The sequence below is a fragment of the Neobacillus camarae genome, assembly GCF_054950115.1.
The window spans coordinates 636,562-694,232 of record NZ_JBUCKX010000002.1; the positions used below are offsets into that span (position 1 = coordinate 636,562).

53 protein-coding genes and 2 riboswitches (2 of these 55 only partly in view) are annotated in these 57,671 nt (G+C 42.4%); of the genes, 34 read left to right on the top strand and 19 right to left on the bottom strand.

All coding sequences use genetic code 11. From position 1 onward, the window contains the following. A protein-coding gene (locus tag ACY8D0_RS10770) for a short-chain fatty acid transporter (protein WP_462410504.1) crosses the window boundary here: on the top strand, positions 1-229 show its 3' end. Its footprint begins 1,094 nt before the window's first position; only the last 229 of its 1,323 coding nucleotides appear in the window; its start codon lies off the left edge, out of view; the stop codon is at positions 227-229. 169 nt (positions 230-398) lie between these two features. Here ACY8D0_RS10770 and ACY8D0_RS10775 read toward each other — a convergent pair whose 3' ends face one another. After that, positions 399-1,220, bottom strand: coding sequence for a MerR family transcriptional regulator (locus tag ACY8D0_RS10775; protein ID WP_462410505.1), 822 nt, complete (start codon positions 1,218-1,220; stop codon positions 399-401). Between the two features lie 111 nt (positions 1,221-1,331). On the opposite strand from ACY8D0_RS10775, the gene ACY8D0_RS10780 reads away from it, so the two are divergent. The 10 genes from ACY8D0_RS10780 to ACY8D0_RS10825 all read left to right on the top strand — a co-directional run bounded on the left by ACY8D0_RS10780 (position 1,332) and on the right by ACY8D0_RS10825 (position 12,632). Continuing rightward, a complete protein-coding gene (locus ACY8D0_RS10780) occupies positions 1,332-2,525 on the top strand; it encodes an MFS transporter (RefSeq protein ID WP_462410506.1) in 1,194 nt (397 codons plus the stop codon). Positions 2,526-3,057: 532 nt separating this feature from the next. Continuing rightward, positions 3,058-3,540, top strand: coding sequence for a DUF2975 domain-containing protein (locus ACY8D0_RS10785; RefSeq protein WP_462410507.1), 483 nt, complete (start codon positions 3,058-3,060; stop codon positions 3,538-3,540). Positions 3,541-3,551: 11 nt separating this feature from the next. Then, a complete protein-coding gene (locus ACY8D0_RS10790) occupies positions 3,552-3,761 on the top strand; it encodes a helix-turn-helix domain-containing protein (protein WP_462410508.1) in 210 nt (69 codons plus the stop codon). A gap of 48 nt (positions 3,762-3,809) precedes the next feature. After that, positions 3,810-5,054: a DUF4153 domain-containing protein gene (locus ACY8D0_RS10795; protein WP_462410509.1), complete on the top strand. Its 1,245-nt coding sequence runs from the start codon at positions 3,810-3,812 to the stop codon at positions 5,052-5,054. A gap of 409 nt (positions 5,055-5,463) precedes the next feature. Beyond that, positions 5,464-5,925 carry a MarR family winged helix-turn-helix transcriptional regulator gene (locus ACY8D0_RS10800; RefSeq protein WP_462410510.1) on the top strand — a complete coding sequence of 154 codons (462 nt, stop codon included), beginning with the start codon at positions 5,464-5,466 and terminating at the stop codon, positions 5,923-5,925. A gap of 3 nt (positions 5,926-5,928) precedes the next feature. Next, positions 5,929-9,051, top strand: coding sequence for an MMPL family transporter (locus ACY8D0_RS10805; protein WP_462410511.1), 3,123 nt, complete (start codon positions 5,929-5,931; stop codon positions 9,049-9,051). A gap of 319 nt (positions 9,052-9,370) precedes the next feature. Next, a complete protein-coding gene (locus tag ACY8D0_RS10810) occupies positions 9,371-9,553 on the top strand; it encodes a MarR family transcriptional regulator (protein WP_462410512.1) in 183 nt (60 codons plus the stop codon). Between the two features lie 575 nt (positions 9,554-10,128). Continuing rightward, positions 10,129-10,986 (top strand): Cof-type HAD-IIB family hydrolase, encoded by an 858-nt coding sequence (locus ACY8D0_RS10815; protein WP_462410513.1) that lies wholly within the window; start codon positions 10,129-10,131, stop codon positions 10,984-10,986. Positions 10,987-11,427: 441 nt separating this feature from the next. Beyond that, positions 11,428-11,976, top strand: a complete 549-nt coding sequence (locus tag ACY8D0_RS10820) for a helix-turn-helix domain-containing protein (protein ID WP_462410514.1) — start codon at positions 11,428-11,430, stop codon at positions 11,974-11,976. A 134-nt stretch (positions 11,977-12,110) separates the two neighbouring features. Next, a complete protein-coding gene (locus ACY8D0_RS10825) occupies positions 12,111-12,632 on the top strand; it encodes a YczE/YyaS/YitT family protein (protein WP_462410515.1) in 522 nt (173 codons plus the stop codon). A 216-nt stretch (positions 12,633-12,848) separates the two neighbouring features. Here ACY8D0_RS10825 and ACY8D0_RS10830 read toward each other — a convergent pair whose 3' ends face one another. Continuing rightward, on the bottom strand, positions 12,849-13,466 hold the full coding sequence (locus tag ACY8D0_RS10830) for a DUF47 domain-containing protein (RefSeq protein ID WP_462410516.1): 618 nt from the start codon (positions 13,464-13,466) through the stop codon (positions 12,849-12,851). A gap of 246 nt (positions 13,467-13,712) precedes the next feature. Then, a complete protein-coding gene (locus ACY8D0_RS10835) occupies positions 13,713-13,955 on the bottom strand; it encodes a spore germination protein (RefSeq protein WP_462410517.1) in 243 nt (80 codons plus the stop codon). A gap of 519 nt (positions 13,956-14,474) precedes the next feature. Here ACY8D0_RS10835 and ACY8D0_RS10840 point away from each other — a divergent pair. Then, positions 14,475-15,872 (top strand): glycoside hydrolase family 1 protein, encoded by a 1,398-nt coding sequence (locus ACY8D0_RS10840; RefSeq protein WP_462410518.1) that lies wholly within the window; start codon positions 14,475-14,477, stop codon positions 15,870-15,872. Between the two features lie 208 nt (positions 15,873-16,080). On the opposite strand, the gene ACY8D0_RS10845 is transcribed toward ACY8D0_RS10840, so the two are convergent. The 3 genes from ACY8D0_RS10845 to ACY8D0_RS10855 all read right to left on the bottom strand — a co-directional run bounded on the left by ACY8D0_RS10845 (position 16,081) and on the right by ACY8D0_RS10855 (position 18,258). Continuing rightward, positions 16,081-16,569 (bottom strand): hypothetical protein, encoded by a 489-nt coding sequence (locus ACY8D0_RS10845; RefSeq protein ID WP_462410519.1) that lies wholly within the window; start codon positions 16,567-16,569, stop codon positions 16,081-16,083. Positions 16,570-16,682: 113 nt separating this feature from the next. Then, entirely contained in the window at positions 16,683-17,201 is a 519-nt protein-coding gene (locus tag ACY8D0_RS10850; RefSeq protein ID WP_462411343.1) for a CBO0543 family protein, read from the bottom strand. Between the two features lie 184 nt (positions 17,202-17,385). Then, on the bottom strand, positions 17,386-18,258 hold the full coding sequence (locus ACY8D0_RS10855) for a YitT family protein (protein ID WP_462410520.1): 873 nt from the start codon (positions 18,256-18,258) through the stop codon (positions 17,386-17,388). 253 nt (positions 18,259-18,511) lie between these two features. On the opposite strand from ACY8D0_RS10855, the gene ACY8D0_RS10860 reads away from it, so the two are divergent. The 6 genes from ACY8D0_RS10860 to ACY8D0_RS10885 all read left to right on the top strand — a co-directional run bounded on the left by ACY8D0_RS10860 (position 18,512) and on the right by ACY8D0_RS10885 (position 25,189). Continuing rightward, positions 18,512-19,057 carry a GNAT family N-acetyltransferase gene (locus ACY8D0_RS10860; protein ID WP_462410521.1) on the top strand — a complete coding sequence of 182 codons (546 nt, stop codon included), beginning with the start codon at positions 18,512-18,514 and terminating at the stop codon, positions 19,055-19,057. A 29-nt stretch (positions 19,058-19,086) separates the two neighbouring features. After that, complete coding sequence (locus ACY8D0_RS10865; protein ID WP_462410522.1) at positions 19,087-19,782, top strand: aspartate/glutamate racemase family protein; 696 nt, start codon at positions 19,087-19,089, stop codon at positions 19,780-19,782. A gap of 366 nt (positions 19,783-20,148) precedes the next feature. Further along, positions 20,149-21,606, top strand: coding sequence for an aldehyde dehydrogenase family protein (locus ACY8D0_RS10870; protein WP_462410523.1), 1,458 nt, complete (start codon positions 20,149-20,151; stop codon positions 21,604-21,606). 221 nt (positions 21,607-21,827) lie between these two features. Continuing rightward, entirely contained in the window at positions 21,828-22,739 is a 912-nt protein-coding gene (locus ACY8D0_RS10875; protein WP_462410524.1) for an LptM family lipoprotein, read from the top strand. Positions 22,740-22,873: 134 nt separating this feature from the next. Beyond that, positions 22,874-23,689, top strand: a complete 816-nt coding sequence (locus ACY8D0_RS10880; RefSeq protein ID WP_462410525.1) for an AAC(3) family N-acetyltransferase — start codon at positions 22,874-22,876, stop codon at positions 23,687-23,689. Positions 23,690-23,860: 171 nt separating this feature from the next. Beyond that, a complete protein-coding gene (locus ACY8D0_RS10885; protein ID WP_462410066.1) occupies positions 23,861-25,189 on the top strand; it encodes an IS3 family transposase in 1,329 nt (442 codons plus the stop codon). A 135-nt stretch (positions 25,190-25,324) separates the two neighbouring features. Here the strand turns inward: ACY8D0_RS10885 and ACY8D0_RS10890 are convergent, their stop codons facing one another. Continuing rightward, positions 25,325-26,203, bottom strand: a complete 879-nt coding sequence (locus ACY8D0_RS10890) for a LysR family transcriptional regulator (RefSeq protein WP_462410526.1) — start codon at positions 26,201-26,203, stop codon at positions 25,325-25,327. A gap of 160 nt (positions 26,204-26,363) precedes the next feature. Here ACY8D0_RS10890 and ACY8D0_RS10895 point away from each other — a divergent pair, with 160 nt between their 5' ends. Further along, positions 26,364-27,227 (top strand): DMT family transporter, encoded by an 864-nt coding sequence (locus ACY8D0_RS10895; RefSeq protein ID WP_462411344.1) that lies wholly within the window; start codon positions 26,364-26,366, stop codon positions 27,225-27,227. 222 nt (positions 27,228-27,449) lie between these two features. Here the strand turns inward: ACY8D0_RS10895 and ACY8D0_RS10900 are convergent, their stop codons facing one another. Next, positions 27,450-27,818 carry a VOC family protein gene (locus tag ACY8D0_RS10900; protein ID WP_462410527.1) on the bottom strand — a complete coding sequence of 123 codons (369 nt, stop codon included), beginning with the start codon at positions 27,816-27,818 and terminating at the stop codon, positions 27,450-27,452. 497 nt (positions 27,819-28,315) lie between these two features. Here ACY8D0_RS10900 and ACY8D0_RS10905 point away from each other — a divergent pair, with 497 nt between their 5' ends. From ACY8D0_RS10905 to ACY8D0_RS10930, 6 genes are all read left to right on the top strand, one after another. Continuing rightward, on the top strand, positions 28,316-29,599 hold the full coding sequence (locus ACY8D0_RS10905) for a glycoside hydrolase family 27 protein (protein WP_462410528.1): 1,284 nt from the start codon (positions 28,316-28,318) through the stop codon (positions 29,597-29,599). A gap of 62 nt (positions 29,600-29,661) precedes the next feature. Next, positions 29,662-31,173, top strand: coding sequence for an arabinosylfuranosidase ArfA (arfA, locus tag ACY8D0_RS10910; RefSeq protein WP_462410529.1), 1,512 nt, complete (start codon positions 29,662-29,664; stop codon positions 31,171-31,173). A gap of 320 nt (positions 31,174-31,493) precedes the next feature. Then, positions 31,494-31,597, top strand: a riboswitch (SAM riboswitch). Between the two features lie 108 nt (positions 31,598-31,705). After that, complete coding sequence (locus ACY8D0_RS10915; RefSeq protein ID WP_462410530.1) at positions 31,706-32,755, top strand: LLM class flavin-dependent oxidoreductase; 1,050 nt, start codon at positions 31,706-31,708, stop codon at positions 32,753-32,755. A 15-nt stretch (positions 32,756-32,770) separates the two neighbouring features. After that, positions 32,771-33,727, top strand: coding sequence for an ATP-grasp domain-containing protein (locus ACY8D0_RS10920; protein ID WP_462410531.1), 957 nt, complete (start codon positions 32,771-32,773; stop codon positions 33,725-33,727). Positions 33,728-33,917: 190 nt separating this feature from the next. Further along, a riboswitch (purine riboswitch) is annotated at positions 33,918-34,018 on the top strand. A 109-nt stretch (positions 34,019-34,127) separates the two neighbouring features. Continuing rightward, complete coding sequence (locus tag ACY8D0_RS10925; RefSeq protein ID WP_462410532.1) at positions 34,128-35,201, top strand: NCS2 family permease; 1,074 nt, start codon at positions 34,128-34,130, stop codon at positions 35,199-35,201. Between the two features lie 12 nt (positions 35,202-35,213). Beyond that, complete coding sequence (locus tag ACY8D0_RS10930) at positions 35,214-35,747, top strand: phosphoribosyltransferase family protein (RefSeq protein WP_462410533.1); 534 nt, start codon at positions 35,214-35,216, stop codon at positions 35,745-35,747. Between the two features lie 89 nt (positions 35,748-35,836). Here the strand turns inward: ACY8D0_RS10930 and ACY8D0_RS10935 are convergent, their stop codons facing one another. Genes ACY8D0_RS10935 through ACY8D0_RS10945 form a run of 3 tightly spaced genes read right to left on the bottom strand, consistent with a single transcriptional unit; the run spans position 35,837 to position 38,733 of the window. Further along, the gene (locus ACY8D0_RS10935; protein ID WP_462410534.1) at positions 35,837-36,193 is read right to left on the bottom strand and encodes a cupin domain-containing protein; all 357 of its coding nucleotides are present in this window, start codon (positions 36,191-36,193) and stop codon (positions 35,837-35,839) included. Between the two features lie 22 nt (positions 36,194-36,215). Further along, positions 36,216-37,775, bottom strand: a complete 1,560-nt coding sequence (gene lsrK / locus ACY8D0_RS10940; RefSeq protein ID WP_462410535.1) for an autoinducer-2 kinase — start codon at positions 37,773-37,775, stop codon at positions 36,216-36,218. Between the two features lie 37 nt (positions 37,776-37,812). Continuing rightward, positions 37,813-38,733: a sugar-binding transcriptional regulator gene (locus ACY8D0_RS10945; RefSeq protein WP_462410536.1), complete on the bottom strand. Its 921-nt coding sequence runs from the start codon at positions 38,731-38,733 to the stop codon at positions 37,813-37,815. Positions 38,734-39,019: 286 nt separating this feature from the next. Here ACY8D0_RS10945 and ACY8D0_RS10950 point away from each other — a divergent pair, with 286 nt between their 5' ends. The 5 genes from ACY8D0_RS10950 to lsrF are packed head-to-tail and all read left to right on the top strand — an operon-like array spanning position 39,020 to position 44,530. Then, the gene (locus ACY8D0_RS10950) at positions 39,020-40,528 is read left to right on the top strand and encodes a sugar ABC transporter ATP-binding protein (RefSeq protein WP_462410537.1); all 1,509 of its coding nucleotides are present in this window, start codon (positions 39,020-39,022) and stop codon (positions 40,526-40,528) included. Next, a complete protein-coding gene (locus ACY8D0_RS10955; RefSeq protein ID WP_462410538.1) occupies positions 40,521-41,522 on the top strand; it encodes an ABC transporter permease in 1,002 nt (333 codons plus the stop codon). The genes ACY8D0_RS10950 and ACY8D0_RS10955 overlap by 8 nt, the downstream gene beginning before the upstream one ends. A gap of 1 nt (position 41,523) precedes the next feature. Beyond that, positions 41,524-42,522 carry an ABC transporter permease gene (locus tag ACY8D0_RS10960; RefSeq protein WP_462410539.1) on the top strand — a complete coding sequence of 333 codons (999 nt, stop codon included), beginning with the start codon at positions 41,524-41,526 and terminating at the stop codon, positions 42,520-42,522. Between the two features lie 6 nt (positions 42,523-42,528). Further along, a complete protein-coding gene (gene lsrB / locus ACY8D0_RS10965; protein ID WP_462410540.1) occupies positions 42,529-43,605 on the top strand; it encodes an autoinducer 2 ABC transporter substrate-binding protein LsrB in 1,077 nt (358 codons plus the stop codon). A 46-nt stretch (positions 43,606-43,651) separates the two neighbouring features. Further along, entirely contained in the window at positions 43,652-44,530 is an 879-nt protein-coding gene (gene lsrF / locus ACY8D0_RS10970; RefSeq protein WP_462410541.1) for a 3-hydroxy-5-phosphonooxypentane-2,4-dione thiolase, read from the top strand. A 287-nt stretch (positions 44,531-44,817) separates the two neighbouring features. Here the strand turns inward: lsrF and ACY8D0_RS10975 are convergent, their stop codons facing one another. From ACY8D0_RS10975 to ACY8D0_RS11010, 8 genes are all read right to left on the bottom strand, one after another. Then, positions 44,818-46,044, bottom strand: a complete 1,227-nt coding sequence (locus tag ACY8D0_RS10975; RefSeq protein ID WP_462410542.1) for a multidrug effflux MFS transporter — start codon at positions 46,042-46,044, stop codon at positions 44,818-44,820. 7 nt (positions 46,045-46,051) lie between these two features. Further along, complete coding sequence (locus ACY8D0_RS10980) at positions 46,052-47,044, bottom strand: zinc-binding alcohol dehydrogenase family protein (protein WP_462410543.1); 993 nt, start codon at positions 47,042-47,044, stop codon at positions 46,052-46,054. Positions 47,045-47,063: 19 nt separating this feature from the next. Beyond that, positions 47,064-48,590 (bottom strand): osmoprotectant update ABC transporter permease/substrate-binding subunit OpuFB, encoded by a 1,527-nt coding sequence (opuFB, locus tag ACY8D0_RS10985; protein ID WP_462410544.1) that lies wholly within the window; start codon positions 48,588-48,590, stop codon positions 47,064-47,066. Next, the gene (gene opuFA, locus ACY8D0_RS10990) at positions 48,583-49,533 is read right to left on the bottom strand and encodes an osmoprotectant update ABC transporter ATP-binding subunit OpuFA (RefSeq protein WP_462410545.1); all 951 of its coding nucleotides are present in this window, start codon (positions 49,531-49,533) and stop codon (positions 48,583-48,585) included. Before opuFA ends, opuFB begins: the two co-directional genes overlap by 8 nt. Before the next feature lie 90 nt (positions 49,534-49,623). After that, positions 49,624-50,133, bottom strand: coding sequence for a MarR family winged helix-turn-helix transcriptional regulator (locus ACY8D0_RS10995; RefSeq protein WP_462410546.1), 510 nt, complete (start codon positions 50,131-50,133; stop codon positions 49,624-49,626). Positions 50,134-50,276: 143 nt separating this feature from the next. Next, positions 50,277-50,711 (bottom strand): GNAT family N-acetyltransferase, encoded by a 435-nt coding sequence (locus tag ACY8D0_RS11000; RefSeq protein ID WP_462410547.1) that lies wholly within the window; start codon positions 50,709-50,711, stop codon positions 50,277-50,279. Between the two features lie 119 nt (positions 50,712-50,830). Beyond that, the gene (locus tag ACY8D0_RS11005) at positions 50,831-51,271 is read right to left on the bottom strand and encodes an SRPBCC family protein (protein WP_462410548.1); all 441 of its coding nucleotides are present in this window, start codon (positions 51,269-51,271) and stop codon (positions 50,831-50,833) included. A 26-nt stretch (positions 51,272-51,297) separates the two neighbouring features. Then, positions 51,298-52,845, bottom strand: coding sequence for a histidine kinase N-terminal 7TM domain-containing diguanylate cyclase (locus tag ACY8D0_RS11010; protein ID WP_462410549.1), 1,548 nt, complete (start codon positions 52,843-52,845; stop codon positions 51,298-51,300). Positions 52,846-53,103: 258 nt separating this feature from the next. On the opposite strand from ACY8D0_RS11010, the gene ACY8D0_RS11015 reads away from it, so the two are divergent. From ACY8D0_RS11015 to ACY8D0_RS11030, 4 genes are all read left to right on the top strand, one after another. Then, positions 53,104-54,309 (top strand): acetate kinase, encoded by a 1,206-nt coding sequence (locus ACY8D0_RS11015; protein ID WP_462410550.1) that lies wholly within the window; start codon positions 53,104-53,106, stop codon positions 54,307-54,309. A 254-nt stretch (positions 54,310-54,563) separates the two neighbouring features. Next, on the top strand, positions 54,564-55,781 hold the full coding sequence (locus ACY8D0_RS11020; RefSeq protein ID WP_462410551.1) for a sensor histidine kinase: 1,218 nt from the start codon (positions 54,564-54,566) through the stop codon (positions 55,779-55,781). 17 nt (positions 55,782-55,798) lie between these two features. Next, positions 55,799-56,881, top strand: a complete 1,083-nt coding sequence (locus ACY8D0_RS11025) for a helix-turn-helix domain-containing protein (protein ID WP_462410552.1) — start codon at positions 55,799-55,801, stop codon at positions 56,879-56,881. A 672-nt stretch (positions 56,882-57,553) separates the two neighbouring features. Continuing rightward, positions 57,554-57,671, top strand: the start of a protein-coding gene (locus ACY8D0_RS11030; RefSeq protein WP_462411345.1) for a BMC domain-containing protein. The gene runs 164 nt beyond the window's last position; the window shows 118 of its 282 coding nt (coding positions 1-118); the start codon lies at positions 57,554-57,556; its stop codon lies off the right edge, out of view.

Here is a 57,671-nt window from a genome sequence, read left to right on the forward strand (position 1 = left end):
GCAGGGTCCGCTTCAAGTTCCGGCAGGAATCCATCTCGGGGTTGACCCGGCTATAACCGCCATGGCAGTCGGCTGGGGGGATGCCTGGACTAACTTAATCCAGCCTTTCTGGGCTTTACCAATCCTAAGTGTTGTTGGCCTTCATATTCGTCATATCATGGGATATTGTTTTCTATTAAGTATTTGGGTCGGAATTATTACCACCGTTCTAATGTTATTTGTTTATTGATACAGTGCGTGGGTGGGGGAGTACGGGGCTAAGGAGACTCCCCCGACGCTGCAATCGATATCGAGCAGCCGCACGTAACTCAAATCCACCTGACACATCCTCAAGCAACCTAGGAATTTGTTGCGTAGCTGACATCCGATAAACCAGTTGAAGCGGAAGTACCGTCCCCTTACCTCACTTGTATCATAATTTTGGTCACATAATCTTCCTTGCGATTTTTGACAAGCGTATCATACACATATTCTTCAAACACATAATCTCCTAAAGATACATGTAACCGTTCCATCTCTGCAAACAGCCGCTTATACGTTTTATGTATCGTTTTTTCATCCCCAATATGGTAGCCAATTAGAAAACTTCCCTTCACCGATTTAAAATACGGATGACCTGCCTTCGGTTCGGGCTGCTCTATATATAAATAGCTATAATTCGTGAATTCTCCTTTTAACACTTGCTCTCGTTTGGTTATACCGCCGATTGGATAGCCTGTATCAAGATGTAATTCATATAACTCATCAATAAAATCGGAAACGACTTTGACAAAATCATCACCAGCTGTATTCTCGATATTCCTGCTTAAATAAAGAGTCACCTCTGGTAATTCCTCGAGCGTGATGTCCTGGAAGTCAAGCTGTGATGCTTGTTTCATTAACTCGATGGTAGTTTCCATCATTTTTTCCTTCGCTTCCATTTCCTGACGCTTCTTTGTAATTTCCTCTTTTTTTCGATACATTAAACTCAAAAAACTTTCAGGCGATTTATTTTGCATGTATTGTTGGATGTCTCCTAAAGACATGCCAATCTCCTTCAATAACCCAATCACCATGAATACCTCTAATTGTTGAATAGAATAATATCGGTATCCCTTTTCATCCTTCACGATGGGGGACAACAGACCAATTTGATCATAATAAAAAAGAGTCTGTTTGTTTACCTTACATAGTTTTGCAAATTCACCTGTCGATAAAAACTTCCCCATCTTTTTACTCATTTTCTAACACCATCCTTGACTATATAGTAACTATATACACTAGGATAAAAATTGTAAATGAAAAGCCAATACAGAGTTCAGTCATTTGCTTTGTAAAGGAGAAACTAGAAGATGAAAACGGAAAAAGTCACCTTAGGGTTATTATTAACGAACTTATTCATTGCGTTTTTGGGAATTGGTCTCATCATTCCGGTTATGCCTAGGCTTATGGCAGAGTTAGGCATAACCGGAACAACCGTCGGTTATTTGACAGCCGCGTTTGCCACTTCGCAATTGATTGTTTCCCCTTTTGCGGGGAAAGCCGCCGATCGAGCTGGCCGGAAAATCATGATTGTCATGGGTTTATTAATTTTCGGGATCTCGGAATTTTTGTTTGGAATCAGCAGTGAAATTGAATGGTTAATGGTTTCGCGGGTTTTAGGCGGTATTAGCGCGGCTTTCATTATGCCGGCAGTTACGGCTTTTATTATTGATATCACGAGTTTGGATACCCGCCCTAAAGCACTCGGGTATATGTCAGCCGCCATCAGCACCGGATTTATTATCGGCCCTGGTATCGGCGGCTTTCTAGCGGAATTTGGGACGCGAATCCCCTTTCTGTTTTGTGGTGCACTTGGCACCATTGCTGCCATCCTGACGCTGATCCTAATAGCTGAGCCAGAACGCGCGGCAGCTACTACGAATCCACACGCTACTGGTGGTAAAACGGGCTTGAAACGGATGTTGGCGCCTCAATATTTCTTTGCGTTTATTTTAATTTTTATTGCCTCTTTTGGATTGGCTGCTTTTGAATCGTTCTTTAGTTTGTTTGTGGACCACAAATTTCAATTTAAGCCATTCGAAATCGCTGTTGTCGTCACGGGTGGGGCATTGGTTGGCGCAGTGGCACAAGTCGGTTTATTTAATCGGCTCACCCAAATGTGGGGCGAAATTAGACTGATCCGATATTGCTTGGTTTTATCAGCTGTTCTCGTCTTTTTCATGACCATGGTGCATTCTTATTGGTTTATTTTCCTTGTGACCATTACTGTTTTTGTAGGATTTGATTTATTCCGGCCTGCTGTTACATCCTATCTTTCCGGTATCGCCGGCAAGGAACAAGGCTTCGTGGGTGGAATGAATTCGATGTTTACCAGTTTAGCGAACATTAGTGGACCCATATTAGGGGGAATTTTATTTGATATGGATATTAACTACCCCTTCTATTTTGCAGCTGTTGTCGTAGCGCTAGGGGTCGCTTTAACTAAGTTTTGGAAGGAACCTGAAGATGACTCCATTCATAAAGTCAACGCGGTACCGGATTAAGCACACCTGACTAAATAGCTTATTGCCTATTATGAACGAACCGAACGCTGTGAAAAACCATCGGTACGGTCGCAAAGCCTTTATAGGGTACCAAATAATAGAATTTGTCCTTTATCTGTTTGAAACGGTTCTGTGCGAAATAATGAAATCCAAAATATCTAACAGCTAAGGCACAACCAGCCATTATCCGCTAGTTGTGCCTTTTTGCGCGCAAAACCTCCGATTGTACGCTATTGCGACTGGAACGGGCGATATCCCTGAAATTGTTTTATGTTGAAATAGGGAGAGCGGGTTTGGATTCTTCACGATTGATTAAGCGTCAAAGAACATAATTGCTAAAGTGGCGGTTAATTTGTTATTAAAGTAAAGGACAGTTGGCTATGGAGCATTTCTGTGAATGAGGAATGCTTTTTATTTTTACATAGATAAAAATTAAACAATAAAAATATCTTTAAATTTAATAAATGTTTATTGTAAAACGATAAATATTGTATTAAAATCAAAATCATAATAAATAGGTGAGGTGCTTTTTATGGAAAAGGTAACAACCTTGTTTTTAAAAATAGCTGTTATCCTTTTAGGAGTCCCAGTTCTTGCTCTGTGCATCTTTGCGGTACCTGAGATGGCAAATCTTGCAGCAAAATTGCTTCCAGAGTTTGATTTGATAAAATATCTTGTTTACATCGTTTTTGATGCATCGGCGATCCCTTTTTACTTTGCTTTGTATCAGGCTTTCAAACTCTTGCGCTATATTGACAAAAATAATGCTTTCTCCGATTTATCCATAATGGCTCTAAAGAAAATCAAATACAGTGCCATCACCATTAGTATTTTGCATGTACTATGTTGGCCGCTCTTCTATATCTTTGCGGAAGTAGACGACGCACCAGGAGTTATCTTTATCGGATTGATTGTTCCTTTTGCCTCTATGGTTATCGCCGTTTTTTCGGCAGTTCTCCAAAAACTTTTACAAGAAGCAATTGATATCAAATCAGAAAATGATTTAACGGTTTGAGGTGAATAACAATGTCGATCATAATCAATATTGATGTGATGTTAGCAAAAAGAAAAATGAGCGTTACAGAACTTTCGGAGAAGGTTGGAATCACCATGGCGAACCTTTCTATTTTGAAAAATGGAAAGGCAAAAGCGATTCGATTATCCACTCTAGCGGCAATTTGTAAGGCTTTAGAATGTCAGCCAGGAGATATTTTAGAATACAAAAGTGAAAGTTAAACATTGTGGAGAAAACTGAAAGTCACAATTATTGTAGGAGGTATAACTATGGACATATACAGTTTGATCATTGAAAATATGGCTAACCCTCATGAGCTGGAGAGGATATATAGAAAAGACCCGAGAGCTTTTAAGAAATCCTTCTTACAAGTCTGGGAACAAAATCCCGATTCTCAAGTTCTTGGAGTTTGGTATGAAAGATTGCATTTCAAGGAGAGGACAAATAAAGAAAAGTCTTCCTTGCTTCAAAAAAGCTTCTTATTCATGGGCATTTTAGCTCTTCTGGCCGGGATCAGCACCAGGATCATTTTCCATTTTGTCGAACTGGAAGCCATTGCTCCCATTAACCTGGTTTTTGGAGTCATTCCCTTTATTGCTGCCTATTTTGTTTACAATAATACTCCGAAAAAAAGTGTTATTTATTCCCTTGTAGCGTTGTTCCTCATTCCCGGGGTTTATCTTAATATGCTGCCATTAAGTGATAAAGACAGTATGATCCTTTCCTATTTGCACCTTCCCATATTCTTATGGGTATTGGCAGGGCTTGCCTATACAGGGAATGAGTATTCAAAAGGCAGTGCAAGATTATCCTATATTAAGTTTAATTTGGAATATGGTATTCTTTACGCCAGCATGGCAGTGAGCGGAATGGTGCTAGCAGCATTAACCATGAAGTTATTTAGCTTTGTTGGCTTGGATATAGAAGACTTCTATTTTAGTAATGTCGTTTTATTTGGTGCAGCCGCTCTCGCTATTGTGGCGGCCTTCCTAGTATCAATGAATCTTAAACTGGCTAAGAATATTACACCCTATCTAGCTAAAATTTTTAGTCCACTTGTTTTGGTCACATTGTTGGTCTATCTTATAACGGTTATATGGGTCGGGAAAAATCCATTCTTGGACCGCAATTTCCTGATCGCCTTCAATGGAATACTCCTTGGTGTATTGGCCGTTACTATATTTTCTATTACTGAAAGCGACTCAGACGAGAAAAAGAACATATCAGATTATGTGAACTTTGCCTTAATTGTTCTTGCGCTTATCATTGACAGTGTGGCTTTGTCGGCCATCGTGTTCCGACTTTCTTCTTATGGGATTACCCCTAATAGACTTGCTGTTTTAGGAGTAAACATACTTATCTGGGCAAATCTAATTTGGATTATGCTCTCCTATCTGCGTTTTCTCCAAAACAAATCTGGAATTTCCACTATCCAAGATGCCGTTACGAAATATTTGCCGGTCTACGGACTTTGGGCCGCTTTCGTTACCTTTGCTTTTCCAATCATGCTTTAGTCATGGGGCCGGTTCAAAACCACAGAATAACACTAACCGTCACGCAGAGAGGCAGTCTACGTGACCCAAATCTGCAATTTTCAGAGTATATGGTCACGTAGAGGCAGTCTACGTGACCCAAATCCGTATTTTTCAGAGTATATGGTCACGTAGAGGCAGTCTACGTGACCCAAAACCGCATTTTTCAGAGTATACGGTCTCGTAGAGAGGCTTGGACCCGTAACAAGATTTTAAGTGACTACGACCGGTTCTGCTGGCTTATTTGGGGACGGGGCGATTTTTGTAGCGATGAATGCCAGGAGAACCGACTCCCTGGTTCTTCCTTGTTCTTGACAAACAACTGTCCTCTGTAATATCTTAAACAGGTAAAATAGTTCAATAGGTTAACTGTTATCGAGGTGAACAAGTTTTGGATAGTGCGCAGATTAAAGAGATTGTGGATAAGTATCTTCATCTTACTTTCTCCATTGAGAAAAATGGCGGGCAGCTGATTAAGTGTCAGATGGGAGATGATTTGACCAACGATCAGCATTACATACTACGGTATATTGATCAGAAGGAAGGATGTACTTCTTCCGAGCTTGCCGAAGTGTTTTCTGTCAATAAGAGTGCGATTACGGCGATTATTGACCGGCTGGAAAAGAAGGGATTCATTCGGCGAACGCGCGATGAACAGGATCGGCGCGTCGTGTACCTTACCTTAACCGATGTGGGAAGGGATTTATTTCGTGAGACAGAGCTGCGGATCTATCAGCTCGTGAGTTCCTTTATCGAGCAATTCGATCGGGACGAAATTGAGAGATTTATTCAAACTTATGAAAAGCTGAATCGAATCATTTTGGCAACCAAAGATGAGATGTTGGGGGAGTAAACGGTGAGAGCAATTTTAAAAGGGAAATGGGTTGTGCTGGCCGCCTGGATTGCGGTAGCGGTTGGGTTATTCCTCGTTGCGCCGAACATGGGCGACCTGGTGAAGGAAAAAGGGGAAATTGCCGTTCCTGAAGGCTATTCCTCAAACTTGGCCAGAAAAATAATGGATGAGGTCCAAGCGAAAAAGAACGTTGGCGATATCGCAACGGTGGCGCTTGTTTTTCATAGCGATAAAACACTGACGAGTGCAGAAATCGCAGAAGCGGAGAAGGCTGTCCGTGAGCTGGAAGATAATAAGAAAGAGCTGGGCATCACGGAGATTCTCACTCACTTTAACGAGAAAAGTCTTAAGGATCAACTCGTATCCAAAGATGGAAAAACCATCATGGTTTCGATTAAACATACGTGGAATAAGAACATCACGGATAAAGAGCTTCGGGAACAGCTTTATAAAACCGTCGATGATGTCAAAGTCGACCACTATTATACAGGCAGCTGGCTGATCAATGAAGCCTTGATGACCAGCTCGCAGGAAGGCTTGAAAAAAACAGAAGGAATTACGGTCGTCTTTATTTTAGCGGTATTGCTGCTTGTTTTCCGCTCGGTAGTCGCACCGTTTATTCCGTTAATCACGGTTGGATTCAGTTATTTGACCTCCCAATCGATTGTCGCCTTCCTAGTGGATAAAGTAGACTTTCCGATTTCCAGTTACACGCAGATTTTCCTGGTCGCGGTGTTATTCGGAATCGGAACGGATTATTGTATTTTGCTGTTAAGCCGATTTAAAGAAGAAGTGGGACAGCAGGAGTCGATTGCCGATGCGATTGTTGCCACCTATAAAAATGCCGGTCGTACGGTATTCTTTAGCGGATTGGCCGTCATGATCGGCTTTGCGGCCATTGGATTTTCCCAATTCCAATTGTATCAATCCGCTGCCGCTGTTGCGGTTGGTGTCGCGATTCTTTTGATTGCTTTATTTACGATTGTGCCATTTTTCATGGCGGTGCTTGGGCTAAAAATCTATTGGCCATCGAAAAAGGCGGCAGAGCATGGGGAAAACAAACTGTGGGGGGCAGCAGGCAAATTCTCGCTTGCCAGACCACTGCTGGCATTACTGATTGTGGCAGTAGTTTGTGTTCCATTCCTTGTGACACATAAGGGAACCCTTTCGTTTAACTCCCTGGAAGAGGTAAGCGACGATATCCCGGCGATTAAAGGCTTTAATGCCATTGCCGATAGCTTCAGCCCTGGTGAGGCGATGTCCACCCAGGTGGTCATTAAGAACGATGAAAAAATGGATTCACTAGAATACTTGAATGTGGTTGAAAACATTTCAGCGAACTTGGAAAAAGTTAATTTAGTCGACAAAGTCCGTTCAGCCACTAGGCCGGTAGGTGAGCCGATTGAGGATTTGTATGTGTCCAAACAAGCCAAAACCTTGAGTGAAGGCCTCGGTGAAGGGAAGGACGGCATCGACCAAATCAGCGATGGCTTGCATCAGGCCGAGAATCAACTGGTTCAATCGTCTCCGCAGTTAAAAACGGCGACCGATGGGATTGGTTCATTGGTCACGGGGACAAAGGATCTTCAATCAGGCTTGGTTGAAATTCAAACCAACTTAGCGAAAATTGAGAGTGGAATTCGGCAAGGTTCTGCGGGCTCCACCCAGATAAAATCAGGATTGGCGGAGGCGAAGTCCAAAGCGGAAGAGCTGTTAACCTACCACCAAACACTTTTAAAAGGGTACCAAGAAGCAGGTACCAATTTAACCAAACTAAACAGTGGGTACCAGCAAGTGGGGCAAGGAATTGCCGGGATTTCTTCCAGTCTCTCGCAAATCACGAGTAGTGATTTTTCCACCATTGAAAATGAATACCAAGGCATCAACAATTCTCCGGAATATGGGAAAATCAAAGGGACAGTCCAAGCTGCTCAGGGGCCGTTAGCCCAGCTTTCCGGTACTCTTACAGAGTTGAATAAGGGACTGGCGCCGCTTACGGCGGGAATCAATACCGCCAACGAAAATTACGCAAAAATCGTCGAGGGCCAAGCCGCATTTGGGCCAGGGCTTCAGCAAGTCATCGATGGCATTTCTGCGCAACAGGCTGGACTGGACCAGCTGGCAAACGGTCAAGGCCAGATTGTTGATAAGTTCCCGGATGTGACTGGCGGTGTTTCGAAAATTAATCAAGGGCAGCAGCAATTACTGGACGGCTTCGGCGGTCTTGACGACCAAATGACTCAATTAACAGACGGTCTTGGCCAAAGTGTGGACGGTCTCAACCAAATTTCTGATGGCCTGGCGTCTGCCCAAGATTATATCGATGGATTGTCCGTGACTTCGGCGTTTTATTTGCCGGAGGAGATGCTGAAGAGCAAGGACTTTGAACAAGTGCTTGATACCTATTTCTCACCGGACCGAAAAGTCATGACGATGGATGTGGTCTTCAAGAAAAGTCCGTACTCCAATGAAGCAATTAACCAGGTTGATGCGATTAAGTCTGGGGTGAAGCAGGCGATCAAAGGGACGAAACTGGAAAATGCCGTGGTTGCTGTAGGCGGGATTACCAGCACCAATAAAGACCTGCAATCGGTGTCCAATCAGGACTATACCCGGACGGTTGTTTACATGCTGATCGGAATCGCGATTATCTTGATTTTCCTATTCCGTTCCATCATAATGCCGGCGTACTTGATTGGTTCGCTGATTATTACGTACTATACAGCGATGTCGATTAACGAAGTGATATTTATGAAATTCTTTGGATATACGGGCATCAGCTGGGCCGTTCCATTCTTTGCTTTTGTTATTCTCATGGCCCTTGGCGTAGATTATAGTATTTTCTTGATGGACCGGTTTAACGAGTATAAGGATTTGTCGGTAAGCGAAGCGATGCACATGGCTATGAAAAAAATGGGTACCGTCATTATCTCGGCCGCCATTATCTTAGGCGGAACTTTTGCCGCGATGATGCCTTCGGGAATGTTATCCCTAGTGCAAATCGCTTCTATCATTCTAACAGGACTGCTTCTATACGCTTTTGTCATCCTGCCGTTATTTGTTCCAGTCATGGTCAAAAACTTTGGCAACGCCAACTGGTGGCCATTCAAACGACCGAGCAACTAAAGGTATGGAGAGCCGCGTGGGCGGTTCTTGTGAATAAAATTTTTAATAGGAAACTAGTTAACGAGGATCATCTTTGGATGACCCTCGTTTGTTTTTTCATTTAGATCGTAGGGGGAGAACATGGGTACCTTTCTAGTGCTTCACTTTTTGTAGACAGCATTGGCTACAAGTTATGTAGAAAAAAGAATCCCGCTCATCCTTATATGACGGGATTCCTTTTTTGATAAGGATATGAACATAGAAATAACCATCATGCACCAGCATGTATTAGATATCCTTTTGAAGTGAAGGAGTCAGCTGCTTAAAAACCTTAAACGTTTTGTTATGTTTATGGGATATGGGCGATGGTATGACGCAAAAAGAAATACAAGAGCATTTGAATATTAGAAAAGATTCATTATCCGTTATTTTAAATGATTTGGCCGCTAGTGGCTGGGTTATTCGACTATCTGATGAGTGTTTATCACTGAAGCGGGAAGGAACCAGAAGAATTTATGTATGAGTATTTTGGATGAGATTGAGAAAGAGCTGCAAGATAAATTTAATATCAAAGTGATCGCTGAAGAGCGGAATGATTTGTTACATGATTAAGAGGTAACCTTTTTAACCAAACGATGACTAACTGACAAATTTTATAACGATTTCCTTGTGGAAACTCTTAATTGACAGGCATTTCGGGAAATTAAATCAAACGTTTGCTTAACTGACAATTTTTTTAGCTGCTTACTCCGAAAAAACCAATTATTTCAGGCTTTACGTGATGTTTAATTAAACGTTTAATAGCTCCTCCTTTGTCACTTTTAGAAGAATAATGCCTGTAATCATGAACCAAGATCCTAATGTGCGGATAGAAACATTTCTGTTCCCCCGCCAAATTGTTATAATGAAAATATGGAACTAGATTAGGATTGTTACTGTTCAATCAGGCAAAACCTAAATTATTTGACCGGGAGATTATTGTAACCCTTCTTCAAAATAATTTAGGTTTTTTCTTTTTTTTAAACACTAGGGGTAATGGTAGGTAAAAACTATCCATTACCGAAAAATATCTTTTATAAGAATGGCAAGGAGGAAAAGATGAGATTAATAGCGATTGATATGGACGGAACGACATTGAATTCCCAAAGTAAGATCAGTCAGCGCACGGTCGATGTCATTAAGAAGGCTCAGGAGCAGGGGCATATCGTTGCGGTCATGTCTGGCAGGCATATCACAGGCATTACTTCATTGCTGTATGAATATGGCATCGAATGCCCTATCGGTACTTCCAACGGAAACGCCACATTTGTGGAAGGAAAAATGATCGATTTGGTCTCTTTGGACAGCAGGCAAAATGAAAAAATACTCTACAAGCTGGACGAGGAATTTCTCCCTTATAAGCTATCGACCATCCAGGGGGTTTTTGCACCTAAGGACTGGGAAACAAGATTCCAGCAGATGATTTCTTCGGAATTTGCGCCGGAAGAATTCGTGAAAAACGACCATTATAAAAAATTCTGCAAATCACCAAATGAATTGGGGCAGAATCTGTTCCAAAGCACGGATGAGATACTGGGCAATCCGGACATGAAAGTGCAAAATTGTTATGTTTTGAGTTTTATAGCCGAACAAACCACGCGATTGAAAGACTACTTATCTTCCATCGATGGGGTCGAAGTGACGAGTTCTTTGCCCATCGGCATGGACATCCTGCATAGTGAGGGAAACAAAGGGCATGGATTGGAAGTACTGGCCGAACACTTCCATATTCCGTTGGAAGATACGATCGCGATTGGCGATGAACAAAACGATATTCCGATGTTTAAAAAGGCAGGTTTAGCCATTGCAATGGGCAATGCCCACGATCAGGTGAAGGAACTGTGCGATGCTGTCACATTGACTAACGACGAAGACGGTGTTGCTTATGCAATCGAAAAGTATGTCTTGAATGTGTGATTATCTATCAATTTATATGGCTGCAACCGCCGCATTCATATGAAAAAATAAGGAGCAGGGCCGGCAGGTCAGGTTCAACTTCCGAGTTTATAGTGAGCGAAAGGAGTGGTTACTAACTGCTCCTTTTTCTTATTCCACTAACTTACAGGTTCGTGGACAAAGCGTGAAATGAGACATTCAAGGAGAATGTAGTTTACTAATTACTTAACATCTAATTATTTAGCTATGTTTTAGAGGATTGCTGAAGATATATTAACTTATAAGTAAGCTATTATGGCTTCCCTCAATTTGCCTTTTATGAACAATGTGCACTTTATAAATCTACTGTACATTATGGTCATAATCCATATGAAAGAGAGCGTTATGGCAAGGAATACTTGACAAATAAATGAAATCTCCACTATAGTGGACATAATTTCCTATAGTATTGCGGAGGTGCGTATGATTTCAGCAAGTGAAACTATTAGTAGAAATATAAAAAGAATTCGGCAAGAAAGAAATCTTACATTAGATCATCTAGCTATACTAACTGGTGTCAGCAAGAGTATGTTGAGTGAAATCGAACGGTGCACCAAAAGTCCGACAATATCTGTCCTGGAAAAGATATGTGAGGGGATTAATGTTCCACTCTCTCAACTTACGCATACGGAAACGCCTCAAGTATCTATTGCTACAAATGATACGGTTAAACATTATTCTGCATGGGATGGATTTGAATTATTTGTTTTATTTGAATTTGACCCAAATAAAAAATTTGAAATATTCCGCCATGTAATTGCTCCCTATTCTGAACGTGCGTCCGAGCGCCATGAATCAGGTATCAGGGAATATATTATCTGTACGAAGGGCGTTTTCAGTGTACAAGTGGAAGACAAAATGTTTCATTTGCAAGAAGGTGAAGCAATACAGTTTCTTGCCAATTGCAAACATAAATATTTGAACTTAACAAATCAAGATGTCCATATTGTTATGCTTCTTTATCATGAATAGAAAGGGGGAATTCTACTATAGATAACTATGTGAAAAGAACAATTAGGTTGATATTTGGACTTTTTTTATATGCACTCGGCTCTTTTTTAAGTATACAGGCTAACATAGGCTTAGCCCCTTGGGAAGCATTCAGTATGGGGGGAGCTTATCTGACCCATCTATCGTATGGTAATATCGTTGTCGTTTCTGGCTTTGTTATCATTGCCATTGATTTTGCGTTAAAAGAAAAAATTGGATTTGGCACATTTCTTAATGCGATCCTCATAGGAAAGTTTGTGGATTTGATTCAATTTGCCCATATTGTTCCCTTGATGTCGAACTTTTGGCTTGGATTGCTAATGCTCCTGTTAGGACAAGTTGTAATCTGCGTTGGCAGCTATTTTTATATGGGGGCATCGCTCGGTTGCGGACCCCGTGATGCACTCATGGTTGCACTTGGAAAGCGTATGCCCAAAGTGCCCATAGGAGTAATACGGGGTTTAATTGAATGTACCGTTCTTATTATTGGCTGGCTGTTAGGTGCAAAGGTTGGCATAGGTACAGTAATATCTGTATTTGGCATTGGACTTATATTGCAATTCACTTTTAAGTTATTACGCTTTGATGTAAAGAATATTAAGCATGAGAGTGTAGCTGATACGGTAAAAGCAATGTAATCGAAGCAAAAAGGTTTTCACTTAAACTATCAGGCGCGTTGATCCAAAAAGGATTAACCGCCTTTTTTGTTGAGGTTATTATTCTAAAGGAAAGCTGAAACAGACATGGCAATGGCATATGCCGTATCATGGAAGCCATTAAGAATTTCGAAAGCTAAGGCAAGTAAGAGGATGATTAACATGAAAACCTCCGCACTTGAATTCCTTCCGAATAAATTAGACGTTCTTCATAATAATGGTTTCTAATGTATTAGCCACCGTTTGGCAGTAATCCGCAATATCTTCAAGCTCTTCGTATATCTCTTTGTATTGAATGAGTCGAATGGGGTCTTTTTCGACCTCAAATAAGTGTTTAATCGATTTACGTAAAAGTCCATCACATTTTGACTCAATATCTTTAATTTTAATCGCATGCTCCCTAATCGGAAGTAATTTTTTGGATGAAAGTAACTCAATGGACGTTACTATTTCATTTGAGCAGCTGCGGATGGCTTCGACAAATTGAAGCATATATTCGTCAGCTTGTGTTATGGAATACATTTCAAAAAGAGAGGCGGTATTCTCTATGCCGTCCAGAACATCGTCCATACTCATGGCCAAGGATAAAATATCTTCCCTTTCAATTTGGGTAATAAAAGCATTATTTAATTCTTGAATGATGTCATGGACAAATGTATCCCCTTTTGATTCAAATTCCTTCATCTTTTCAGCAAAAATCTTCAGGTCGCTGACATTGTTAAGTTTGTAATCAGCAAAAAAATAGGCACTCTCTTTTATATTGATAGACATGTTTGTTAAATAAGTGGAGAACTTGTCCTTCTTTTTTGCCACCATTTTAATACCTCCAAATTAATGTAAATGAGTAGGAATTCTTCCTTAAATGTTCCCTAGAATCTTTGGTTCCATTCACTTCAGAATAGATTTAGAAAATTTTTTGAGAAACAAACAGGATAAGATAGAAGTGTAATATGGTGTTAAAAAGGAGAGCGAAATTGGTAAAACTAATGGAATAAGAAAAGCACACTCCAAGATGGAAGTATGCATCATTAATAGGGGGGAATTTCTTGACTCTCTCTATAATTAAGTTTGGTCCGAAGTTGGGGAAGAGGGGTTTTCGATTTGACCTTGGTCACTAATGTCAGGATCAACAAACTTGTTAAAAGAACAAGACTTTGCGGGCGAAAAATCACCCAACACAAAATTTCCCCCTACCAATTTACTGTTAGCTGTATGGCTGTTTTGAAGAGAAGGTCCTAAAGAAATATTGGAGTTATTATTGAATGAATTGATTTTAAAGTTAAAAATATTTATTTGAAAAGGCATTTTTTTCAGTCCCTTATGTCGGAATTGCTAAAGGCGTTCTACGGATTCGTGATATTCCATATTATTGGACTTAGGCTCATTGGTAGAAAACACTTTTGATATTCAAACTAAATATGCTGATAACAGTCTGCTGTATAAATTTGCCGAGTTACATCCATAGTCTATGTGAATTTATGTTTATTGGACTAGTTATGTACCTATTATTTGAATAGAAATGCTTTAACAGGTAGGAATTAGGCTATTTAAGTTCATTCTGCTGTTTGAAAAAAGTCATTGAACCAGTGGCTGTTTACCCTAATGTACGGAAAAGTATTTCTGTTTATCCAGAAAAATTGTTATAATGAAAATATGGAACTAGATTAGGATTGTTACTGTTCAAGCAGGCAAAACCTAAATTATTTAGACTAGGGGATTCTTGTCTCCTTTTTTCTAAATAGTTTAGGTTTTTTCTTTTTTAACAATTGTTTTGGAGGCAGCCTTGTCTTTAGACATCATAGTAGTGAATAGGAGGAAAACAAGATGAAACATGAGAAATTAAAGTCCTTTCCAGAAAACTTCCTTTGGGGAGCGTCTACATCTGCCTATCAGTTTGAAGGTGGGACAGAGCAGGGCGGAAAAGGAAAATCAGTCATCGATATAAAAAAAATCCCTGAGGGAACCACCGATTACAAGGTGGCAAGCGACCATTACAACCATTACAAGGAAGATGTGGCGCTGCTTGCGGAAATGGGATTCAAGACATACCGCTTCTCCATCGCATGGTCCAGGATCTTCCCGAATGGCACGGGTGAGGTGAATCAAAAGGGCCTCGAATTCTACGACAATCTGATTAATGAATTGTTAAAATACAAGATTGAGCCGCTTGTGACCATGTACCACTTTGACCTGCCGCTTGCGCTGCATGAAAAGGGAGGCTGGTCCAACAGGGAAACCATCACAGCTTTCGAATCCTATGCCAAAACCCTTTTTGAACACTATGGTGACCGTGTGAAATACTGGCTGACGATTAATGAGCAGAACATGATGATTCTGCATGGTTCTGCCATTATTGGAAATAACGCTGGAAAACAGGAGCTGTACCAGCAAAACCACCACATGCTTCTGGCACAGGCAAAAGCGATGGTTTTATGCCACCAAATGCTTCCAGAGGCAAAAATCGGGCCGGCACCAAACATTTCCTACATTTATCCGGCAAGTTCTAGACCAGGAGACGTGCTGGCAGCCAACAACTTCAATGCCATCCGGAACTGGCTGTATCTCGATATGGCCGTGTTTGGCCGGTATAACCATGTTGCATGGAGCTATATGGAGGAAAAAGGCTATACGCCAGTCATTGAAGAAGGAGATATGGAGATTCTACGGAATGCCAAGCCTGATTTCATCGCCTTCAATTACTATACATCGAAGACCGTGGCAGAGAGCACGGGTGACGGATTGGATTCCAATAGTACAGGGGACCAGGAAATGGCTATTGGTGAGGCAGGCGTATACAAAGGTCATACGAACGAGTTCTTGCCAAAAACGGACTTTGGCTGGGAAGTTGATCCGGTCGGTTTCCGGACAACCCTTCGTGAAATTTTCAGCCGGTATAACCTTCCGTTGATTGTGACAGAAAACGGGCTTGGTGCCTTCGATAAACTGGAAGAAGACGAAAAGGTACACGACCCGTATCGAATCGATTACCTGAGAAGGCATATTGAACAGATCCAACTTGCCCTAACAGATGGTGTGGATGTGTTCGGCTACTGCCCTTGGTCGGCCATTGACTTGGTCAGCACACATCAAGGCTCGAAAAAGCGATATGGATTTGTCTATGTCGACCGGGAAGAATTTGACTTGAAAGATCTGAAGCGTATTCCAAAAGACAGTTTTTATTGGTATAAACAGGTCATTGAAACGAATGGGGAGACCCTATAAAGGTTGTGCTTAGGCACACCTAAAAGAGAAGTGTTATCAGCACTTCTCTTTTTTAGTATATATTAAGTTTCCGCCTTTAACTGTCGGAAAAGCCCGTGTTATTGTCGGATAAACCTCTCCAACTGTCGGATAAGCTCCTGCTACTGTCGGATAAACTTCTCTAACTGTCGGATAGCCCCTAACATCCCCTGCAGCCGGGCTTATATCATTAACGTTTGTAAAATAGCTTCTTATATATTAAGTTCTTCCTATATGCAGGTTCCGATATATATTGGAAACCATAAAGAATCAAAGCCCTTATGAAATTAACTCCTAAGTATTTCACCTTGGATAAATTTTCTAATGAAAATATATTAAATTCTTTTACCGGTTTGATTCCCCCTAAGATAAATATCATATGAAGAATAGTATTAGTCATGATGTATAGCGGGAACTTTCCATAAGTTAATTTCAACATCCATAAGCTGGTCATGAAATAAGGGCCAAAGTTCATGAAATTCATGCTGTTTAAAGGTCCAATCCCTTTATGAAATTTCCACCAATTTTTCTTTTCTCCGTAAAAATCCAAGGCTTTCGTGAAGGTACACATAAAGATGGCAGTGGGAAGAAACCTTCTGAATGCTTTACTACCAAGCAGGGGTAACGAAAACCAAGGCAGAATCAGCAAAGCAAGTAGAATCAATTTTTGATTTTTCATCGTAACCACCCAAAGAAATTTTGTCTTTTCGATTTCAGCTTATTCTTTAACCAAATTTCCTTCTTTATTCAACCCCATAGCTTAGTTGATAGGTGTGAAACTATGGTTTTAATTTAATGTTCGGGTAATGGTACATGAAAATAGAGGACAAAAAAAGCTATATAGATAAAAGAAAGCAACCAAGCCGGAATCGGCTTGAAGTAGTGAAACAGCAGCATGGTTACCATGAGGAAATTAAAAGCGACGGACCACAAGAAATTCCAACCATGATCATACGTTATATTTCCGGCAAAATACATGGCTCCTTCTATACAACAAAGAATAAGACCCCATAAAGTTATGTGCAAGAATTGCTTTAATCGGGTCTTTGGAAAATGGGACAAATACAATATGGTCACGCATGGAAAAATCACAAAGGCAGCTACTAAAACGGAAAATGTCCGGTTTAATAAAAAATGCTCATTTTCCATTCTCCAAAGGAAATAATGCCCGTCTGTAAAGAAGATATATAGAAACTGATTGGCTATCATATATAAAATGGTTGGATAGTACTTCTTCCAGTTTTTCCAATCCCCCCATTTCCAGCAGCATAATAAAAGGATTAGGCCCAATGCAGTACGCAGAGTAAACACCCATTTCAAAGTTTGTTTGCATTATTATCTGCAGGCAAGTTGAAAATTAGTATAGTCGCGTCTTTGTCCTCAAAGAAAAAAGCCATAGCACCATTGAAAACTTCAATTGGTCTTCTCGCTAGGGCTGAATGATACCATGTGAACGGTCTCGCGCAATTGAGTGTAATGGTTCACAAGGAATTTTCTAATGAATATTATTCTTTCTGAAATTACCGCCCTTAACTTCTGCTACGTCATAGACGGTAACAAAGGATTTGGGGTCAATTTCACTGATGATTTCCTTCAGCTTGGTTTCTTCTAAACGGTTAATCACACAGGTGATTTCTTTAAACCTTTCGTGAGTAAAACCACCGTAGGCTTCTTTATAAGTCGCGCTTCGGCCTAAACGGTCACGTATGGTCTCTACCATTAGTCCAGGTTCCGACGTGATAATCATAAAGGTTTTCGAGCCGCTTAAACCTTCTTCCACAATGTGAATCACTTTAGAGGCAATAAAGTAGGCAATGGCCGAAAGAATGGAGCCTTGTAAACCGAATACGGTAGAAACGACAATAAAAACAAAGACGTTTAAGAAAAGAATGAAGTCACTTGTCCCGAACGGTAATTTCCGGGCTAGCAGCACGGCGAGCATATCAATCCCATCTAATGCGCCGCCGTTACGCAAGGCTAAGCCCATGCCAAAACCAATAATAATTCCGCCAACAACGGTCACGAGCAGCGTGTCCCCTTCGACAATCGCTGGTGTGTGATGCATAAGGCTTGTCCCCACCGCTAGTGAGGCAATTCCGATGACGGAATTAATCGCAAACCTTTTCCCGATTTGTTTATATCCTAACCAGATAAATGGGATATTGATGACGGCAATTAGCACGCCTAATGGGAGTCCAAATAGTTCTGAACCGACAATGCTAAGGCCTGTCACCCCACCATCTGATACGTTATTGGGGATTAAAACGGTTTCCAGTCCGTATGCGGCGATGAATCCGCCGATCATCACTAATAATCCTCGAAAAATCATGATTAGCTTATTGGGCTGATTTTTTTTGTTTGTACCCATCCAATTCCTCCCTTAGGTGTGTTCGTTATTATAAGTGTACCATAAAATTTACTTCATCATGGTGCCTGCAAGAGCGGCCAAGAAATGCAGTTTTTAAAAAATTTTAATACTTTTAAAATAGTCCGCATGCCATATAGTAAAATGTAATTACCTAAATATTCCTTAGTAAGTGACCGCAGCAAGTTACATAAAGCTGCCAATAGGATATGTTTTTCTCAACTATTTTAACTTCATACGAATAGGAGTGGCTTGCATGTTGATTGGCCAACAAGAGTTCAATATAAAAGGATTAACTTACATAATCCGGTCTGCTGGGAAAAGTGACGCGGAAAGTTTGTCCGAATTAAGATTGCAGATTGATGGAGAGACCGAAAATATGGACAGGGAAAAGGGGGAGGCGTTTATCGGCCAAGCGGAGTTTGAAAAAATGATCGAAAATGACACGAACCATTCCAGACACCTATGCTTGGTAGCCGAAGTGGATGGCAGGTTAGTGGGCTATTCGAGATGCGAAGGTTCGGATTTGAAGCGCTTCTCCCATAAGGTGGAATTCGGATTGGGGGTATTGAAAGATTACTGGAGCTATGGCATTGGAAGAAATCTCATGCAACAAAGCATTGCCTGGGCCGACGCCAACAGCATTAAAAAGATTGTATTAATGGTTTTGGAAACGAATCTAAAGGCGATTGAACTGTATAAAACACTTGGTTTTGAAATGGAAGGCCTAATGAAACATGATCGGATCCTATCGGACGGAAATTACTACAGTACTTATGTGATGGGGAGAATTATAGAATAAATGAAGAATTGACAAGGAGGAATAAGGGATTGAAAACCATAGGATTGCTTGGCGGCATGAGTTGGGAGTCTTCGGCAGAGTATTACCGATTGATTAATGAAAAAGTAAAGAACCGATTGGGCGGATTGCATTCAGCGAAGTGTATTTTATATAGCGTTGATTTTGACGAAATTGAAAGGTACCAAGCAGATGGAGATTGGGAACGTGCGGGCATGGTTCTTGGAGACGCCGCGTCGTCATTGGAAAAGGCGGGAGCGGAATTTATTGTGATTTGCACAAACACAATGCACAAGGTTGTGAAGGAGATCGAAGCCAAAATAAATATTCCTCTTCTACATATTGCGGATGCGACGGTCCATCAAATACAGAAACAAGGATTGAAGAAAGTTGGCTTGTTAGGAACCAAATATACGCTGATAGATAACTTTTATAAATCAAGAGTCGAAGCAAATGACGACATAACGGTATTGATTCCGGATCAAGAGGAAATCGAACTTCTCAATGATATTATTTTTAAAGAATTATGTTTAGGGACAATCAAACAAACGTCTAAAGAATATTATCAAAAGGTGATTCAGAATTTAGTTAATCAGGGAGCGGAAGGAATCATATTAGGTTGTACCGAGATTGGCTTGCTAGTGAAACCAGAGGATTCTGAAGTTCCATTATTTGATACTGCTGTGATTCATGCTATGGAAGCAGTTAATAAGGCATTAGAAAATTAAGGGTAAGTGGTTTTTCCATTGAAAAAGGCCGGTTTCTGCTGAAACTGGTCTTTCCGTTTTTCGCACCTTAAACCAGTATTTAAAGGGAGGAGTAACTACTGGTGGCAAAAATGAGTTTACTCTCGGATAGTGCTGCAATACTCTCGGTTCATCCTCTTTTACTCTCGGATAGGCCCTTGATACTCTCACAACCCATTGATTAAAGACCCCTGAACCACTAAAAACTCTACTCTCCAATAATTGCAAGACCTATTTAAAGCTAAAATGTTGCAAATTTGTGAACAGAGGTCCATCATAAATGATTGGAATTATTATTTTAGTATAGTTATAAATTCTATTAAACTTTCATTATAGGAGGAACCCACTATGACTCAATATCTTTCATTAACCAAGAGTTATATTAACGGCGAATGGGTCGAAGGCGAAACCGGCCGTGTCTACAACGATTTAAATCCATTCGACGATACTGTAATAGCCGGTATTAAAATTGCTTCCAAAGCACAACTTGAATCTGCCTTCGAAGCTGCCAACAAAGCACAAAAAGAATGGGCGAAAAATCCTGAACTTCGTAGATCTGTCATTGAAAAAGTCATTGCTTATTTTAAAGAACACCAACAAGAAATTGTCGATGTATTGGTGGCTGAATCCGGCAGCAGTGTGTTAAAAAGCAGTGTAGAAGTTGCCTTTTCCATTGCCGACTTAGAAGAGTCCTTAAAAATGATCAATCAAGTGAACAAAGTTACTACTGTTGATTCTGTCATCCCTGGTAAAGTAAACAAGGTTTACCGGTTGCCGCTCGGTGTCATTTCATCTATTTCCCCGTTCAACTTCCCGCTCTATCTATCGATGAGAACCATTGCCCCAGCATTGGCATTAGGAAATGCCGTTGTCCATAAAGCAGACATTCAAACAGGTATTTCCGGCGGCTCCGTGATTGCCAAAGCATTTGAAGAAGCTGGCATTCCAGCAGGTGTGTTCAACTCCATCCTTACTGATATCCCTGAAATCGGCGATACCATGATTACGAACCTACATTCCAAACTGATCAGCTTTACAGGTTCAACCGGAGTTGGCAAGCATATTGGCGGAGTGGCCGGTGGATTGTTGAAACGTACCGCATTGGAACTTGGCGGCAACAACCCATTTGTTGTGTTGAAAGATGCTGACATCGATCAAGCGGTAAACGCAGCTATCATGGGGAAATACTTGCACCAAGGTCAAATCTGCATGAGCATTAACCGGATTATCGTTCATGAGGATCTGTATGATGAATTTGCCCGCAAGTTTGTGGAACGTGCCAAACAAGTTCCTTATGGCAATCCAAAAGATCCTTCCACTGTCATTGGACCGCTGATCAACCATGTGCAAATGGACAAAGCCTTAAGCTATATTGAAAAAGCAAAAGAGGCGGGCCATGAATTGTTGTTAGAAGGTAAACGCGAAGGCAATGTTTTGACACCATTTATCTTTGGCGATGTCAAAAACGATAGCGATTTAGCCCAAACTGAATTATTCTCTCCAGTGGTGTCACTCATCAAAGCTTCCTCTGATGAAGAAGCGATTGAACTGGCGAATGATACAGTCTATGGCTTAAGTTCTGCTGTGTTCACCAGCGATTTAGAACGCGGCGAAGAAGTGGCTGTTCAAATTGAAGCCGGTATGACACATGTGAATGACCAAACGGTTAACTGCTTGTCCAATACGCCATTTGGCGGTATGAAAGGCAGCGGGATCGGCCGCTTTGGCAACCCATGGATTGTGGATGAAATGACACAAGCAAAATGGGTTTCTGTCCAAGAAAATGATATGAAGTATCCGTTCTAATCGGTGCGACGCCCTTTAAATCGGCAGCTAAAAATGAATATAAATCCGTCCTAATAAGGTCCCAGAGAATGGCTATCAAACAATTTGATAGCCATTTTTTTTACCCCCTGTTCTTAGAGGAAGGTCTGTAACTAGGTAAATAGGTGGAGGAAAAATAAAATTTATCTTTAATGGAGCTGCCATGTTTTGGTAGAATGGGTAAGGTGAAAGGGGTTTTAAAATTGAAAACTTTTATCTCTACCATTTTATCCGGCGTTTTATTGTTCACGTTGTCAGCGTGTGGAACTTCGTCTGAGGGGAAAGCCACACAAAATCAATCGCAACCTGAGACATCCAGTAAAGCGGAGAATAGTTCAACATCCAATCATACATCCGAGAATCCAACACAATCTAAACCAACCATTCAAAACACGCAGGCTTCAAGCGCATACACAAGTGGTTCAAACGAGAATAATCAAAGTGAAGAATTTTTTTATGGCCAGTGGCAAATTAAGAAAGTCATAGCATTTGGTCCCGCGGGAACTTATAGCACAGACGATGTCAATGCGTTAACAGGGAAGCCATTATCGTTTTCAAAGGAAAGTGCCACTTGCTTCGGAGACAAAATCGAAGATATGAACAACGTGGCAGCGAATCCTGTTTATAAAAAAAGAGTGATTGCGAAAAGCGCCTTCCCATCTGAATACCGAGTGACATTTGACCAGCTTGGTATTGCTGGAGATTCTGTTACTGAGCTTGATGCAACGGACACAAATGGTATTTGCACAGTTACCTTCATTACACCCGTTAAGAATAAACTGATTTTATATGGTGGCGGTACTTTTTTTGAAATGGTTAAAAATAATGATACGTCTTCTGATGGAGATGCCGAGAATCAAGCAGCCATTGAAGAAGCCAATCAAAATAAGGCGGTTTCCTTGGTCAAAGAATATTTGCGTGGTAAAAACGAGTTGGTAGAAGACAAAAATCATTTTGTGCAATTCGAAGAAACATACAACGATTATTATATTATTAGATATTCCACTTTGGTCTCTGGGCATTCTTCAACCAATGGACGTTACGGGGTGGATATTGATAAGGGAAAAGTCACAGATATAACGGATGCTACTGATTTAACCTTTTTAAACAATTGATAAATTTCCTAGATTAACCTTAATATCAAGGCTTGCAGCCGATTAGAATAAGCACGCACTTCATTATCATGTTAAAATTGGTCACCAAATTAGAATTATAGTTTTTTAATAGATTAACATTGGAGATGCATGAAATGAAATCATTAATTGCGAGTACAAGTTTGCCAAGAACTAGACAATCCATCGCTGAAGATTTAAGATCTCTTGGATTAACAAAAGGAATGACTGTCATGGTCCATTCCTCCTTGTCATCCATTGGATGGGTAAATGGGGGAGAGGTTGCGGTTATTCAAGCGTTAATGGATGTTGTGACCGATGAGGGGACCATCGTGATGCCATCCCAGTCAGTCGAATTATCCGATCCAACCGAATGGCAATACCCTCCCGTTCCAGAGGAATGGTGGGATGTGATAAGAGAAACCATGCCGGCCTATCATGAAGAATATACGCCTGTCACCCGTGGATTGGGGAGGATAGTAGAAGTATTCAGGACCTATCCTGGGGTTATCAGAAGCAGCCATCCGAACTTTTCTTTTATCGCCTGGGGGAAAGATAAACATAACATTATCGACCACCAAAGCCTCCATTTTGGTTTAGGCGAACAATCTCCCCTTGGAAAACTTTATCATCTTGATTCCCATGTGTTATTGCTGGGAGCGGGTTTTGACAGCAATACCTGTTTTCATCTTGCCGAATATAGGATTCCTTATCGGAAAGTTTTAAGCAAGGGCGCACCTATTCAAGTGGAAGGAAAAAGGGTTTGGAAGGAATTTGAAGATTTAGAGTTCAGAGAGGAATTATTCGAGGATCTGGGGAACGACTTCGAACAGGAAAATAAACTATTGTCCGGTAAGGTGGGTTCTGCCTATTGCCGCCTTTTTCCCCTTAAAGAGGCGGTCGATTTTGCGGAGAAGTGGCTAGAAAATTTTGATAATAAGAATAGGAAGTAAAGATGCATCGTAAAGGAAGACCTGTTATTCACCGGCGGCTAAAGAGTAAAAAACACAGGAGGAGTGTTACATACAATGGTACCTGCAGGTAGGACACTTGAAAAAAAGAGTGTTCACCTGCAGGTATTTTTTATATACTTGAATTTCAGAATTAAGGGACTAGGGGACAACATGAGTAAAATAACTTTTTCAATTACAGAGATAAATACACTTAAAAAGAATCCAAATGTACACCGTGTCAGTGAGCGGTCTATTACCTATACAGACGATTTTAAGAATAGATTTATAGATGAATATTTGGCCGGCAAACTCCCTCGTCAGATTTTTGCGGAGAACGGCTTCAACGTTGATATGATTGGAATAAAACGAATTGAACAATCAGCCCACAGGTGGAAAAAGGCTTATGATAAGAATGGTTTGATTGGGCTTACAGATTCGAGGAAAACGGCTTCCGGCAGGCCCTTAAAGCGTGAGCTCACACCCTCCGAAGTGATTGAAAGGCAAAAAGCCAGAATCGAGCTGCTGGAAGGACAGGTGGAGCTGTTAAAAAAGTACGAAACGACAGAAAGGAGGCTGCTAAACGCAAGCGAAAATCTAAACCCGAATAAAGCATATCACTTAATCCAAGAGACTATTGACCAACATGAATTCAAGGGGATGACCAGGTATTTCTGTGATCTCCTAGGGGTCTCACGTTCCGGTTTTTACAGCTACTTAAAGGCTTCCTCTGCCAGGGAAGCAAGGGAAAAATTGGACCTCGAAGCGAAAGAAATCATCCTAAAGGCCTTTAATCGGCGGGGATATAAGAAAGGCTCACGGTCCATTAAAATGATTTTGGAGAATGAGTTTGATATTAACTTCAGCCGTAAAAAGATACGGAGGATTATGAAGAAATATGGAATTGTTTGTCCTCACCGAAAACCCAATCCTTATAAAAAAATCGCAAAAGCAACAAAAGAACATCAAGTTGTCCCAAACAAATTAAGCAGGGAATTCAAACAAGGAATCCCTGGAAAAGTGTTACTTACGGATATCACTTATCTTCCATATAACGGGAATTGTATGGCTTATTTGTCGACCGTAAAAGACGCCTCCACCAATGAAATCCTAGCTTACCATGTGTCTGATCGCATCACACTGGACATCGCCACCCAGACAATCCATAAATTGATGAATAACAAGAAAATTACAATCCATGAAGAGGCCTTTATCCACTCGGATCAAGGAAGTCACTATACAAGCCCAAGATACCAGAAGCTATTAAAGGAATATGGCTTGGGCCAATCCATGTCACGAAGAGGCAACTGTTGGGATAATGCCCCTCAAGAATCCTTCTTCGGCCACCTGAAGGATGATGTGGATTATAAATCTGCAAGAACATTAAAGGAACTGAAGTCAAAAATAAATCATTACATGGTTTACTATAACAATTATCGCTATCAATGGAATTTAGAAAAAATGACCCCTATTCAATATAGGGATCATCTTTTAGCTGCTTAATCTCTTTTTTTATAGTGTCCTTGACAAGGGTGCCAGTTTAACAAGCACTTCTCTTTTTTCATACATGAATTTTCATCATCCTTCAGCCGCCACCAACGAAAATGACCTTTCGGAAAACCTGTTCCTTCGCAGGACCTATATGAGACGTGTGACGGTATCGATAAATTGTTTCACCATGGTAGAATGATCCTCTGTCCGCCAGGCGATACCCATTTCTACACGCGGGGCTACTCCCTCGATGCTTACGTATGCAACGTCCCGAACGTGTAAATTGACGGTGGACCTTGGTACGATACTTATCCCCAGTCCTGCTGCCACTAACCCCACCGCTGTCTGTATTTCTTTCACGTCTTGACGGATGATCGGGCTATACCCGGCATCACGGCATTTCGAGAGTATATCATCGTACCAGCTCGACCAAACCTCCCTCTCCACTAAGATAAATCGTTCCGTGCTCAAATCTCCCATTGTTATGGAAGCGCGTTGGGCAAGCGGATGCAACTTCGGCACCACGGCGACACAAGTCTCTTGGTAAACAGACAAAAGTGACAGGAGCGGATCCACCACAGGGGGTCTTACAAAGCCAATGTCGATTTCCTTTTTGTGAAATGCCTTGATTTGCATGGGAGTAGGCATCTCGCGCAGATTCAAATCCACGTATGGAAATTGTTCTTGAAATTCCCGGACAATGATGGGAAGAATATCGAATGTTGCCGATCCAACAAATCCAATCACTAACCGGCCATGCATTCCCATCTGAGCCCTTAAAGCTGAGTCCTTGGCCCGCTCCAGTTGGGGAAGGATTTGGCGAACTTCTTGCAAGAAAACCTTTCCCGCGTTTGTCAGCTCCACATGACGCTTTGACCGCTCAAACAATTTGACTCCTAGTTCCTTCTCAAGTTGGATAATTTGCTGGCTTAAAGGCGGTTGTGTCATCTGTAAGCGCATGGCTGCACGCCCAAAATGCAACTCTTCTGCCACAACGATGAAATATTCGATCTGACGCAGTTCCACGCATTGATTCCTCCCGATTAAGTCGTTTTCCGACTTAATAGTATGACATTTATATATTAGACAATAATTGTTTCTAGTTGTAAAGTGTTTTTTGAATGTAATGAATATACAGAAAAAATCAACTAGAGAGAGGGTCAACCGAATGAATGTTTCGATGGTTATGCTATGTCTGATATGGGGGTTTAATTTTGTGATTATGAAACTGGGAAATGGCGCTTTTCCTCCCGTCCTATTTGCCTCACTGCGATTTTTGACGGGGGCCATCGTCCTCCTTGGCGTGAGTTTTATGAAAAAAAATCCCCTGCCAAATAAATCGGATTGGAAGTGGGTCATCCTCTGCGGACTGTTCCAAACCACCTATTTTAACATCGCTATTCAAATCTCGCTTAACTATGTCAGTGCCGGTCTTACTTCGGTTTTGACTTACAGCATGCCGTTGTTTTTATCGATTATGGCCCATAAGTGGATTCCTAATGAACAATTGACACCAAGAAAGACGTTCGGAATCGTGCTGGGTATCGCTGGTTTATTCCTCGCGATGGATATTCATTTAGGGGGAAACGTCTGGGCAGTGTTACTGGCCTTAAGCTCCGCTATTTCTTGGGCAGTGGCCAACTTGATTTTTAAACTGAAATTAAAGCATTGTGATAGTGTGCAATTTACCACATGGCAAATGACCATTGGAGCGCTGGGTTTATTGGTCTACTCTCTATCATTTGAACATGGGGAAGCGCATTGGGGTGTAATGCCGTCGGTTTATATCCTGTTTTCCGGAATTGTTGCCTCCGCGCTGGCATTCGTGATGTGGAATCATATTTTGAGCCTTACGGAAGCAAGCAAAGCATCGACTTCTCTACTGCTTGTGCCCGTCGTAGGTGTCATGTCTGGATGGCTATTTTTGCATGAGAGTTTGAGCATCGTAACCTTGGGAGGAATTTTATTAGTTTTGGCGGGAATATGGTTTGTGAATAGTAAAGGGAAAGGTGCCCAATTGAAAACGAAGGTTGTGGATAAGGCAGCTTAAACGAAACAGGGTGCGCTGGGGACGGTTCTAGTGAAAAAAGCATGAGAACCGTCCGAAGCTGCTGATTGGATGGGTAGTGGATAAATAGTTTGCTTTTTTTTGCTAGTTCCGTTCGCCGCAGAGTTGTTTTGCTCTTTCAAACCGTCCTTTAAAAGGAATGGTTTTTATTTACCGGCGATTTCCGGCATTTTCCATTTTTGGGATTTTCCCAGCTGTTTAGCACTACATGGCAGGGCCAGCTTTTAATTCAATCAAATAAAGGGGATTCCCTTCAGGATCGCTGAAGTAGGCGATTCGGGTGGCTTCTTCTTCCATAATTGGCTGGAACTCGACACCACGGGATTTTAGCAGCGCGATTGCTGAATCCAATTCTTCGACTTCCAATCCAATATGGATGCTCCCTGACTTACCAGGATTTGAATCTTGTCCCTCGCGAGGATGTACAAGTCCAATGGCCAACCCCGGTGCTTCGAGCTGCACCAAATGTCCTTCTACTCTAAATTGAACCTTTAATCCGAGGGTTTCTACGTAAAACTGTTCTGCTCTTGTTAAATCATCGACTACGATCGTTACGCTGCTACTCTTAAACATGGTTTGTCCCTCCCTATTTCCATCTTATATTATTCTAATCCATCATTGTTTTATTTACAAAAAAGGTGCGGCCGGAATTCGCCAAAATTTTTAGGAGGGATAGCGAAGAAACCTAAATAAGAGGAGGATTATCACAAAATTTAATCATACGTTTGTTTAACTGACAACTTTTTTAGCTGCGAATTCCGAGAAAACCAATGATTACAGGCATAACGTAAAATCTAATTAAACGTTTAATTTGTTCATGATTTGTCATTTATTAGATGATTTTGAAGGAGGGGAATAGATTGAAAGATGGACATGCTGCCGGCGTAAAGAAAAGACTTAATCGATAGGCGTGAATCAAGAATTAGGAAAGAGGGATGAACACCGCGGGTATGGTTTCTTCATTTTGATGGAGGAGTTATATCACTTTTGCCGAATATTCTGTGTGTACACCAAGGCCATGGGAATTTTCCTTATGGACTTTGGACTTCATACAGGAAGGATATTATCGGATGAAACATCATAATTATGCCAAGACCCCGCCATTAGGCTGGAATAGCTGGGATTGTTTCGGGGCGTCCGTTACAGAGGATGAAGTCAGAGGGAATGCTGACTATATGGCAAAACATCTTAAACCTTTTGGCTGGAAATACGTGGTCGTTGATATTCAGTGGTATGAACCTGGCGCAAATTCCTCGGCCTATCGTCCGTTTGTGCCGCTGGAAATGGATGAATATTCGAGATTGACCCCGGCGGTAAACCGATTTCCTTCGGCGGCGGAGGGGAAAGGATTCCAGCCATTAGCGGATTACGTTCACAGTCTGGGATTAAAATTCGGAATTCATATCATGCGTGGGATTCCGCGTCAGGCCGTTCATGCCAATATGCCGATATTAGGGACCCGTGCTAGAGCGAGAGATATGGCCCATTCCAATTCCATCTGCCCTTGGAATACAGACATGTACGGGGTGAATGCATCGAAAGAAGGGGCCCAAGAATATTATGATTCCTTGTTCCAGCTGTATGCCCAATGGGGAGTGGATTTTGTAAAAGTAGATGACCTTGCCGCGTCCAAGCTTTATCACTTCCATAAGGATGAGTTGAAATTGATCCGCCAAGCCATTGAAAAGTGCGGAAGAGAAATAGTCCTCAGCCTGTCACCTGGTCCAGCACCGCTCGAGTATGCAGACGAATTCATGACTAACGCCAATATGTGGCGGATGACGGACGACTTTTGGGATGAGTGGAGCCTGTTATACAAGATGTTCGAGCACTGTGAAAAATGGAGTGAATATGTGGGGCCTGGCCACTGGCCTGACTGTGATATGCTGCCACTTGGGCATATTCGAATCCGTTCAGTCGAGGGCGGCAGAACACAACAGTGGACACAATTTACGAAAGAGGAACAAATCACCATGATGACTTTATGGTCGATTTTCCGTTCTCCGCTCATGTTTGGCGGTGAACTCCGTGACAATGATGAATGGACATTATCTTTGTTAACCCATAAAGAGGTGTTAGAAGTAAACCAACATAGTCATGATAATCGGCTTGTCTTTCGCAAGGGTGATCATGTGGCATGGACAGCGAAGAGCCAAGAGGATCATACCTTTTTAGCATTATTTAATGTAGGTGAGGAAACGGCCACACTCCATGTTCCACTAGAGCAGCTCCAACTTTTCTCCGGAAAAAAAGTGAGAGATTTGTGGAAACAAGAGGAAATGGGCGAGGTAGAAGATGTGGTGGAGCAAACGTTGCCGCCACACGGCGCTGTGCTATTGAAACTGTATGATTAACAGGATATTTTTTTTACTAAGTTACTAGGCTTATCTATCAGAATAGGAGAGGAAGAATCAACATGTCTGCGACGAAAGCAAAAATGATTTTAGAAAAAGATTTCAAAATCTCGGAGATTGATAACCGTATTTATGGTTCCTTCATTGAACATCTAGGCCGTGCCGTATATGGCGGCATTTATGAGCCGGGGCATCCCCAGGCTGATGAAAATGGCTTCCGGCAGGATGTCATGGAAATGGTCAAGGAACTTCAGGTGCCGTTGATCCGTTACCCTGGCGGCAACTTTGTATCCGGTTACAACTGGGAAGACGGAGTCGGCCCGGTGGAAAACCGCCCGCGCCGTTTGGAACTGGCCTGGCGCACGATTGAAACCAATGAAATTGGCACGAATGAGTTTATGAAATGGGCCAAGCTGGTTAATGCGGATGTGAATATGGCGGTAAACCTTGGAACCCGCGGCATTGATGCGGCCAGAAATCTTGTTGAGTACTGTAATCATCCGGGAGGCTCGTATTATAGTGATCTGCGTATTTCACACGGGGTAAAAGAGCCTCATGGGATCAAGACTTGGTGTCTGGGCAATGAAATGGATGGGCCATGGCAGATTGGCCACAAGAATGCGGTCGAGTATGGACGGATTGCCCAAGAAGCCGCAAAAGTCATGAAGTGGGTCGACCCGACGATTGAGCTGGTTGCCTGCGGAAGCTCAAGCCGGACGATGAATACATTTGCAGATTGGGAAGCCACTGTGCTGGACCATACGTACAATCATGTAGAGTACATATCGCTTCACCAGTATTACGGGAATCGTGAAAATGATATCGCCAACTATCTGGCCCGTTCCCTTGAAATGGATGATTTTATTCGTTCCGTGATTGCGATTGCTGACTATATCAAAGCGAAGAAGCGCGGCAAAAAGAATATTAATCTCGCATTTGATGAATGGAATGTTTGGTATCACAGCCATGAGTCGGACAAGAAGATTGAACCTTGGAGCATCGCCCCTCCACAGCTTGAAGATATTTATACTTTTGAAGACGCCTTATTGGTGGGCTGCATGCTGATTACCCTGTTGAAGCATGCGGACCGGGTGAAGATTGCCTGCCTCGCCCAATTAGTGAACGTCATTGCCCCGATTATGACAGAAAATAACGGAGTCGCATGGAAGCAGACGATTTTTTATCCCTACATGCATGCTTCTGTTTATGGCAGGGGTGTTGCCTTGAATCCGATTATCTCCAGCCCGAAATATGACAGCAAAGATTTCACCGATGTTCCGTACCTGGAGTCCACTGCTGTTTATAATGAGGAACAGGAACAGCTGACCATCTTTGCTGTGAACCGCCACTTGCAAGAAGGTTTAGAGTTAGATGTGGATATCCGCAATTTTGAGGGATATGAAGTCATGGAACATATCGTTCTTGAAAATGCCGACATAAAGTTAACCAACTCAGCCAAAGGAACACCTGTCGCGCCACATTCCAATGGGAATGCCAAGTTGGAAGATGGCAAGGTTTCGGCTGTGCTTCCTAAGTTGTCCTGGAATGTCATTCGCTTGGCAAAAAGGAAATAGAATGACAGGGGGCAGTTCGAAAAAAGGGCCTTAGAAAAGAAAGCTAATAGCTTAGTATTTGAGCTGTTAGCTTCTTTTCTAATTAATTATCATGGACCTCCCTATTTCCCCTAAAGGTCCATTTTCCTTCGGCACGGTCATTAGAGACCCATCCTAAATCCCTTGATGACCCTTTTTGCTTTGGTACGGTCAATAGGGTTAAGTGGCAAAAAATCATGAAAACCATAGATACTTAGAGTATAGAAATATTTGATTGACAATTTGGTGAATTTGAACTATTATCGCATTATAATAATTAACAAGTTGAATGTACATTTTTCTTCTTATCCAGAGAGGTGGAGGGACTGGCCCTTTGAAGCCTCGGCAGCAGGTTCTTATGAATACTGTGCCAATTCCATCAAGCACATCGCTTGAAAGATGAGAAGAGGGTTAAAGAACTCTCTTCTTAGGAGGAGAGTTTTTTATTTAAATAAAAATCCAACTTAAATGATAGGAAAACTAGAGTATTAGAACAATAGAGGAGAGAATATAAATGAAATATGGTTTTTGGTTACCGATTTTTGGAGGCTGGCTGCGAAATGTGGAAGACGAAAATATGCCGCCCACCTTTGAATATGCGAAAAACGTCATTCAATCAGCTGAAAAATGGGGATACTCGACAACTCTAATAGCTGAATTATATCTAAATGATATTAAAGGACCGGAACATGATTCTCTTGAAGCTTGGTCCACAGCGGCCGCGCTGGCAGCAGTGACGGAAAAAATTGAAATTATGACGGCAATTCGCCCTGGTTTTCATAACCCCGCTGTTGCCGCAAAAATGGCCGCCAATATTGATCAAATTTCCAACGGCCGTTTTACGCTAAACGTGGTTTCAGCTTGGTGGGCTGAAGAAGCGCGCCAATATGGCGGCATTTTTACGGAACATGATGAGCGATATGCTCGTACCGAAGAGTTTATCGATGTTCTTAAAGGGTTATGGACAGAAGAAACGTTCAATTACACTGGTCAATTTTACGATTTACAAAACACGAAGCTTGCACCGAAACCTGTGCAACGGCCTAACCCGATTCTTTATGCAGGCGGTGAAAGTGAAAAAGGCAAGCAAACCATTGCCGAAAAATGTGATGCCTATGTGATGCACGGTGGAACCGTTGAAGAGATTGATCGAAAAATCACCGATATGAAGGCACGCCGTGAACAAACTGACAATGACCCATTTCGTTCTTTCGGAATGGCCGCTTATGTGATTTGCCGCGATACTGAAGAAGAGGCTCTGGCAGAGCTTGAAAAAATTACGACGGTGAAGGATTCTAGCGGATATGCTGGCTTTAAAGATTTCACGACCAAATCACATTTAGAACAACAAATCCAATTGCAGGATTATTCAGTTTCCAATCGTGGCCTCCGTCCGAATTTAGTAGGAACTCCAGAACAAGTAGCTGAAAGAATTTTACAATACGAGGAAACTGGCTTAGACTTATTGTTATTACAGTTTTCACCACAACTAGAGGAAATGGAACGCTTTGCCAAGCAGGTTATGCCATTAGTGGAACAAAAACGTAGTTTAATAAAGAACTAGGAAGGGGCTGTAAAAATGAGCAAGGTATATGTGATACATGAAAATAGTGAGTGGACCGTCCATTTAACCAAAAGGTTAGAGGAACTGGGTGTTCCTTATGAAGAATGGCATTTAGACGAAGGAACGTTAGATTTATCATCAGAACCACCAGAAGGGATCTTCTATAGCCGGATGAGTGCTTCTTCTCATACACGCGACCATCGTTTTGCAGCGGAATTTACTGGGCAGGTATTGGCTTGGCTTGAAGCGCATGGCCGTACGGTGTTAAATGGAACGAGCGCTCTAAAGCTGGAAGTGAGTAAGGTTTTACAATATTTAGAGTTAAACAAGTATGGAGTTAAGACTCCAAAAACGATTGCGGCGGTTGGAAAACAAAACATTATTAAGGCGGCTGAAAGCTTTGCAGGACAGCCGTTCATTACGAAGCATAACCGTGCCGGAAAAGGCTTAGGTGTTCAATTATTCCAAAGTATCGATGCTTTAAAAGCGTATGTGGAAGGTCCGACTTTCGAAGAACCTGTCGATGGCATTACGCTTATTCAAGAATACATCCAATCTCCTGAAAGTTACATCACTCGTTGTGAGTTTGTAGGCGGAAACTTTGTTTATGCTGTTAAGGTAGATACTTCGGAAGGATTTGAACTTTGCCCAGCGGACGCCTGCCAAATTGGCGACCTGTTCTGCCCGGTAGGAGAAAAAGTCGAAGAGAAGCCTAAGTTCCAAATCATTGAAGGTTTTGAGGACGAAATTCTAGAAAAATATAAAGAGGTTTTAGCGGGAAATCAGATTCATGTGGCTGGAATTGAATTTATCAGAAATGCAGATGGCGAAATTTTCACGTACGATATCAATACCAACACGAACTATAATTCGGATGCAGAAGCAAAAGCTGGAAAATACGGAATGCTTGAAGTAGCTGCATTTTTAAAGAAGACATTAGAAGAAAAGTACACTCCAACAACATCAGCATAATTTTTATAGGGCTGCCCAAAAGGTCGTTAAAAACGTCTTTTTAGGGTTCTGCCCTTTTTTTATTGGATTTTGTTGAAATTATAACTATGTCAGAAAAGTTTCCACTTTCTTTGACTTGAAATTTATAAAGTGATATAAAAAAGGTTATAGTGTTAACCGCATCATAGCATAATTGTTATGTTGTAAGAGAATGCTAGAAAAAATAACACACCATATATTCCTGAAAATTGGTTCAGGAGTCTCTACGGAGCGACCGTAAATTGCTCTACTATGGAGTGCAACTCTCAAACTGTGATTCTGCTGAATTTATTATAGAATCTTTTTTTGTTGTATTTGTGATCCATGTATAGGCGGCAAATGGTTGTGATCCCGTAGAGCAGGTGCAAGGGGGAGAAACAACTTGGAAATTTGGAAGGATATTTTAGCGGCTCTGAGCGGGGTTTTAAATGGATTGCCTCAGGGTCTATTGGCGATGGCTTTTGGCTTTGCTTCGGTGCCGACGGCTCTTGCCTTTATGGTGGGCGCAGCAGGGAATGCCTTTACTGGCAATCTTGCTGTTGTCTCCTATCAAGCGGAAACCATTACTCTAGCAGGGACTCTGGGTAAAAATATGCGCGAGCGAATATCAATCATATTCGTTGGGGCTGCCATTATGTTAATCGTCGGAATGTTCGGCCTTTTGGAGAAGATTATCGATTGGATTGGTCCCGTTATTGCGAGCGGCATGATGGCGGGGGTTGGTATCATGCTGACCAAAGTCGCGTGGGATATGTTAAAAAGTGATCGGGTAATCGGGGTCAGTTCCCTAATCAGTGCCTTATTGGTCTATTTGGCAACTAAGGATCTGGTTTACACCATTACTGTATCTGTGATTCTTTCGAGTATTGTGCATTATTTTATAAACAAAAATCAAATAGCTGGGACGAAACCGGAAGGACCAAAAGAGGGATTTGTGAGGCAGAAACTTATGATCAATCCCATGGTGATTCGGGGTGCACTGGCAATCGCCTGCTTAAATATAGGAGCGAATATTGCCTTTGGAAACGTGAATGAACAGATTGCCGGCAAGGATGTAAACGTAGATATCTTAACCATTATTAGCAGTTTGGCTGATATGGTATCCTCGTTTTTCGGAGGAGCGCCAGTGGAAATTATTATATCTGCCACTTCAAGTGCTCCGCATCCGGTTTGGTCTGGAGTATTAATGATGGGATTGATGGCCGTCATCCTTCTAACCGGGCTTCTTCCTAAAATCGGCAGAGTGGTACCCAGTGCTTCCATCGCGGGTTTCTTGTTCGTGCTGGGGTCCATTGTCACATTGCCGTCGAGTGCCATTGCTTCACTGACTGGAGAGGGAGCAGGTTCTGGTGTAATCGGCGGTGTAACGATGGTTGTCACGGCCATTACCGATCCGTTCCTTGGGATGGTTGCTGGTGTCATGGTTGAATTTTTAATGAAGCTGTTTGGATTTTAAGGAGGGGATAAAATGAATACCTATACTTTGCAATTAGGAGAACTGACCAGAGAACTGCCTATTATTCCGATTTCAGACGAGCTAAGCATTGCCAGTTTTGTTATTTTAGGAGATACAGAGCTCGTTAGTACAGCGGCGCCGTTGCTTGCCCAAAAACTGCCTCCTGTCGATGTGATTGTGACAGCGGAGGCCAAAGGAATTCCATTTGTGTATGAACTTTCGAAACATCTGGACATGAATCGTTATGTTGTAGCAAGAAAGAGTACAAAACCCTATATGGCGGATCCGCTGGTCCATAAAGTGGTGTCCATCACCACCCAAAAAGAGCAGATTCTTTGTTTAGATGGAAAGGATGCTGCATTCTTAAAAGGAAAGAAAGTGGCACTTATTGACGATGTCATCAGCACAGGAGAATCGCTCCGTGCCCTAACCGACCTCGTCGAAGAAGCAGGCGGCATCATCGCCGCCAAAGCAGCTATCCTTGCAGAAGGCGACGCCGCCAACCGCGACGACATCATCTTCCTCGAAAAGCTGCCGCTCTTTTAAAGAAGTCCGGTTCTACTGCACCATTTAGCGCCAAGAGTAGCCCAGTCAGATCTGGGCTACTCTTGGGATGATAACTTCATTGAAGAATATCAATTACTATAGGGCCGATAATCCACCTCGACTTTGTCTTTTTCCTGATAAGGCGCCAGCATAAAAGCGGCTTTAAAGACGGTGTCTCCCTTATTAATTAAATAGTGGACTTTCTTTGGTTCCACATGAACAAAATCCCCTGGTTTGCATTGGAAAACTTCTTCGTCGATATGAATCTCCAGCTCACCTTCTAATATATAGAAGTTCTCTTCCATAAAATTATGATAATGGGCGGTAAAATCCTGTCCTGGCTGCAGGACCACGACACCAAAATTCATTCTGGGGCCTTTAAGCAAATACTTGGGGCCGTAATCACCAAACCGGTAATCTCTTTCCTTCTCGTTAATAACCGTCATGTTGTCTCTCTCCTTCGATATTTTATAGGCCTGGTGCGATCCACATGTGTTCTGTATATCCTTGGTCAGCCAATTCCAGTTGCACTTTGTAGATGGTTTCCCACTTGTTATACAATTCATCATAGATGGAGCGGTTCGATTCCGTTGGTTCAAAGGTTTTTTCAAATTTTACGACCTTGTCGATAGCATCTTGAAAACTATCATAAATGCCGGCTCCCACTCCTGCACAAATGGCCGCGCCAAGGGCTGTCGCTTCCTTTACAACAGGCACCTTAACCTTAGCATTCAGAACGTCCGACAAAATTTGGCACCATAGGTCACTTTTTGAAGCGCCACCTCCAAACACGATCGATTCCGGCCATTGGTTCGTCACCTTGGTGACATTTTCAATATTCCCCCTTGTGACCAGAGCGGCATTTTCCATAATGGCTCGATAAAAGGTCGCTTTATTGAAGGAATCGGTAAACTTAAAATCTATGAAACTGGGTGCCGCATGTTTCCACGAAAAGTAGTTCATTTTATCAGAAAACGTACCAATCATGCCATGGCAGCCTGCTGGTACACTTTGGGCTTTTTTCTCCATCTGGTCATAAATGCTTTCTCCGGTTTCCTTCTGAAGGTAGGCTTCCAGATCACAGAAGGTATCGCGGAACCATCTCATGATTAACCCTGGAAAGAAGGCGATGGCTTCATACTGCCAGGTGTTTGGAATTGCATGGCAATTCACCCGGACCTTGCATTGCTCATTGATTTCCACATGTTCGGTTGTATATTCATATTGCCAAAAGCTCCCGCCCAGTACGGCTGCATCCCCATTGTTGACCACGCCCATGCCGATACACCCTAATTGAGCATCGCCACCCCCGGCCACCACTAAGGTCTGCGTGCTCAATCCAGTCTGTGCGGCAAACTTTTCCGTCACTCGGCCAACGATCGATCCGCTCTCATGTACAATCGGATAAATATCACCCCTAAGGCCCGCTTTCTCTGGGATACTTGGATCCCACGCCCTTTTCTTCAAATCGAAAAGGCCAGTTGTGCAGCCGTTCGAGGGTTCAACCGAAATCACGTCGGTCAGGCGATAGGTAATCCAGTCGTTCAGCATCGTCACATATTTCACTTTTTCATACGTTTCCGGGATGTTATTTTTCACCCAAAGGATCCTCGGGATAGCTCCCAGTGAAAAAGTCTGGCCAGAGACCTGATGAATATCTGCTTCGATCGTATCTCCTAATGCATAAAGGTTTGCGACTTCATCATTTGACCTAGAGTCCACGTTGGCACAAGCCCATAATTCCTTTCCGTCTTCATCATAGAGGACAATGGCTTCCCGCATGCTTGTGGTGGAAATGGCTGCAATGTTTTCCGGGACGATGTTGCTTTTTGCTAAAATTTCCTTGATTAAATCGATGATGGTTTCGATATTTTTATCGATGTCAAAGTCCATCGAACCTGGATAGCGTTTATCTTCGTTATGGGTCCATTCGGATTGTGTGACATACCGTTCATTGCCGAAGGTGTCGAACAAAATGACTCTGACACTTCCGGTTCCGGCATCAATCGCCATTAAGTACTTTTCCATCTTTTCACCTCTTCCTTTCCAATTGATTGGGAGCCTTTCATTCGATTAGACTTTTGGAAACGGCTTCGTCGGTAATTAAGACATCGATATATCCTCCTTTTAAAGCGCCGATAATCGCTTCTCTTTTTTCAGATCCTCCCGCAACAGCCACGACATGTTGAAGGGACTTTAATAATTGGATATCGGTACTGACGAGTTGCTTGTGCAATTTAAGATCTAATACCTTGCCATTGATGTCATAAAATTGGCTAAGTAAATCTCCCGCGGCCCCCATTGACCTGAAGATTTCCATCTCATTGGTGTTCAAATATCCTTCCTTCACAAGGGTGGCCCGCTCGTTAACGGCTCCAATGCCAATGACGGTGATGGTGGAATAAGGAATCATTTCAAAGATTTTCTTGATTGGTTTTTCATTGACCAACAGTTTGGCGAGAGGTTCTGTGGATGTTAATAACGGGGCTGGCATAATGTAATGGTGATAGTTGGGATTGGTATAATAATCGGATGATGAGTCGATGACGGTTGGAATGTAAAATTTCACTCCGCCGGATAAAGAGACAAACGTGACTTTGTACTTCGTTGAGATGTTTAAGTGGCTCAAGGTTCGGGAAACGGCTTCCCCATAGCCAATATTAATCATGGTATCGCTGGTAATTCTGTCTTCAATATAGTGGGCAGCGGCTTTTGTCAGACTGTCCAACAAGTTTTCATTAGAGGAGGGAACGATATAAATATCCTGCAAATCATATTTCTGCTTAATCTTTTGCTGCAAATCAAAATCCACCAAATTATTCAGATTGATTTTAAATTGGATAATATGATTGGCCTTTGCGATCTCCAAATACTTAATGACCTTCATCCGCGATAGATGGAGAGAATCCGCTATGTCGTTCTGAGTCATTCCTTCCATGTAATATTTCCAGGCGATTTTGATCATGAGGCTATTTTCATATGTCATGTGCTTCACTCTCTACAGTTTATTTTTAAAACAAAAATTTTATGTTCGAACGATTGTGTTACTTTTGCTTAGGGGCAAAACAAAAGCAACAGCACAGCCCTTATATATTGTAATAAGGGTGTCATGAGGATTATGCCTAGTTCATATATCTCAAATATGGAGCCATCAAAAGTGGATAAAGTTTAATAGCTAATAATATGTTTAATCGTTAATAAAATGTCTAAAGGAGTAATAGACTTATAAAAAAAGTAAGCGGTTGCAATACGGTACTAAGGCAGGTGGTAGGATGAAGGCGCCAAAGAACTTAGTCAGATTGGAAAATATCCGCAAGTCGTTCAACCGGAACACGGTATTGGATGGGGTTACACTCGAGTTGAATGCGTCAGAGGTCATATCGATTATAGGTGGGAATGGGGCAGGAAAAAGCACTTTAATGAAAATCCTCACGGGAATTTACCAAGCCGATTACGGGAGGATTGAAATTAACGGTGAGCAGGCCGACCATTTAAGCCCATTTGCCGCGCATGAAAGAGGGATTTATTTAGTGCCGCAGGAGCCGCTGTTATTTCCCAATATGACCGTTGAACAGAACCTGACGATTGGAGTTCAAAAGGATATATATGAAGTGAAACAAGAGGCGGTAAAGCTCATCAAGGAATTGGGCTGGAAACTGGATTTGAACCGGCTGGCCGCCACCTTGAGTATCGCCGAGCAGCAGCAGCTTGAGATTATTAAAGGGCTTTTACGGGAATCAAAGGTGTTAATTCTGGATGAGCCGACGTCGACCTTAACCTTTTCTGAAACAGAGTCGCTTTTTAAAGTCATTGAGCAGTTAAAGAATTCCGGGGTAGGAATCTTTTATATTACCCACCGTCTGGATGAAGTGTTTCGCATATCGACCCATGCGGTGATTCTGAGGGATGGCAAAGTCACACTGAAAGGGAGGGTCGAAGAGTTTACGAAGGAAATGCTGATTCAAGGTCTGCTCCCAGTGGGAAATGAAAACCGCTTGGAGGATCAGTTTGAAAGACAAAAATCTTATCATGTTGGGGAAGAACCGATTCTTAAAGTGGAAAATATGACGGGCGATGGATTCAGGAATATTAGTTTTGAAGTTTATAAGGGAGAAGTGGTGGGGCTTGCCGGGCTTGTCGGCGCCGGGAGAACCGAGATTGCTGAAGCGATTTATGGAATCAATCCGGTCCAGAGCGGCAAAGTCTATCTTGATGGAAAAGACATCACCAATCTGTCCGTGAAAGAAACGATCAACAGCGGGCTGGCCTATATCCCTGAAGACCGTTTTTTAAATGGCATTTTCTCCATCAGCTCTGTCCGAAATAACATCACCTCACAGATTATTAAACGTCACGGCATTTTTACGAAGAAGAGATTAGAAGAACAAGTTGCCAATCAGTATATTGAAAGATTGCGCATTAAGCTGAGTTCGCTGGAGGAGGAGATCAAATCACTGTCGGGAGGGAACCAACAGAAGGCCGTGATTGCCAGGGCTCTGTCCATGAACCCTAAATTAATCATCATGGATGAACCGACAAGGGGAATTGATGCTGCGGCCAGGGGGGACATCTATTCCATCATTACCGAATTAAAAACGCAAGGATTTTCCATCCTGCTGATTTCTTCTGACTTGGAGGAAATCGAACGAATCAGTGACCGCATCTATGCTGTGTATCAAGGGACTTGCCATGTGTGCCTGAGCCTGGATGAAATTAATGCGGTGAATGTGATGAAAGCAGCTTTTGGAGCATTTGAAGGAAGTGAAAAGTCACATGACTAGCCTTTTGAAAATTTTCAAACAACGAGAATTTAGAACTTTTATCTTTTTAATCCTTCTTTTTGTGATTGTGGGTTTAGTCAACACAGACTATCTATCGTTGCAGAATATTGATAAATCCCTGAAAAGCAGCCTGTTATTTATCGTTCTTGCCGTGGGGATGACGTTTGTTTTATTAACCGGCAATTTGGATATATCTGTAGGCGGAACACTGGGCTTAAGTGCCGCCGTTAGTGGAACGATTTTAAGAGAAGGGGGAAATATTTTTCTTGCGGTCCTTACGGCCATCTTGATTGGGGTCTGCATTGGACTCATTAATGGCTTTGGGGTCATAAAATTAAAAATTTCTTCCTTCATTATGACACTAGCGATCCTCTCCATTACGAGAGTGGTCCAAGTCATTTATACAGATGGAAAATGGGTGGAGAATATTCCCGCCGCCTTTAAAGAGCTTTCGAATAAAGACATCCTTGGAATCAATCTATTATCTGTCGTTGTCATTGTCGGAGTTATCTTGGTTCAGGTTTACCTATCTAAGAGCAGCAAGGGAAGGTATTACAATGCGATCGGTGACAACAAAGACGGAGCGGTTTCCTTGGGGATTCCGGTCAACCGATATATTGCTTACTCCTTTGTGATTTCCGGAGTCTGTGCCTCCTTGGCCGGGTTGATTTTTGTTAGTCAAGTGGGCTTCGTCTCCACCAATGCTGGAGCAGGAATTGAGCTTACCGTTATTGCTTCGTGTGTGCTTGGGGGCGTGTCATTGATTGGCGGAATCGGAACCACTGTCGGAGCTGCTTTGGGTGCGATCATTTTAACATCGATTAACTCGGCACTCGTTTATATGAAGGTGCCCGCCTTTTGGAATGATACGATTTCGGGTTCTTTATTAATCATCATTGTCGTCATTGATGCCCTCCTTGCGTTTTCTGCGAGTAAAAAGGCCAAAAGGGTCCGGTTAAATGCAAGAGTTTCTCGAAGGGAGGCCGAGACATGACATGTTAACGAAAATCCCCAAATGGAACCTTACTTTGTTAGCCTTAATTGTGCTGGAAATCATCGTGTTTGGAATGATCAACCCTAGATTCTGGAACATCACCATCTTGTTAAATAGTTTTAATGATTTTATCAGCATTGCGATCATTGGTTTCTTTGTTACATTGGTCGTGATTACAGGAGGAATCGATATATCAGGCGTCTCCATTATTGGGTTAACCTCCGTTGTTACGGGTCTGTTATCCCAAGTGGCTGGCCTGAATATATGGCTTTCCGTTTTCTGTGCGGTTTTAGTCGGCGGGTTATGCGGACTGCTCAACGGCGTCCTGATTGCCTATGGAAGAGTTCAAGCCATGGTGATTACTCTTGGAGGCATGCTTTTATATAGCGGAATGGCCATTGTGCTGGTGGGATTGTCGGGGGTAAGTACCTATGAAGGGATTTCCGGTTTTTCGGAAGGGTTTAGCCAGATTGCCAATGGGGATGTCTTGGGAATCCCCAATGCTGTTATCTTATTTATCATGATGTTTTTGATCGCCTATATCCTGCTGCACCGCACGCGGTATGGCCGATATCTATATTTGACAGGGATTAATCCCAACACGGCTGAGTATTCTGGCATCAACACCAGAAAAATCATTACCAGCACGTACATCTTGTCAGGGTTGAGTGCCGGGATTGCGGGGGTGGTGTTAACTTCCTACTTAGGCAGTGCACGGGCAGATTATGGCGCTGAGTATCTGATGCCTATTCTGACTGTCGTTGTATTGGGGGGAACCTTGATTACTGGAGGAAAAGGGGGTGTTGTGGGAACCGCATTAGCCAGCATCATTTTGGGATTTATGCAGATTGGCTTGCAAATGGCGGGAGTTTCGACCCAGTATATTGGGCTAGCCACAGGGGTTCTTCTCATCGTGTCGGTCGCATTCCTGGGGGTCAATCCGGAGTTTAGATGGAATGTTAAAAGAATCGTTTCCCAAAAACAAAATACGGGAGGTTAAGCTGCAATGGGTAAATTGAAATCTTTTCAACTATGGAGTGTTGTGGCAATCGTGATGTTGGTAGTGGCTGCCTGCGGATCAAAGGATGATGCTTCCGGCGGCGGAGGCAAAAAGAAAGATGCAAAAGATATTCAGGTGGTTTTCATCCCCAAAATGACAGGGAATGCTTTCTTTGAATCGGGTAACGATGGTGCCCAGGAAATGGCCAAGAAAATCGGTTTTAAAGTCAAGTACGATGGCGCCCCAGAAGGAACGGTTGCCAACCAAGTCCAAATCATTAATAGTGCGGTGAATAGCGGTGCCGATGCCATCGCCATCTCCTCCGTCACGTCTGATGGTTTAAATCAAGCGTTGAAAAAGGCATTGGACGCCGGAATGAAAGTGGTCACATGGGATTCGGATGTCGACCCTAAGTATCGTTCTGTTTATGTGGACCAAGGTACACCGGACATTTTGGGTAAAATGCTTGTAGACATGGCGGCCCAGCAAATGGATAACCCCAATGATGCGAAAAAAATTGCTTGGTTCTATTCCAGCCCGACTGTCCCCGACCAAAACTCATGGGTCAAAGCGGCCAACCAATACATTAAGGAAAAATATCCAAAATGGGAAGTGGTCACGACTCAATTTGGTGATGCCAATGAACAAAAATCCTTGCAGGTAGGGGCAAGTATTTTGGATTCTTATCCGGATATTGATGCGGTCATCTGCCCGGATTCTACCGCTCTTCCAGCCATGGCACAGGCGGCTGAAAATAAAGGGTTGAAAGCGGATGATGTCATCATTACCGGTTTTGCTTCACCGAATTCCATGCGCCAATTTATTGAAAACGGAACGATCAACAACCATGGTTTATGGGATGTAAAAGATCAAGGTGCCCTTGCCGTTTATGTGGCTTATTGGTTGGCCCAAGGCAATAAATTAAAAGTGGGCGATTCTATAGATGTTCCTGATATGGGTTCTGTCAAAGTAGAGCCGAACACCGTTCAAGGCTACGATTATACGGCAGATGATTCAGGAATTATCGTGCTGCCGGAGCGGATTGTGTTTACGAAAGATAATACTAAAGACTACGATTTTTAGATAGTTATAGGGAAGCGGCTGACATAGAATCAAAGGAGAGGAAGAAATGGCAGATAATGTTGGCAACAAGCATGCAAAGGAGTTCTTTGAGAGTGTTCCGTTCGCCAATAATGGGGACTTCCACGTCAAAGGGGCTAATCATTATGACTGGGGGATGAAGGACCGCCTATCGAGAATCTTTAACCCTGACACGGGTAAAACAGTCATGTTAGCCTTTGACCATGGTTATTTTATGGGACCTACTTCTGGGTTGGAAAGATTAGATTTGCTGATTCCGAGATTGGCCCCTTATGCGGATTGTTTAATGGGCACAAGAGGCGCCATTCGCAGCAGTGTTCCGCCCAGCTATAATAAGGCGATTGCCTTAAGAGCCTCTTCCGGATCCAGTGTTCTTCAAGATGATCTTAGCCACGAATCCATGGTGGTGGATATCGAGGATGCCATTAAGATGAATGCGAGTGCCATTGCGATTCAAACGTTTATCGGCTCCGACGGACAAAAGGAAACGATTGAGGAGTTAAACCGAGCGGTGAACCTGGGGTCAAGATATTCCATCCCCACTTTGGGTGTAGTTGCCGTTGGCAAACAAATGGAGCGGACGACTCCATTCTTCTTGTTGGCGACAAGAATGCTGGCTGAATTTGGCGCGCAAATCGTTAAAACCTATTATTGTGAGGATTTTGAAAAAGTGGCGGCTGCATGTCCGGTGCCATTGGTGGTGGCAGGCGGCAAGAAATTGCCGGAAAAAGAAGCCCTTACGCTTGCCTATCATTCGATTCAAGGCGGAGCGGCGGGTGTGGATATGGGGAGAAATATCTTCCAATCTGAATACCCGAAGGCCATGATTCAGGCTGTTCGTAAAGTGGTGCATGAAGGATATACAGATGTTGAGGCCTATGAGTTTTATCGGGAGATTACAAACTAATTCGGAAAACCATGAGGACGGTTCTTGTGGCAGCAATAACCATGAGAGCCGTCCAAAACACTGAAGAATTTTTATTAGACAGTTTGCTAGTTTTTTAGAACAATAATGTCTTATAGAACACTTATATGGGACACGTTGCTTGTGTTATAGAATAAAAATGTCTCATAGAAGGCCAATATGGGACAGTTTGCCGGGTTTTTTGCACCCCAATGTCCCATAGTAGCCTATAAGAGTCCTTCCATTTTTTTGAAACAGTTTTCGTTGCCCTCGGTTCCGTGGGCTTTTTATCATACCTGGCCTTTTTGGGAAACGGGCGATGTTTTACCATTTCTAGCCAGGGCTGCATAGGCAATGATCGAAAACAAGCTCGTGGTGAAAATGATCACTCCGAATGGCACTGCCGAATATTCACCTGCAATCCCCACCAGCGGGGCAGTGACAGCACCTAATAAGGTTGGCATGACGCCCAAGAGTGCCGCTGCACTTCCTGCGATGTGCCCTTGCGACTCCATCGCTAATGTAAAAGAAGTCGGACCAGTAATACCGATTGCAGCGTTTAAAAAGAAAAGCGCAAGGACTAACATCATTAACGGACCATGCACAAAAACTTCGATCAGGACAATCGTCCCGGATACAAAAGCTAATACTAGTCCAATCAATAGAATACTATCTTCCTTAATCTTCCCTGCTAATAGTTTCACCACTTGAGCCCCTAATATTAAACTAATCCCATTCAAAGCAAATAGTAAGGAAAACACTTGCGGTGTCACATCATAAATTTTTTGATATACAAATGAGGCTCCGGAAATGTAGGCAAAAATCCCGGAAAACAAGATGCCTTGAACAAGAGCGTATCCCATGAATCTCTTATGTTTGAACAGCTCTTTGAAATTCCTTAATATTCCGATAAAATCACTAGAAACACGCCGCTCTACAGGCAGACTTTCTTTGATTTTCATGGCAGTTAGAGCAGATAATAAGACTCCAAAACAACCTAAAAAGATAAATATACCGACCCATGGGGAAAAGATAATAATGGCACTTCCTGAAAGCGGTGCAATCATCGGCGCCAGATTCCCGATGACGGTTAAGAGTGAAAAAAACTTGGTCAGTTCGATTCCGCTATATAAATCACGGACAATGGCACGGGATATGACAATCCCAGCGGAGCCTGCAAATCCCTGGATGAAACGCAAAACGATAAATACCGTCATGTTCGGCGCGAAAGCACATGCGAAAGAAGAAACAGCATATACAATCATCGAAATCAATAAAGGCTTCCGCCTGCCATGAACATCACTTAAGGCCCCCATGATGATTTGGCCGAATGCAATCCCCAAAATACAAGAGGTCAAGCTTGCCTGGACCATCGAAGCTTTTGTCTCGAAATCGCCCATGATTTTAGGGAAGGAAGCTAAATACATATCGATGGTGAACGGGCCAATGGCAGAAAATACGGCTAAAAGGATCGCAAAAGCAAGCGAATATTTTTTTGTCTTTACAACCAATGCCATACAACTCCTAGTTAAGTTTTCCAATACTAAACGATCGATTTTCAACCACAATTTTTCCGTTAGCCGCGTTGCTTTCCATTAATTGATGTGCTTTATCGATTTCATCCAGTGTGAAAACCTGTGCAATCGGCACTTTCATTTTATGCTGTTCTATATGGTCGATGAGTTCGACCAGCGATTTTTTATTAAAATTGACCCCGCTATCAAACTGGGTAAAATACCTGCCGGAAGGAATATCCACCATAGGTTCAAAATGATCTAACACCCATTCTCCGCCTAATATTCCTGTCATGCATAAGATTCCTTGTTCCGAAAGTAATCTTAGCGAAGTTTTCAATGTGGTTGTGCCCACCAGTTCTAACACTTTGTTCACGCCATTCGGAAAAACCGGGAAAAGTTGTTCGAATAGACTTCCATCGTCAAGCAATACAAAATCCGCACCATATTCCTTTAAAAATTCTACCTTGTTTGCGTTTCGGGTAGTCGAAATGACAGTAGCACCGATGCTTTTTGCAAGCTGCAGGGCGGCAAGGCCAACAGAGCTGGTGCCGCCGCGGATTAGCAGAGTTTCTCCCTTTTTAAGCCGGAGTGTGTCAAAAAGAGACCGATATGCCGTGTAATACATTTCAGGAATGGCGGCTAATTCCGCCCAGTCCAACTCATGGTCAATCGGATAGACCTGAGAGGAGGGGATAAGGGCGTATTCCGCATAACTGCCATCAAACTCACGCCCAAGCCCGCCCATCAGAGAAACAACCCGTTGTCCTTTTTGAAAGGAGCTATCCGAAGGGTCTTCAATTTCTCCCGCACATTCGATTCCAATAATGCGAAAAAGTTTTACCGACGGGGAATCCCCTTGTCTTGTAAAAATCTCCGAGCGGTTGAGACCAAACGCCTTTATTTTGACCAGCACCCATCCCGGCTTTACTTCAGGGATGGGTACTTCCTGTACCGCCAATTCACTTGCGGCACAGGGTTTTTCCAAGACAACAGCTTTCATTTTGAAATCCCCTTACACGTTATTTTTTCAGAAGACCTTCCTTGGTTAAGAAGTCTCTTGCGACATCTTCGGCTTTCTTCCCTTGAACACCGACTTCATAATTCATTTTTTGCATTTGGCTGTCGGTAATCTTACCGGCTAGTTTATTCAACACCGGCACAATCTCTGGGTATTTGTCTACCGTTTCCTGCCGCAATAAAGGCGATCCTTGATAAGGCGGGAAGAAATGTTTATCGTCTTCCAGAACAACCAGATGGTATTTTTGCAGTTCGCCATCCGTTGAATAAGCATTCATCAGATTGACTTGGCCTGATTGAATGGCGTGATACCTGACAGACGGGTCCATGGTGACAACCTTCAAATTCAATCCATAGGTTTGCGCCAAACCAGGATATCCATCTTGGATGTCGGTAAACTCCGGTGTAAAACCAGCTGTCACATACTGCTCGACTTGGACCAGGTCGGAAATCTTTTTCAAATCATACTTTTTAGCAAAATCTTCTGGCACCGCAATGGCATAGGTGTCATTAAATTGCATCGGGGATAACAATGCCATGTGATATTTTTTGGCCATACCTTCTTTTGCTTGCGTGTACACTTCCTTGCTGTCTGTACTTACAGGGTTCTCTTTTAGGAAATTGACGATGGCGGTTCCCGAAAACTCCGGATATATATCCACATCCTTCGATTTCAATGCATTAAAAACAAAGGTCGTGTCGCCTAAACCTGTTCTTAGCTTCACTTTCAGATCGGTATTTTCTTCAATCAGCAATTTATACATATTGTCAATGATTTCTGGCTCTGAACCTAATTTGCCAGCAATCACAATCTGCTTTTGCTCTTTTGGAAACAGTGCCGGGCCAACCATCGTGCCAACGATGAGAACGACCACCACTGCGAAAGCACCAGAGGCGGCCATGATCTTTTTAAAGGAAATTCTTTCGAGCCCTCGGAGAAGGTAGTCAAAAAGAATTGCTAAAAGAGCGGATGGCACAGCTCCTAGAATAATAAGCGAATAATCATTTCGGGATATGCCAAGGAGAATTATGTCACCTAAACCACCTGCTCCAATCAGGGAGGCAATCGTGGCGGTTCCGATAATAAAAATCGTCGCTGTCCGGATGCCTGCCATGATGATAGGCATGGCTAAAGGGAGCTCGACTTTCAGCAGTCTTTTTCTTCTGTTCATTCCCATGGCACTTGCTGCTTCCAGCAAAGAGGGGTCCACTTCTTTAATTCCGGTATAGGTGTTGCGTAACAAGGGAAGCAGGGCATAGGCGATGAGTGCAATCACAGCAGGGACGGTGCCTATTCCAAAAAGCGGAATCAAAAGACCTAACAACGCCAGTGAAGGAATGGTTTGCAGCACTCCAGTAATACCAATGATATATTCCGCCATTTTTTGTTTTCGCGTTAAATAAATTCCTAGTGGTATCGCAATAATCAATGAGAAAAAAAGCGCGATTAACGAGATTTCTATATGCTGCAAAAGGGCGCTCAAAAGCTGAGATTTCCGGTCCGACAAGACATTGATCAAATTACTCATGACTTTGCCCTCCTTCTCTCAAATATTGAGACATCACTTGAAGTGCATGTTGTCTGTGGATGAATCCGACGGCTTTTCCATTGTCCTCGACAACGATTTGCTCGAACGATGCCAGATGTTCGAATACCACAGCTACTGGAGTAGAGAAGGGTATGGTCATTGTATTCGATAGAAATTCTGCCGGTACAGGTGTTATAAGTTCATTCAAACCTATCGATAATTGACGGCTGCCGACAAATCCCCGAACAAAATCATTCGCAGGTTGGGTCAAGAATTCGTGTGGAGTTCCGACCTGAACGATTTCTCCGTCTTTCATCAGGGCAATTCGGTCTCCTAGTTTTAGAGCCTCTTGCATATCATGGGTGACAAAAACAATGGTCTTTTTCAGTTTTCGTTGGATTTCCAGCAAATCATCCTGCAGCTTTTCCCGGCTAAACGGGTCAAGCGCACTAAACGGTTCATCCATCAAGATGATTTCCGGGTCGGCCGCTAAGGCTCTTATGACACCGACGCGTTGCTGCTGTCCGCCCGATAGCTCGCTGGGTTTTCGATTTCGATATTCGTTTGGGTCAAGACCGGCCATATTAAGCAGCTCGTCCACCCGGACAGCAATCTTGTCTTTGTCCCAATGGATTAGTTCCGGTACAACAGCGATATTTTCAGCGATGGTCATATGGGGAAACAGCGCGATTTGCTGAAGGACATAGCCAATATTCCAGCGAAGTTCATTGATGTCATAATCACTAATCTTTTTACCGTTAATCCAAACCCAGCCATTTGATAATTCGATAAGTCGGTTGATCATTTTTAATGTGGTCGTTTTTCCGGAACCGCTGGGTCCGATTAAGACAAAAAATTCACCTTTCTTGATTTCCAAATCCAAAGATTTTACAGCAAAGGTTCCATTGGGGAAGTTTTTCGATACTTGTTCAAATCGGATCATGTTGCGCTCCTTTTTTTTAATAGCTTATCCTGTTTGTTATCTTTTAAAATTTTCCATTAAATAGACATCTATGAATATTATCAAAAAAAATTAAAACCTGTTTAGGATTTTTTCTAATAAATGTTCTACTTGTTCTTTTTCGGTGTCTGTAAACCCGCCATAAATGACTGAATTTAATTTTTCTGAGATTTCACGGAAAATAGGTTTCAGTTGGACACCCTTTTCCGTTAGTTTGATGAGCGTTACTCTGCTATCCTCCCAACTCTTGATTCTCTCGACATAACCTAGTTTTTGCAACTTATCAATTAAAACAGTGACTGTCGGCTGGGTGCGATGGATTTTTTCAGCCAGTTCCTTTACGGATAAGCCATTTTTTTCATATAGGCTTACTAAAATATCCCCATGTGAAGGGGCAATACCATCCACTCCGTGTTTACCGAGCTCCGACAAAATCAAATGGTTCACTGCGTCCCTAATCTTACCAACCATTGAAGCTGTATCATATTTAATCATGTTCACCATTATACATAGATGTCTATGTGTTTTCAAGTAACTTAACTCAAAACCATGGGGACGGCTCTTGTGGCAAACATCTTTCATGTGCCGAAGATCCTCCTAATGCCCGAGCCAAAGGAAAAAGAGCCCACAAGGTAATAGGAAGGTCCCCCAATGCCCCAACCGAAGGAGAAGAGTCTTCAGGGGGAATAGGGATTTCCCAAGTGCTCACGAACCGTCCCTGAGGATTATCCTAATTTTTTTACCATTAAAATATGTGGAATGCCATCTTCCATAAACACATCGGATGAAGGGTGATAGCCCAGTTTTTTATAAAAGCCTTCTGCTTGGGTTTGACCGTGCAATTTAACTTGGGTTACTCCCTTTTCGGCTGCGATTTTTTCTAAAGCTCCAATTATAATCTTCCCGATCCCCAATTTGCGGTACGGCTCCAATATACAAATTCTTTCCAACTTGCCAAACTGGTCAACCACTCTTAATCTGCCCGTCCCTACAGGAAGGTCATTGTAATGGACTAGGATGTGCTCACATTTCCCATCAAGTGTATCAAATTCATCGAATTCATCTGCTAATGGTACCCCTTGTTCCTTCACAAAGACTTCTTTTCTAATAAGAAATGCTTTTTGCAAATCTTTCTCTCCCATGACTCTTGTTGCCTCCATTACTTCAGCCCTTTCTGGATTTACCATCATTCATACTATCAAAAGTATAAAATAAATATTGTTGTAAGTGCAATAAAAAAAGGAACCGCCCCTACGGCGGTTCCGAATATGTTAGTGGTTTAATGAATTAAAGATCCACGCAAGTCCGTCACACCATGTTCTAAATAGACCTTTAAACACGATAACACAAATACCCAGCCTTCTTTTTGCTCGAGCAGTTTATGGACGAGTTCTGGACCTTCTTCTTTAAACCCGGCTTCCGTCACTTCAATCACTGTACCATTTTGTTCCGGTTCCGTCAGCGTAATGGTCACGGTGTTTTCTTCGTTTTGTTCCTGTCCCCAAGAGTAAACAATTTTTTTGTTTTCCGTTACCTCTAATACCTTAATAGCCATGATGGCATTGTATTCATCATATCTGACTGTAATGTCTTTGCCTTGTGCCCATCTTTCTGAACTGGAGGAAAACCAAAAGTTCCCGATTTTCTCCGGGTCCACGAAGGCCTCGAATACTTCGCTAGCCGGTTTGAGGATTTTAAATTTTGTCGTGATTTGTGCCATTCATAATCGACTCCCATTCCTATTTATTATTGTACATGCACTAGATTGCGCCCTGCGCGTTTTGCGGAGTATAGTGCTTTATCTGCTTTATTTAATAGCTGGTAGAGTGTTTCCTCTGTGTCTTTCGCGGCCTCGGCCACCCCGCAGCTGACCGTCACAGAAATCAATCCGTCCGCCGTCAGGAGGGGCTGATTCTCTATTGCCCCGCGCAGCTGGTTGGCAAACGGCTCACCTGCTAGTAAGGCACTTCCTCTAAGGGCCAGAACAAATTCCTCCCCGCCATACCGGGCTAATAGCATGTTTTCCATGAGCTGAGACTGGCAAACCTTTGCGACATGGACCAATACTTGGTCGCCCACATCATGGCCATAGGTATCGTTTATTTTTTTGAAAAAATCCACATCCATCAAAATAATCGAATAGGGTGCGGAAGCTTTCTTGGCAGCAGCAAACGCTCGCTCACATTTTTGAAAAAATGCCCGGCGGTTAAAAATTTGAGTTAGCTCATCATAGTAAGCCTGATGCTCCAGTATTACCTGCAATCTTTTTAATTGCGTGATGTCCGTAAAAATGATTAATAAGCCTTTACTAGTATTGCCATGTTTTACATGAGATGTACGTACCTGATAGGTACGAGTTGAATCTTCTGTGACTAATTGTATTTCCCGAGTACCTGCGACCGTAGCCAATAGAGAAGGGAATGAGTCTCCGGACAGTTGGTACCAAACCTTTTTAAAATCCATTCCAAACATGGATTTATGAAGCGGCGGAAACATGCGCTTGCATGCTTGGTTAAATTCAATTAACCGATGGGATTCATCCAACACGATCACACCGTCATTGATACTATGAAAAATGGCGTCTTTCGCGACTGGCATAATGCTGAACAATCGCGATGAATTAATCGACCATAAATAGGAAAGGGAAGAAACCCATAAGACCATCGGGACCGGGTCAAAACCGGGAGGGGTCAAGCCGATTAAATAAACAAATGCAGTGACGATTGGAACGAGCTGCCCGAACAGTAACGAAAGCAATTGCGGCCGATATACCTTTGCTGTTTCCTTCCACCGGGAAAGAGCCAATAAAAAAGCGACAAACATGCAGCCGAAGGTGTATATGCCATGGACGATGTACCATATGCCAATCTCTTGATGAATGAATGGAGCTCCCAAGGCGGGGTCGACCTCAAACACACGATAGTGTAAATGATGGAGATCGTTGGTGGCCACCATGACCAAACTGATGAACGGTATGAGTAGAAGAGTGATGCCTCTTTTTTTCGTCATATTCATGCCCAAATACTGCATGACAAACAATAGACCCAAAGGCGGTCCGAACGGCATGCCGACATATACCATGGTGGTCCAAAACTTCATTTGCTCCAGTGTTGTCGCCATTAGGCCAAAAGCGGAGGCAAAACAATAGATGGTAATCGATCCTGTATAAAGAATAAAAAATTGCGCGATATTTGTATACCGATGACGCTTTAAAAATACGTATAAGCACAAATACAAATGAAGCACGCCGGACGTGCAGACCAGCGTGATATAAGCTGTCAATTGCGAATTCACGGTCTTGTACCTCTTTTGAAATAACACCTTTTCCTTAATGTAGCAAAGATGCCTGGACCTGTCACGTCTTGAGTGGAGCAGGAGGTCGGTTCTGGTGGCAAAGAACTACGAGAGCCGTCCCATTGGAAGCTTGTGAATGAAAAGGTTTGAAAATTGGTAACAAATTGCCGGGTTATTAAGAACATATGGATGATATAGTACTTACAAATTGATGTTTATTATGAAGTATCAAAACAATTTGAAAAGAGGAAGCGTTTTATGTCAAAAATCATGGCTATTAATGCTGGAAGTTCGTCATTGAAGTTCCAATTGTTTGAAATGCCGAGCGAAGAAGTTATTACAAAGGGCCTTGTTGAAAGAATCGGTTTGAAAAATTCCATATTCTCTATCACGGTTGAAGGGGAAAAAAAGCAGGAAATCCTTGATATCCCTGATCACGACATCGCCGTGCAAATTCTATTGGAAAAACTAATCTCTCACCGGATTATCTCTTCCTTCGACGAGATCGATGGAGTAGGGCATCGGGTCGCTCACGGGGGAGAACTATTTAAAGATTCCGCTTTAATTACTGACCGAGTCCTGGAAGAGTTAGAGGAACTTTCTGATCTTGCGCCGCTGCATAATCCGGCCAACATCTCGGGAATAAGATCGTTTCAGAGAATATTAAAAAACAGCCCATCCGTTGCCGTTTTCGATACAGCGTTCCACCAACAGATGCCTGAAAGTTCTTACCTCTACAGCCTGCCTTTCAGTTACTACCAAGAATATGGCATTAGGAAATATGGATTCCACGGTACTTCCCACAAATATGTTTCAGAAAGGGCTGCTCTACTGCTAGGCCGACCACTTGAACAATTGCGGCTGATTACTTGCCACTTGGGAAATGGGGCCAGCATTGCAGCCATCCAAGGCGGGAAATCGATTGATACTTCCATGGGCTTTACACCGCTTGAAGGTGTTGTCATGGGAACACGTTCTGGAAGCGTGGATCCTTCTATCATTCCGTTTATCATGCATAAAACAGGCAAAACCGCAGATGAAGTCATAACCGTACTAAATAAAGAAAGCGGTTTATTAGGGATTACAGGCTTTTCAAGTGATTTACGCGATATTGAAGCAAGATCTAATGAAGGGGACGCTAGAGCCACACTGGCCCTCGATATATTTTCCAGCCGAATTCAACAATATATCGGATCCTATGCTGCCCGTATGAATGGTGTGGATGCGATTATCTTCACTGCAGGTATCGGAGAAAACAGCTCCACAATCCGTGCCAGAGTGCTGACTGGATTAGAATTTATGGGGGTTTATTGGGATCCAAGTTTAAATACCCTTCATGGAGAAGAAACCTACATTAGCTATCCTCACTCAAAAGTGAAAGTATTACTCATCCCGACAAATGAGGAAGTCATGATTGCAAGAGATGTTGTAAGGATTTCAGAAGAGGCGCTGGTATTAATTTAGTATTCATGAATGACTCTGATAAGTGATTGCTGAATTCTTACACTCTATTGATTTGGAGCGGATAAGCTCGACTCAGCGCCGAGGAGGTTCCCCGGCACGCCCACGGGTTTGCTGGGCGCCTCGAGCGGAAATCATTCTAATGAAAAACTATGTCAATATGGTGAAAATGCATTCAATACGATTATGTGTAGGTTGATAGTGACCTATAATAAGATTACTAGATACTATTTTTGATGTGAGTGAGCTGATCTTTTATGAATCTGCAAGAAATTATTGATATTGATTTATTGCAAAAGGTTCAAGATTCTTTTGCAGAGTCCACAGGCCTCGCCGCTATAACCGTTGATTTTCGGGGAAATCCGATTACAGAGTACAGTAATTTTTCCGGATTTTGCAACCGCATTCGCCAAGACCCTGAATGGATGGAAAACTGTTATAAATGTGACGCCTATGGAGGTTTGGAAGCAGCAAGACGCGGGACTTTTTATATGTATAAATGTCATGCTGGACTTGTAGACATCTCTGTTCCCATCATAGTAAAAGGTCAGCTCATGGGTTCTATGTTGGTCGGGCAAGGAAACGTGAACCAAAAAGATAAAGCCAAGCTCGATTATCTAATAAAAGAATCATCAGGCTGGCAGAACAATCCGGAAATGGCAGCCGAATTTGAAAAAATACCGACCAGCACCTATGAGAAAATAAAAGCCGCTGCTGAGATGATGTTTTATGTCATCAACAATATGTTTGAAAAAGATGTCATGAGCTATGTGCAAGAAGAGCTGCGGGCGAAAGATCAACAAATCTTGGAGCAGTTGAAGGTTAAAGCGGAATTGGAAAAAGAATTGGTAGACAAACAAATTCAATCCCTGCAGCTTGTGATCAATCCACACTTTTTGTTTAACGTCATGAACATCCTCACCTGTTCTTCCATCGTTGAAAAGGCTCCTAAAACCCAAGAAGTCATCGTGACATTGTCGGAAATCATGAAATATATTTTGACTCATTATCATCATCTTGTTCACTTAAAGGAAGAATTGGCGTTTATTGAAAACTATTTAAAACTCCAGAAACTAAGATTTAACGATCGGATAAGAGTTTCAATCACCATTCCGGAAGAAATGAAAGCCATCAAAATCCCGCCCCTCATTTTGCAATCTGTCTTGGATAATGCCATCGTTCATGGAATAGAGCCAAAGGATGGAGAAGGAAGCATTGACATCACGGGCTATACGACAAACGAAGATTATGTGATTGAAGTGTCAGATGACGGTGTCGGGATGTCTCAAGATAAAATCGACCGTATTTTGAATGGGGAGATTAGTTCGATTGAACAGGAGAAACAGTTAAAGGGTATTGGGTTAAGAAATATCCATTCGATTTTAATCTTTCATTATGGAAATGAGTATATACCATCTATAACCCGAAATAGGAATGGGGGCACAACTGTTCAGTTCAGGATTCCGAAATACTAGGATAGGATGATCCCATAATGAAAAAAATTCTTTTAGTCGATGATGAATCGCTGGTAAGAGAGGCTTTCAAATGTGCTATCGAAGGAATAGAGGATGCGGCCATTGTTGGGGAGGCAGACTCTGGAAATCTAGCTTTAGAACTGGCTTCTTCTTTGCGTCCTGACATCATATTTCTTGATAGCAATATCCCTGGAATGAATATACTGGACTGCCTTAGGAAAATGAAGGATGGCAATGGGAAAGGCCATATTACCCTGCTTGCGGATTTTGATGATATGGACCTAATTCCCTTAGCGCTAGAAACAGGTGCAGACACGGTTCTCACAAAGCCATACACTTTAAATGACATTAGCCAGATTGTGAATCAATATCATATTTTAGAAGATCACGATAGTGAAACCATGGATCAAATGATGGACGGGTTTATTGATTCTGTTTTCCGTGATGACTTTAAAAGTGCAAAAGATTTATTAAAAAAGATTGGACAGCATTTTTATATTTTAAATGATCGGAATCCAAGGGAGATTCGTGCCACTGCTGAATTCATGGCCGAAAGATTGACCAACATCTGCCGAAAAAAAGGACTAAAGCTCCAAAGAAAAATGTATTGGATGGGGAAAATCCAAACGATTGATCTCTATACTTTCGAGCAAACGATGTCAGCCATCGTGGAAGAGATTTTTGAGGAAATCATGTCATCGGCCACGATTCAGGAAAAAAAGGCGATTCAATCGGTTCTCAATTACATCGAGAAGCACTTTGAACAGGGTGTCACGTTGGAAGAAGTGGCCGAATTTGTCCATTTGAGCCCTTTTTATTTAAGCAAGCTTTTTAAAAAAGAATTAAATATTAACTTTGTCAACTACCTTACGGAAAGAAAGATGGAACGGGCGAAGGAATTACTCGAAATGACCGATATGCCGGTGGTGAACATCGCTCTATGCTTGAGTTATCAAGAGCCTAATTATTTTAGTAAAGTATTTAAAAAAATGTACGGGATGACCCCGTCGGAATATCGCAAGCAAAAAGAAAAGGAACACAAAAATGAACTACTCTTAAAGAAACATACTCCTATTGGCAATGGCCGATGGTACGTATAGGATAAAAACGGCTGCCTTTCACAAAAAGGTGGTCTTTTTTTAACTTGGCTAAGTTAAACTTGGTAGTTGATTTCCGCTCCAGGCGGCTTCGCGGACCTTAGGGCGTGCCGGGGAGCCTCCTCGGCGCTTTAGCGCCTGCGGGGTCTCCCCTGACCCGTACTCCCGCAGGAGTCTTCGCCGCCTTCCGCTCCAATCAACAGGTTCCAACAACAGCATTAACCTTTCCTTAACGGCTTGCCAGTTGGCGAGTTTTCACTTATCTCTGTTGGAGCCCATCACAAGGAAGGCTTAGTTAGCATAGGCATTGCACGAACAAAAGGCTTTAACTTTTTGGAGGAGGCCTGTCGTCCCCTGACTAGGCGCTTGCGCTATTCTTTGTGACAGTTTTTTATACAAAACCTGAAATGGACAATAATTTACCCTCCACAGGACAAAAAATTACCCTCTAGTAAAAAAACATCCGTTATTGAACAGAACCCCGACAAAATTTTGCTTGGGCTGTCCCATTCAACTGAACAAAACTTTATCCTAACATGCCAATATCCTATCACGAAAGTTGATTGTGAAAGGGGTATCATTTTGAGTGTAAAGAAAATTAAAGGAATGTTGGGGGTATTGTTTCAGTCTCCTATCATTCTTTTAGCAAAATTAATTTAGGAGGTTACCCCTATGATGAAAGAAGCACTAGGAATGGTTGAAACACGAGGCCTAGTTGGGGCAGTCGAAGCAGCTGATGCCATGGTGAAGTCTGCTAATGTTGCTTTAATTGGGTACCAAAAAATCGGTTCAG

Excerpts from the sequence above, each read along its gene's own strand:
- ACY8D0_RS10895 (WP_462411344.1), top strand. The coding sequence starts at position 26,364 with ATGCTATGTCTGATATGGGGGTTTAATTTTGTGATTATGAAACTGGGA.
- ACY8D0_RS10775 (WP_462410505.1), bottom strand. The coding sequence starts at position 1,220 with ATGAGTAAAAAGATGGGGAAGTTTTTATCGACAGGTGAATTTGCAAAA.
- ACY8D0_RS10980 (WP_462410543.1), bottom strand. The coding sequence starts at position 47,044 with ATGAAAGCTGTTGTCTTGGAAAAACCCTGTGCCGCAAGTGAATTGGCG.
- lsrK (WP_462410535.1), bottom strand. The coding sequence starts at position 37,775 with ATGGAAAAGTACTTAATGGCGATTGATGCCGGAACCGGAAGTGTCAGA.
- opuFB (WP_462410544.1), bottom strand. The coding sequence starts at position 48,590 with ATGAGTAATTTGATCAATGTCTTGTCGGACCGGAAATCTCAGCTTTTG.
- ACY8D0_RS10880 (WP_462410525.1), top strand. The coding sequence starts at position 22,874 with ATGAAATCATTAATTGCGAGTACAAGTTTGCCAAGAACTAGACAATCC.
- opuFA (WP_462410545.1), bottom strand. The coding sequence starts at position 49,533 with ATGATCCGATTTGAACAAGTATCGAAAAACTTCCCCAATGGAACCTTT.
- ACY8D0_RS10900 (WP_462410527.1), bottom strand. The coding sequence starts at position 27,818 with ATGTTTAAGAGTAGCAGCGTAACGATCGTAGTCGATGATTTAACAAGA.
- ACY8D0_RS10860 (WP_462410521.1), top strand. The coding sequence starts at position 18,512 with ATGTTGATTGGCCAACAAGAGTTCAATATAAAAGGATTAACTTACATA.
- ACY8D0_RS10840 (WP_462410518.1), top strand. The coding sequence starts at position 14,475 with ATGAAACATGAGAAATTAAAGTCCTTTCCAGAAAACTTCCTTTGGGGA.
- ACY8D0_RS10885 (WP_462410066.1), top strand. The coding sequence starts at position 23,861 with ATGAGTAAAATAACTTTTTCAATTACAGAGATAAATACACTTAAAAAG.
- lsrF (WP_462410541.1), top strand. The coding sequence starts at position 43,652 with ATGGCAGATAATGTTGGCAACAAGCATGCAAAGGAGTTCTTTGAGAGT.
- ACY8D0_RS10845 (WP_462410519.1), bottom strand. The coding sequence starts at position 16,569 with ATGAAAAATCAAAAATTGATTCTACTTGCTTTGCTGATTCTGCCTTGG.
- ACY8D0_RS10815 (WP_462410513.1), top strand. The coding sequence starts at position 10,129 with ATGAGATTAATAGCGATTGATATGGACGGAACGACATTGAATTCCCAA.
- ACY8D0_RS10790 (WP_462410508.1), top strand. The coding sequence starts at position 3,552 with ATGTCGATCATAATCAATATTGATGTGATGTTAGCAAAAAGAAAAATG.
- ACY8D0_RS10785 (WP_462410507.1), top strand. The coding sequence starts at position 3,058 with ATGGAAAAGGTAACAACCTTGTTTTTAAAAATAGCTGTTATCCTTTTA.
- ACY8D0_RS10915 (WP_462410530.1), top strand. The coding sequence starts at position 31,706 with ATGAAATATGGTTTTTGGTTACCGATTTTTGGAGGCTGGCTGCGAAAT.
- ACY8D0_RS10830 (WP_462410516.1), bottom strand. The coding sequence starts at position 13,466 with ATGGTGGCAAAAAAGAAGGACAAGTTCTCCACTTATTTAACAAACATG.
- lsrB (WP_462410540.1), top strand. The coding sequence starts at position 42,529 with ATGGGTAAATTGAAATCTTTTCAACTATGGAGTGTTGTGGCAATCGTG.
- ACY8D0_RS10930 (WP_462410533.1), top strand. The coding sequence starts at position 35,214 with ATGAATACCTATACTTTGCAATTAGGAGAACTGACCAGAGAACTGCCT.
- ACY8D0_RS10905 (WP_462410528.1), top strand. The coding sequence starts at position 28,316 with ATGAAACATCATAATTATGCCAAGACCCCGCCATTAGGCTGGAATAGC.
- ACY8D0_RS10945 (WP_462410536.1), bottom strand. The coding sequence starts at position 38,733 with ATGACATATGAAAATAGCCTCATGATCAAAATCGCCTGGAAATATTAC.
- ACY8D0_RS10835 (WP_462410517.1), bottom strand. The coding sequence starts at position 13,955 with ATGCCTTTTCAAATAAATATTTTTAACTTTAAAATCAATTCATTCAAT.
- ACY8D0_RS10955 (WP_462410538.1), top strand. The coding sequence starts at position 40,521 with ATGACTAGCCTTTTGAAAATTTTCAAACAACGAGAATTTAGAACTTTT.
- ACY8D0_RS11025 (WP_462410552.1), top strand. The coding sequence starts at position 55,799 with ATGAAAAAAATTCTTTTAGTCGATGATGAATCGCTGGTAAGAGAGGCT.
- ACY8D0_RS10975 (WP_462410542.1), bottom strand. The coding sequence starts at position 46,044 with ATGGCATTGGTTGTAAAGACAAAAAAATATTCGCTTGCTTTTGCGATC.
- arfA (WP_462410529.1), top strand. The coding sequence starts at position 29,662 with ATGTCTGCGACGAAAGCAAAAATGATTTTAGAAAAAGATTTCAAAATC.
- ACY8D0_RS11000 (WP_462410547.1), bottom strand. The coding sequence starts at position 50,711 with ATGGAGGCAACAAGAGTCATGGGAGAGAAAGATTTGCAAAAAGCATTT.
- ACY8D0_RS10960 (WP_462410539.1), top strand. The coding sequence starts at position 41,524 with ATGTTAACGAAAATCCCCAAATGGAACCTTACTTTGTTAGCCTTAATT.
- ACY8D0_RS10870 (WP_462410523.1), top strand. The coding sequence starts at position 20,149 with ATGACTCAATATCTTTCATTAACCAAGAGTTATATTAACGGCGAATGG.
- ACY8D0_RS10950 (WP_462410537.1), top strand. The coding sequence starts at position 39,020 with ATGAAGGCGCCAAAGAACTTAGTCAGATTGGAAAATATCCGCAAGTCG.
- ACY8D0_RS10935 (WP_462410534.1), bottom strand. The coding sequence starts at position 36,193 with ATGACGGTTATTAACGAGAAGGAAAGAGATTACCGGTTTGGTGATTAC.
- ACY8D0_RS10855 (WP_462410520.1), bottom strand. The coding sequence starts at position 18,258 with ATGGGTACAAACAAAAAAAATCAGCCCAATAAGCTAATCATGATTTTT.
- ACY8D0_RS10795 (WP_462410509.1), top strand. The coding sequence starts at position 3,810 with ATGGACATATACAGTTTGATCATTGAAAATATGGCTAACCCTCATGAG.
- ACY8D0_RS10780 (WP_462410506.1), top strand. The coding sequence starts at position 1,332 with ATGAAAACGGAAAAAGTCACCTTAGGGTTATTATTAACGAACTTATTC.
- ACY8D0_RS10995 (WP_462410546.1), bottom strand. The coding sequence starts at position 50,133 with ATGAAAGATGTTTGCCACAAGAGCCGTCCCCATGGTTTTGAGTTAAGT.
- ACY8D0_RS11005 (WP_462410548.1), bottom strand. The coding sequence starts at position 51,271 with ATGGCACAAATCACGACAAAATTTAAAATCCTCAAACCGGCTAGCGAA.
- ACY8D0_RS10820 (WP_462410514.1), top strand. The coding sequence starts at position 11,428 with ATGATTTCAGCAAGTGAAACTATTAGTAGAAATATAAAAAGAATTCGG.
- ACY8D0_RS11015 (WP_462410550.1), top strand. The coding sequence starts at position 53,104 with ATGTCAAAAATCATGGCTATTAATGCTGGAAGTTCGTCATTGAAGTTC.
- ACY8D0_RS10920 (WP_462410531.1), top strand. The coding sequence starts at position 32,771 with ATGAGCAAGGTATATGTGATACATGAAAATAGTGAGTGGACCGTCCAT.
- ACY8D0_RS11020 (WP_462410551.1), top strand. The coding sequence starts at position 54,564 with ATGAATCTGCAAGAAATTATTGATATTGATTTATTGCAAAAGGTTCAA.
- ACY8D0_RS10825 (WP_462410515.1), top strand. The coding sequence starts at position 12,111 with ATGGGGGGAGCTTATCTGACCCATCTATCGTATGGTAATATCGTTGTC.